Source organism: Thermodesulfomicrobium thermophilum DSM 16697 (genome assembly GCF_059568695.1).
The window spans coordinates 281046-337018 of sequence record NZ_JCANTW010000011.1; the positions used below are offsets into that span (position 1 = coordinate 281046).

59 protein-coding genes and 2 tRNA genes (2 of these 61 cut by a window edge) are annotated in these 55973 nt (G+C 60.7%); 31 read left to right on the forward strand and 30 right to left on the reverse strand.

The genetic code is table 11. The annotated features are described in order from the left end of the window. The 6 genes from BR00_RS02590 to BR00_RS02615 form a co-directional block, all read left to right on the forward strand. A protein-coding gene (locus BR00_RS02590; RefSeq protein ID WP_496476061.1) for a pyridoxamine kinase crosses the window boundary here: on the forward strand, positions 1 to 647 show its 3' portion. 238 nt of this gene lie to the left of the window's left edge; 647 of the gene's 885 nt are visible here — the last part of the coding sequence; the start codon falls outside the window, past its left edge; its stop codon occupies positions 645 to 647. Between the two features lie 93 nt (positions 648 to 740). Continuing rightward, a complete protein-coding gene (locus BR00_RS02595) occupies positions 741 to 1523 on the forward strand; it encodes an MlaE family ABC transporter permease (RefSeq protein ID WP_496476062.1) in 783 nt (260 codons plus the stop codon). An 8-nt stretch (positions 1524 to 1531) separates the two neighbouring features. Further along, positions 1532 to 2719, forward strand: coding sequence for an ABC transporter ATP-binding protein (locus tag BR00_RS02600; RefSeq protein ID WP_496476063.1), 1188 nt, complete (start codon positions 1532 to 1534; stop codon positions 2717 to 2719). Next, positions 2716 to 3171: an outer membrane lipid asymmetry maintenance protein MlaD gene (gene mlaD / locus BR00_RS02605; protein ID WP_496476064.1), complete on the forward strand. Its 456-nt coding sequence runs from the start codon at positions 2716 to 2718 to the stop codon at positions 3169 to 3171. The genes BR00_RS02600 and mlaD overlap by 4 nt, the downstream gene beginning before the upstream one ends. After that, a complete protein-coding gene (locus BR00_RS02610) occupies positions 3168 to 3773 on the forward strand; it encodes an MlaC/ttg2D family ABC transporter substrate-binding protein (protein ID WP_496476065.1) in 606 nt (201 codons plus the stop codon). The genes mlaD and BR00_RS02610 overlap by 4 nt, the downstream gene beginning before the upstream one ends. Next, positions 3757 to 4470, forward strand: coding sequence for an MlaA family lipoprotein (locus BR00_RS02615; protein WP_496476066.1), 714 nt, complete (start codon positions 3757 to 3759; stop codon positions 4468 to 4470). The genes BR00_RS02610 and BR00_RS02615 overlap by 17 nt, the downstream gene beginning before the upstream one ends. A 33-nt stretch (positions 4471 to 4503) precedes the next feature. On the opposite strand, the gene BR00_RS02620 is transcribed toward BR00_RS02615, so the two are convergent. Then, on the reverse strand, positions 4504 to 5397 hold the full coding sequence (locus BR00_RS02620) for a nitroreductase family protein (protein WP_496476067.1): 894 nt from the start codon (positions 5395 to 5397) through the stop codon (positions 4504 to 4506). A 25-nt stretch (positions 5398 to 5422) separates the two neighbouring features. Here BR00_RS02620 and BR00_RS02625 point away from each other — a divergent pair, with 25 nt between their 5' ends. The 4 genes from BR00_RS02625 to BR00_RS02640 are packed head-to-tail and all read left to right on the forward strand — an operon-like array spanning position 5423 to position 8616. Continuing rightward, on the forward strand, positions 5423 to 6307 hold the full coding sequence (locus tag BR00_RS02625) for a metal ABC transporter solute-binding protein, Zn/Mn family (protein ID WP_496476068.1): 885 nt from the start codon (positions 5423 to 5425) through the stop codon (positions 6305 to 6307). Positions 6308 to 6359: 52 nt separating this feature from the next. Continuing rightward, on the forward strand, positions 6360 to 7127 hold the full coding sequence (locus BR00_RS02630; RefSeq protein WP_496476069.1) for a metal ABC transporter ATP-binding protein: 768 nt from the start codon (positions 6360 to 6362) through the stop codon (positions 7125 to 7127). Next, positions 7124 to 7945 carry a metal ABC transporter permease gene (locus BR00_RS02635; RefSeq protein WP_496476070.1) on the forward strand — a complete coding sequence of 274 codons (822 nt, stop codon included), beginning with the start codon at positions 7124 to 7126 and terminating at the stop codon, positions 7943 to 7945. Before BR00_RS02630 ends, BR00_RS02635 begins: the two co-directional genes overlap by 4 nt. A gap of 11 nt (positions 7946 to 7956) precedes the next feature. Beyond that, positions 7957 to 8616, forward strand: a complete 660-nt coding sequence (locus tag BR00_RS02640) for a hypothetical protein (protein ID WP_496476071.1) — start codon at positions 7957 to 7959, stop codon at positions 8614 to 8616. On the opposite strand, the gene BR00_RS02645 is transcribed toward BR00_RS02640, so the two are convergent. After that, positions 8613 to 8984, reverse strand: coding sequence for a response regulator (locus BR00_RS02645; RefSeq protein WP_496476072.1), 372 nt, complete (start codon positions 8982 to 8984; stop codon positions 8613 to 8615). The two genes, BR00_RS02640 and BR00_RS02645, sit on opposite strands and share 4 nt — an antisense overlap. A gap of 84 nt (positions 8985 to 9068) precedes the next feature. Here BR00_RS02645 and BR00_RS02650 point away from each other — a divergent pair, with 84 nt between their 5' ends. From BR00_RS02650 to BR00_RS02680, 7 genes are all read left to right on the forward strand, one after another. Continuing rightward, positions 9069 to 9266, forward strand: coding sequence for a hypothetical protein (locus tag BR00_RS02650; RefSeq protein WP_496476073.1), 198 nt, complete (start codon positions 9069 to 9071; stop codon positions 9264 to 9266). Positions 9267 to 9270: 4 nt separating this feature from the next. Next, positions 9271 to 10233 (forward strand): PP-loop family protein, encoded by a 963-nt coding sequence (locus BR00_RS02655; protein WP_496476074.1) that lies wholly within the window; start codon positions 9271 to 9273, stop codon positions 10231 to 10233. 62 nt (positions 10234 to 10295) lie between these two features. Then, positions 10296 to 10601, forward strand: a complete 306-nt coding sequence (gene rpsF, locus BR00_RS02660; protein ID WP_496476075.1) for a 30S ribosomal protein S6 — start codon at positions 10296 to 10298, stop codon at positions 10599 to 10601. A 3-nt stretch (positions 10602 to 10604) separates the two neighbouring features. Further along, positions 10605 to 10871 carry a 30S ribosomal protein S18 gene (gene rpsR / locus BR00_RS02665; RefSeq protein WP_496476076.1) on the forward strand — a complete coding sequence of 89 codons (267 nt, stop codon included), beginning with the start codon at positions 10605 to 10607 and terminating at the stop codon, positions 10869 to 10871. Positions 10872 to 10883: 12 nt separating this feature from the next. Further along, positions 10884 to 11381 (forward strand): 50S ribosomal protein L9, encoded by a 498-nt coding sequence (gene rplI / locus BR00_RS02670; protein ID WP_496476236.1) that lies wholly within the window; start codon positions 10884 to 10886, stop codon positions 11379 to 11381. Beyond that, positions 11356 to 12774 (forward strand): replicative DNA helicase, encoded by a 1419-nt coding sequence (gene dnaB / locus BR00_RS02675; protein WP_496476077.1) that lies wholly within the window; start codon positions 11356 to 11358, stop codon positions 12772 to 12774. The genes rplI and dnaB overlap by 26 nt, the downstream gene beginning before the upstream one ends. Before the next feature lie 21 nt (positions 12775 to 12795). Next, complete coding sequence (locus tag BR00_RS02680; RefSeq protein WP_496476078.1) at positions 12796 to 14097, forward strand: phenylacetate--CoA ligase family protein; 1302 nt, start codon at positions 12796 to 12798, stop codon at positions 14095 to 14097. A 36-nt stretch (positions 14098 to 14133) separates the two neighbouring features. Here the strand turns inward: BR00_RS02680 and BR00_RS02685 are convergent, their stop codons facing one another. Then, a complete protein-coding gene (locus BR00_RS02685; protein ID WP_496476079.1) occupies positions 14134 to 14955 on the reverse strand; it encodes a hypothetical protein in 822 nt (273 codons plus the stop codon). 173 nt (positions 14956 to 15128) lie between these two features. On the opposite strand from BR00_RS02685, the gene BR00_RS02690 reads away from it, so the two are divergent. The 4 genes from BR00_RS02690 (at position 15129) to BR00_RS02705 (ending at position 21153) form a co-directional block, all read left to right on the forward strand. Beyond that, positions 15129 to 15596 carry a DUF1499 domain-containing protein gene (locus tag BR00_RS02690; RefSeq protein WP_496476080.1) on the forward strand — a complete coding sequence of 156 codons (468 nt, stop codon included), beginning with the start codon at positions 15129 to 15131 and terminating at the stop codon, positions 15594 to 15596. A gap of 92 nt (positions 15597 to 15688) precedes the next feature. Next, positions 15689 to 15765 (forward strand) — tRNA-Pro (locus tag BR00_RS02695). Between the two features lie 130 nt (positions 15766 to 15895). After that, on the forward strand, positions 15896 to 17620 hold the full coding sequence (locus BR00_RS02700) for an autotransporter assembly complex protein TamA (RefSeq protein ID WP_496476081.1): 1725 nt from the start codon (positions 15896 to 15898) through the stop codon (positions 17618 to 17620). After that, on the forward strand, positions 17620 to 21153 hold the full coding sequence (locus BR00_RS02705; protein WP_496476082.1) for a translocation/assembly module TamB domain-containing protein: 3534 nt from the start codon (positions 17620 to 17622) through the stop codon (positions 21151 to 21153). The genes BR00_RS02700 and BR00_RS02705 overlap by 1 nt, the downstream gene beginning before the upstream one ends. A gap of 9 nt (positions 21154 to 21162) precedes the next feature. Here BR00_RS02705 and BR00_RS02710 read toward each other — a convergent pair whose 3' ends face one another. Then, complete coding sequence (locus tag BR00_RS02710) at positions 21163 to 23106, reverse strand: CHASE2 domain-containing protein (protein WP_496476083.1); 1944 nt, start codon at positions 23104 to 23106, stop codon at positions 21163 to 21165. 200 nt (positions 23107 to 23306) lie between these two features. After that, positions 23307 to 23383 (reverse strand) — tRNA-Arg (locus BR00_RS02715). Positions 23384 to 23417: 34 nt separating this feature from the next. Between BR00_RS02715 and BR00_RS02720 the strand changes: the two genes are divergently transcribed. The 5 genes from BR00_RS02720 to ylqF all read left to right on the forward strand — a co-directional run bounded on the left by BR00_RS02720 (position 23418) and on the right by ylqF (position 27268). After that, a complete protein-coding gene (locus BR00_RS02720) occupies positions 23418 to 24023 on the forward strand; it encodes a UbiX family flavin prenyltransferase (protein ID WP_496476084.1) in 606 nt (201 codons plus the stop codon). 11 nt (positions 24024 to 24034) lie between these two features. Further along, positions 24035 to 24676 (forward strand): site-2 protease family protein, encoded by a 642-nt coding sequence (locus tag BR00_RS02725; protein ID WP_496476085.1) that lies wholly within the window; start codon positions 24035 to 24037, stop codon positions 24674 to 24676. 12 nt (positions 24677 to 24688) lie between these two features. Further along, the gene (locus BR00_RS02730) at positions 24689 to 25690 is read left to right on the forward strand and encodes a tryptophan--tRNA ligase (RefSeq protein WP_496476086.1); all 1002 of its coding nucleotides are present in this window, start codon (positions 24689 to 24691) and stop codon (positions 25688 to 25690) included. A 69-nt stretch (positions 25691 to 25759) separates the two neighbouring features. After that, the gene (locus BR00_RS02735) at positions 25760 to 26374 is read left to right on the forward strand and encodes a hypothetical protein (RefSeq protein ID WP_496476087.1); all 615 of its coding nucleotides are present in this window, start codon (positions 25760 to 25762) and stop codon (positions 26372 to 26374) included. Positions 26375 to 26440: 66 nt separating this feature from the next. Then, positions 26441 to 27268, forward strand: a complete 828-nt coding sequence (gene ylqF / locus BR00_RS02740; protein ID WP_496476088.1) for a ribosome biogenesis GTPase YlqF — start codon at positions 26441 to 26443, stop codon at positions 27266 to 27268. Here the strand turns inward: ylqF and BR00_RS02745 are convergent. From BR00_RS02745 to hmcA, 10 genes are read right to left on the reverse strand one after another with little or no spacing between them, the layout of a single operon-like run. Beyond that, entirely contained in the window at positions 27265 to 27681 is a 417-nt protein-coding gene (locus BR00_RS02745) for an RrF2 family transcriptional regulator (RefSeq protein ID WP_496476089.1), read from the reverse strand. The two genes, ylqF and BR00_RS02745, sit on opposite strands and share 4 nt — an antisense overlap. A 14-nt stretch (positions 27682 to 27695) precedes the next feature. Then, positions 27696 to 29171: a two-component system sensor histidine kinase NtrB gene (locus BR00_RS02750; protein WP_496476090.1), complete on the reverse strand. Its 1476-nt coding sequence runs from the start codon at positions 29169 to 29171 to the stop codon at positions 27696 to 27698. Positions 29172 to 29228: 57 nt separating this feature from the next. Continuing rightward, complete coding sequence (gene divK / locus BR00_RS02755; protein WP_281749961.1) at positions 29229 to 29585, reverse strand: DVU0259 family response regulator domain-containing protein; 357 nt, start codon at positions 29583 to 29585, stop codon at positions 29229 to 29231. Positions 29586 to 29597: 12 nt separating this feature from the next. Next, positions 29598 to 30515, reverse strand: a complete 918-nt coding sequence (locus BR00_RS02760) for a universal stress protein (protein WP_496476091.1) — start codon at positions 30513 to 30515, stop codon at positions 29598 to 29600. A gap of 48 nt (positions 30516 to 30563) precedes the next feature. Continuing rightward, entirely contained in the window at positions 30564 to 31946 is a 1383-nt protein-coding gene (hmcF, locus tag BR00_RS02765) for a sulfate respiration complex iron-sulfur protein HmcF (RefSeq protein ID WP_496476092.1), read from the reverse strand. Between the two features lie 14 nt (positions 31947 to 31960). Continuing rightward, positions 31961 to 32635 (reverse strand): sulfate respiration complex protein HmcE, encoded by a 675-nt coding sequence (gene hmcE, locus BR00_RS02770; protein WP_496476093.1) that lies wholly within the window; start codon positions 32633 to 32635, stop codon positions 31961 to 31963. A 26-nt stretch (positions 32636 to 32661) separates the two neighbouring features. Beyond that, the gene (gene hmcD, locus BR00_RS02775) at positions 32662 to 32811 is read right to left on the reverse strand and encodes a sulfate respiration complex protein HmcD (RefSeq protein ID WP_281749957.1); all 150 of its coding nucleotides are present in this window, start codon (positions 32809 to 32811) and stop codon (positions 32662 to 32664) included. A gap of 10 nt (positions 32812 to 32821) precedes the next feature. Then, positions 32822 to 33991, reverse strand: coding sequence for a sulfate respiration complex protein HmcC (gene hmcC / locus BR00_RS02780; protein ID WP_496476094.1), 1170 nt, complete (start codon positions 33989 to 33991; stop codon positions 32822 to 32824). A 10-nt stretch (positions 33992 to 34001) separates the two neighbouring features. After that, positions 34002 to 35057 carry a sulfate respiration complex iron-sulfur protein HmcB gene (gene hmcB / locus BR00_RS02785; protein ID WP_496476095.1) on the reverse strand — a complete coding sequence of 352 codons (1056 nt, stop codon included), beginning with the start codon at positions 35055 to 35057 and terminating at the stop codon, positions 34002 to 34004. Between the two features lie 29 nt (positions 35058 to 35086). Further along, entirely contained in the window at positions 35087 to 36610 is a 1524-nt protein-coding gene (gene hmcA, locus BR00_RS02790; protein ID WP_496476096.1) for a sulfate respiration complex hexadecaheme cytochrome HmcA, read from the reverse strand. A 566-nt stretch (positions 36611 to 37176) separates the two neighbouring features. Here hmcA and tmcD point away from each other — a divergent pair. The 5 genes from tmcD (at position 37177) to BR00_RS02815 (ending at position 42150) form a co-directional block, all read left to right on the forward strand. Continuing rightward, positions 37177 to 38439 (forward strand): electron transfer complex subunit TmcD, encoded by a 1263-nt coding sequence (gene tmcD, locus BR00_RS02795; RefSeq protein ID WP_496476097.1) that lies wholly within the window; start codon positions 37177 to 37179, stop codon positions 38437 to 38439. A gap of 8 nt (positions 38440 to 38447) precedes the next feature. Next, entirely contained in the window at positions 38448 to 39107 is a 660-nt protein-coding gene (gene tmcC / locus BR00_RS02800; RefSeq protein ID WP_496476098.1) for a TmcC family electron transfer complex membrane anchor subunit, read from the forward strand. An 18-nt stretch (positions 39108 to 39125) separates the two neighbouring features. Continuing rightward, positions 39126 to 40442, forward strand: a complete 1317-nt coding sequence (gene tmcB, locus BR00_RS02805; RefSeq protein WP_496476099.1) for an electron transfer complex ferredoxin TmcB — start codon at positions 39126 to 39128, stop codon at positions 40440 to 40442. A 49-nt stretch (positions 40443 to 40491) separates the two neighbouring features. Further along, positions 40492 to 40830 carry an acidic tetraheme cytochrome c3 TmcA gene (gene tmcA, locus BR00_RS02810; protein WP_496476237.1) on the forward strand — a complete coding sequence of 113 codons (339 nt, stop codon included), beginning with the start codon at positions 40492 to 40494 and terminating at the stop codon, positions 40828 to 40830. Positions 40831 to 40911: 81 nt separating this feature from the next. Then, positions 40912 to 42150, forward strand: coding sequence for a BPL-N domain-containing protein (locus BR00_RS02815; RefSeq protein ID WP_496476100.1), 1239 nt, complete (start codon positions 40912 to 40914; stop codon positions 42148 to 42150). 45 nt (positions 42151 to 42195) lie between these two features. Here BR00_RS02815 and BR00_RS02820 read toward each other — a convergent pair whose 3' ends face one another. From BR00_RS02820 to clpX, 15 genes are all read right to left on the reverse strand, one after another. After that, the gene (locus BR00_RS02820; protein ID WP_496476101.1) at positions 42196 to 42972 is read right to left on the reverse strand and encodes an HD domain-containing protein; all 777 of its coding nucleotides are present in this window, start codon (positions 42970 to 42972) and stop codon (positions 42196 to 42198) included. A 3-nt stretch (positions 42973 to 42975) separates the two neighbouring features. Continuing rightward, entirely contained in the window at positions 42976 to 43635 is a 660-nt protein-coding gene (locus BR00_RS02825; protein ID WP_496476102.1) for a thermonuclease family protein, read from the reverse strand. Then, positions 43625 to 45385, reverse strand: coding sequence for an RNA polymerase sigma factor RpoD (rpoD, locus tag BR00_RS02830; RefSeq protein WP_496476103.1), 1761 nt, complete (start codon positions 45383 to 45385; stop codon positions 43625 to 43627). Before rpoD ends, BR00_RS02825 begins: the two co-directional genes overlap by 11 nt. 25 nt (positions 45386 to 45410) lie before the next feature. Then, entirely contained in the window at positions 45411 to 47108 is a 1698-nt protein-coding gene (gene dnaG, locus BR00_RS02835; protein ID WP_496476104.1) for a DNA primase, read from the reverse strand. 26 nt (positions 47109 to 47134) lie between these two features. After that, on the reverse strand, positions 47135 to 49432 hold the full coding sequence (locus BR00_RS02840) for an endonuclease MutS2 (protein WP_496476105.1): 2298 nt from the start codon (positions 49430 to 49432) through the stop codon (positions 47135 to 47137). A gap of 5 nt (positions 49433 to 49437) precedes the next feature. After that, on the reverse strand, positions 49438 to 49884 hold the full coding sequence (locus tag BR00_RS02845; RefSeq protein ID WP_496476106.1) for a GatB/YqeY domain-containing protein: 447 nt from the start codon (positions 49882 to 49884) through the stop codon (positions 49438 to 49440). Then, positions 49884 to 50084 carry a 30S ribosomal protein S21 gene (rpsU, locus tag BR00_RS02850; RefSeq protein ID WP_496476238.1) on the reverse strand — a complete coding sequence of 67 codons (201 nt, stop codon included), beginning with the start codon at positions 50082 to 50084 and terminating at the stop codon, positions 49884 to 49886. Before rpsU ends, BR00_RS02845 begins: the two co-directional genes overlap by 1 nt. Before the next feature lie 132 nt (positions 50085 to 50216). Further along, on the reverse strand, positions 50217 to 50384 hold the full coding sequence (locus BR00_RS02855; protein WP_496476107.1) for a hypothetical protein: 168 nt from the start codon (positions 50382 to 50384) through the stop codon (positions 50217 to 50219). Between the two features lie 12 nt (positions 50385 to 50396). Continuing rightward, positions 50397 to 50669 (reverse strand): HU family DNA-binding protein, encoded by a 273-nt coding sequence (locus tag BR00_RS02860; protein ID WP_281749938.1) that lies wholly within the window; start codon positions 50667 to 50669, stop codon positions 50397 to 50399. A gap of 164 nt (positions 50670 to 50833) precedes the next feature. Beyond that, positions 50834 to 51637 (reverse strand): 16S rRNA (adenine(1518)-N(6)/adenine(1519)-N(6))-dimethyltransferase RsmA, encoded by an 804-nt coding sequence (rsmA, locus tag BR00_RS02865; RefSeq protein ID WP_496476108.1) that lies wholly within the window; start codon positions 51635 to 51637, stop codon positions 50834 to 50836. After that, positions 51624 to 52127, reverse strand: coding sequence for a DUF2062 domain-containing protein (locus BR00_RS02870; RefSeq protein ID WP_496476109.1), 504 nt, complete (start codon positions 52125 to 52127; stop codon positions 51624 to 51626). Before BR00_RS02870 ends, rsmA begins: the two co-directional genes overlap by 14 nt. Before the next feature lie 77 nt (positions 52128 to 52204). After that, a complete protein-coding gene (locus tag BR00_RS02875; protein ID WP_496476110.1) occupies positions 52205 to 52711 on the reverse strand; it encodes a ferritin in 507 nt (168 codons plus the stop codon). A 25-nt stretch (positions 52712 to 52736) separates the two neighbouring features. Next, on the reverse strand, positions 52737 to 53252 hold the full coding sequence (gene tpx / locus BR00_RS02880) for a thiol peroxidase (RefSeq protein WP_496476111.1): 516 nt from the start codon (positions 53250 to 53252) through the stop codon (positions 52737 to 52739). A gap of 40 nt (positions 53253 to 53292) precedes the next feature. After that, positions 53293 to 55731, reverse strand: a complete 2439-nt coding sequence (gene lon, locus BR00_RS02885; protein WP_496476112.1) for an endopeptidase La — start codon at positions 55729 to 55731, stop codon at positions 53293 to 53295. Between the two features lie 15 nt (positions 55732 to 55746). Next, positions 55747 to 55973, reverse strand: the final stretch of a protein-coding gene (clpX, locus tag BR00_RS02890) for an ATP-dependent Clp protease ATP-binding subunit ClpX (RefSeq protein WP_496476113.1). Its footprint extends 1015 nt past the window's final position; the window shows 227 of its 1242 coding nt (coding positions 1016–1242); its start codon lies off the right edge, out of view; the stop codon is at positions 55747 to 55749.

Below are 55973 nucleotides of genomic sequence, written 5' to 3' on the forward strand. Positions count from 1 at the left end.
GCTTTGCCGCCATCTACTCAGGATTTCTCGGATCCCCGGAACAAATCCGCATCGTCCAGGAAGCCTGCGCCACGGTGGGCAAAGACGCCCTCATCGTGGTGGATCCTGTGCTCGGAGACAACGGCGCCCTCTATCCTACCATGGACGATGCCATGGTTGCCGGCATGCGCAAGCTCGCTGCCCATGCCCATGTGATTACTCCCAACGTCACCGAGGCCGCACTGCTCCTTGGCGAACCCCTGGACATGGTTTCCGCCCTCCCCACACAGGTCATCAAGGACTGGGCAAGGCGCCTGGCGGCCACAGGTCCGTGCTGGGTGGTACTCACCGGACTTCCCGCCGCGGCCCCGGATCGCACCCAAACCGTGGCCTACGACCGCCGCACGGACAAATTCTGGCGCGTGGAATGTGACTACGTGCCCGCAAGCTACCCAGGCACCGGAGACATGTTCGCCAGCGTGCTCACCGGCGCCCTGCTCCAGGGCGATTCACTCCCCATTGCCCTGGACCGGGCAGTGCACTTCGTGGCCCTGGCCATTCGCGCCACTTTCGGGCATGGTGCCCCGGAGCGCGAAGGGGTGCTCCTTGAGCGCGTGCTCCCCAGTCTTGCCGCCCCAGTGAGCATAAGCAGTTACCAGCTCCTCTGAACCCCATCCACTGCCCGCTTGGCATCGCCCAAAAACAGCGATACGCACCGCACTTGCCGTCGGAACGCCATACGAGCCGTGAGAACAACCATCATGCGGAATTTCCTCTCCCGCCTCGGCGCGGGAACCATATCTCTCGTGGAGCATCTGGGCCGCTACGCGCTTTTTTGCCTTCACGCTCTCCTGCAACCGTTGCGGCCACGACGGCTGTGGGGAAAGACCATCGCCCAAATAGCGTTCATCGGCGCGGGATCCTTGGGGATCGTCGCCCTGGTGGCACTTTTTACCGGCATGGTCCTTGGACTCCAAGGCTACTACACCCTCATCAAATTCAGCGCTGAAGGGGCCCTGGGCACGGTGGTGGCGCTGTCTTTGGTGCGGGAACTCGGACCGGTGCTCACCGCCATCATGGTGGTGGCGCGGGCAGGCTCCAGTACCGCTGCGGAGCTGGGCATCATGCGTATTTCAGAACAGATCGACGCCCTGGAGACCATGGATATCGATCCCGTGCGTCATTTGGTCACTCCCCGCCTGGTGGCGGCCCTCGCCGCCTTTCCCCTGCTCACCGCGGTCTTCGACGTGGTGGGCATCTTCGGCGGCTACCTGGCGGCGCACCTGCTTTCCTCCCGGGCAGGCATCTACTTCAGCAAGATCCAATCCACTTTGGTGCTCTCCGACATCTCCGGCGGGTTCATCAAGGCGGTGGTTTTTGGCTTTCTGGTCATGAGTGTCTGCTGCTATTGCGGTTTTCATACCCATCTGCGCCGGGACAGCGCCGGGGCCCGGGGGGTGAGCGCATCCACCACCTCGGCGGTGGTGCAGTCGTGCGTGTACGTGCTTATGGCGGACTACGCCATCACCTCTTTCCTCATGTAGTGTGCGCCATGGCAGAGCCTCTCATCCGCTTCGAAAACGTTCGCAAGGCCTTTGGCGAAAAAGTCGTCCTGGATGGCGTGAGCCTCGACATCCCGCAAAACGCCATCACCGCCATCATCGGCAAAAGCGGCACCGGCAAGAGCGTGCTCGTCAAACACGCCATCGGCCTCCTCAAACCGGACGCCGGGGAAATCTTCTTTCAGGGGCAACCCTACAGCCGCATGTCCCGCGCCCAATTGGGGGAGGTCAAGCGACGGCTGAGCTACATGTTCCAAAACAACGCGCTGTTCGACTCCCTCTCCGTATTCGAAAACATCGAGCTGCCCCTGCGCGAGCGCGGCGAAGGCACTCCCAAGGAACGCGCCGCCCGCGTGCTCGAGGTGTGCGAGCAACTGGACATCGCTTCTGCCATAGACCAATACCCCAAGGCCCTGTCCGGAGGCATGCAAAAACGTGTAGCCCTGGCCCGGGCCCTGGTCACCCGGCCCGAAGTCATCTTCTTCGACGAACCCACCACCGGCCTGGACCCGCTGCGCAAGAACACGGTGCTCACCATGATCGCCCAGTACCATGCCCGCTTGGGCTTTACGGCGGTCATCATCACCCACGACGTGCCGGACATCTTTTTCGTGGCCCAAGCGGTGCGCATCCTGGATGGCGGCCATGTGATCTTTGCCGGCACGCCCTTGGAGCTCGAGGCCCAGGCGCAGCCGTCCTTGCGCCCCTACTTGGACGGCCAAGGCATCCTCACGGAGGAGCTGACGGGCCTGGGCAACCGCCCCGCTTTCATAGCGCAAACTCAGGAGGTCCAAGAACAGCCGGACATGTGGCTCGTGACCATACGTCTCCACGGCCTACGGGAAATACGCGATTACCGCGGCCAAGTGGCAGCCTTCAGCTGCCTGCAGGAAGCGGCGCACGCCCTGCAGAAAAGCCCCTTGGGCAAGCGCGGTGTCTTTCGGGTCGGCCCCGAGAGCCTCGCCTGCCTGACGCATGCGCCCCGCGCCACCGAAGAGGACCTTGTCCGCCAGGTAGCCTTGATCTTGGGGGCGTGCCCAACAGCCTCCACCCTGGGGACCTTGTCCGGTCGACGCCGGCTAACCTTCGTGGCCGCAGCCGCCCCCCTTCGCGCCGACACGCACCCCTTGGTGCAAATCCATAACGCCCTGACCACAGCCCGAGGCATATCGTCATGAAAACATCTACGCTATATACCGTTGTCGGTGTCTTCGTCCTGCTGGGACTCCTCGCCGCCGGGTACCTCACCCTTACTTTGGGCAACACCACCCTTTTTGCCCGCGGGGTGTACACCATTTCCGCCCATTTCGGCTCCGTGAGCGGGCTGCGCGTGGGCAGCACCGTGGAGATCTCCGGCGTGCCGGTGGGAAAAGTCGCGGACATCCAACTCGATCAGGAGCAGTTCTACCAAGCCCGCGTCGTCATGCAGATCCACAACGCCATCCGCATCCCCACGGATTCTTCCGCCGCCATCAAGACCAGCGGGCTCATCGGCGACAAGTATGTGCAGATCATCCCGGGAGCGGATGAAAAAAATCTTTCGGACGGTGGATCCATCCTGGACACTAAGTCCGCTCTGGACATCGAAGAAATGGTCTCCAAGTATGTGTTTGGGAGCGTAAAACAATGAGAAACCGCGCCCCTGCTGCGCTCTTCGTACTCGCTGCGTGGCTCATGCCTGCTTGCGTATGGCCTGAAACCTCTCCGCTTGCCTTTGTGCGGGAAAACGTGGGCCACGTCGTCGCGGTGCTGGAAAATCCCGATCTCCGGGGAGAAGAACGCCGCAGCCAACGCTATGCGGAACTTTCCCGTATTACGGATGCTTTTTTCAATGCCACGGAACTGGCGCGTCGCGCCCTCGGACAACGCTGGCGTATGTTCTCAGGAGCTGAACAGCAGGAGTTCACCCAGCTTTTTCTTGAGCTCATCAAGCAGACCTATCTCGGTAAGCTCGATGCCTACAACAATAATGGCATCACTTACGACCAGGAAATATTCCAATCACCGACCCAAGCAGAAGTCCTGCTGACCGTTACCACCGACAAAGGGCCTCTACGGGTGGAAATCGCGCTCATCCGAGATGCAAACGGCTGGCGCGCCTTTGACGTGACCGTGGAAAACATCAGTCTGGTGCGCAACTTCCGCACCCAATTTCAAAGCATCCTGCAGTCGCATCCCCCCCAATATCTCATCCGTATTCTCAAGGAGAAAGTCCATGGCTCGGCTCAGTAAGCTCATCTTGATGCTCCTCGTGACCCTGATGCTTGGGGCGTGTGCCCCCAAACACGCCCCTGCCCCGGACAGTGCGCTCCAAGAAGAGCAGCCCATCCCGGATCCTCTGGAACCTTTCAACCGGGCCATGTTCCGCTTCAACGATTGGTTCATCACCGACGTCTTCGGCCCGGTGCGCACGGTGTACGTGGGTGTCTTCCCGCAAGACGTCCGCAACGGCTTCGGTAACTTCTACCGCAACCTCGCGACGCCGGTGCGCGTGGCCAACGATATCCTCCAGCTCAAGGTGGACAAGGCCGTTGCCGAAGTGGTGCGCGTTGTCCTCAACACCACCTTTGGTACCCTGGGGCTCTTCGACGTGACCCGCAACATCGCCTGGCTCAACCCCTCCCCGGAAGACTTCGGGCAGACCTTGGGACACGCCGGCGCAGGGTGCGGTGCGTACCTGGTCCTGCCCTTCCTCGGGCCCACGAGTATCCGTGATGCCATAGGGCAGGTTGCGGACAGCGTCGCCCATCCCTTCTTCTGGGCCCAACCTCTGGCGGACGCCGCCCTACCCATGCGCATCCATGACCGCGCCAATGCCTTGTCCCAGTACTTCGACGAGTACCAGCAGGCCAAGGCCGACGCCTTTGACCCGTACATCAGCTTCAAAGACATCTACACCCAGCACCGGGATGCTTTGGTGCGCCAGTAGTACTGCACGGCGCCCCTTTCCGGGGCGCCTCGTTTACCACGGCTGACTCTGCAAATCCAAAGTCACTCGAAAGGAGTGGCGGATTTCTCGCTGGACCGCGCGGTGGAAACGCACCGCCGGATAGCCGAGCAGCATGACGTACATGACATGGTCTTCGGGGATGCCCAGGCTTCGCGCCACATGGGGCACCACCGCCTGGATGGCCCAGGTGGCAAAGCCACACCATAATGTCCCAAGCCCCAAGCTTTGGGCCAAAAGTTCCAACTGGGCGAGAGCGATGTACACATCCGCCTCGGGTGAAGGCCCACCCTTGGGACTCGAAGCAATGATCATGTGCGGAGCCTTACGAAACACGAGATCCTGGCCCTCGGCAAAACGCCGCGCCAAGGCAGCAAAAAAGCCCAGGCCCTCCGGCAAGGTGCCGTCTGCTGCAGCCCGGGCGACGCCCTCCATGACCGTATGGCGCAAGCGCTCCATCACCGAGGCATCGTCCACCACCGTAAAACGCGTGGCGCGAACGTTTTTCCCAGTGGGCGCATAGGCCAGGGCCTCCACGAGACGCTGAAAAAGCGCCGGCTCCACCGGTTTTTGGGCAAAACGCCGGCAGGAGCGACGCTGCCGAAGGAGCCGATCCATGGCCTCAGGGGCGGGCATCTCCCCCAAAGGGGCACAGGCATCCGGCTGCACTCCTGCCATGGAAAACGCCCCTACCGGACACACCGCCAGACAATGCTGACATTGGAGGCACGCCTTCTCCCGGTGGGGCAAAATCCCGGCCACGCCATCGCGCAGCTCGATGATCCCCACGGGACACTCGGTGACGCACTCTCCACACCCCACACACCGGTCTTCATCTACCTGCCATTGCAGCATCTGGTTCTCCTCTTCCCTTGGCAGAACGCCCTGTTTTGCATAGCAAAGATGCATCTAACGTTTCGGCCTCGGAGGAATCATGGTTTGGCGATATTTCGCGACGCTTCTCGTATGCCTCATGCCTCTTTCCGCCAGCGCCGCCCTTTCTGTGGTGGTCCCGGTGGCGCCGCTGGCGGAGATCGTCCAAGCAGTGGGCGGCAGTCACGTGTCCATAACGATCCTCGTGCCCCCTGGCGCCTCGCTGCATACCTACGAGCCCAAGCCCATGCAAATGGCCGCCGTGGCCCAGGCTCGGCTCTACTGTAGCGTCGGCGACGTCTTCGACGCCGTGTGGGTGCCGCGCTTTCGCAGCGCCAACCCCCAAATAGCTGTGCTCGAACTCTGGTCCGGCATCGAGCGAATCCCCATGACCGCCCATCACGATGACCACGCAGAAGATCACGACCACCACGACGACGCCCATCCGGGAGGCATGCCCGATCCGCATATCTGGCTCGACCCCATGCTCGTGGCACGCATGAGCGAAAAAGTTCGCGACGCCCTCTCGACCCTGGACCCGGAGCATGCCGGGGAGTTCCGTCACAACCAGCACGCATACCAGCAGCGCCTCATCCAGGTGGACGCGTCCATTCGTACACTCCTCGCCCCCATCCCGGAAGACCGCCGCGCCTTTCTGGTGTTCCATCCCGCATGGGGGTACTTCGCCCGCGCCTACGGGCTGCGACAGATCCCCATCGAGGTCCACGGCAAAGAGCCGAGCCCCCGACAGCTTGCGGCCACGGTGCGCACGGCTCGCGCCACGGGCGCCCAAGTGATTTTCGTCCAGCCGCAGATTTCCACCAAGGCTGCTCAAAGTGTGGCCCGGGAAATTGGGGCCACCATCGCCACTCTCGACCCCCTCGCCCCGGACCTCTCCGCCAATCTCGAGCGCGCCGCCCGCGCCATCGCCGAGGCCTTGCACTGATGCCTGGAAACGCACCTTGCCAGAGGCGGGGGAAATCACTAGGCGAGCGCCCATGACTTCTGCCGCCCCCACCGTTGCGCTCCGCCACGTCACCTTTGCCTACGGCACAGAACCGGTGTTGGAAGACATCGACTTCACCGTCATGGCCGGCGACTATGTAGCGGTGGTGGGCCCCAATGGCGGGGGCAAAACCACGTTGATCAAGCTCATCCTTGGGGTGCTCTCCCCCCAGAAAGGCACGATTCAGGTCTGCGGCGAAAGTCCCCGCAAGCGGCAGACAAGCATCGGCTACGTCCCCCAGCACGCTGCCTTTCAGCCCCATTTTCCCATCACGGTGCTGGAAACCGTGCTCATGGGCCTTCCCCGTGAAGGCCGCCGCACCCCCGGTTACCGGGCAGAAGACAAAGACCGGGCCATGACGGCCCTCAAGCAGGTGGGCATGGAACGCGAGGCCCGCAAACGCTTCGACGCCCTCTCTGGAGGGCAAAAACAGCGCACCCTGGTGGCCCGGGCCCTCGTGGCCGCCCCCAAGCTGGTGCTCTGTGATGAACCCACGGCCAATGTCGATCCGCACGGCAAGGTATGTCTTTTCGACCTCTTTGCCAGTCTTGTGCCTCGGCACACGGTGATCGTGGTGAGCCACGATCTCGTGGCCACGGCCAGTAGTGTCACGAGCGTTGCCGTGGTCAATCGCCGCATCATCCAGCGTCGTCGCCTCGACGCGGCCATGCTCACGCTCATGTATGGAGAGCACGGGGCCAGTTGCCCGATCTCCGAGTATCTCCAGGGCTTGCCCCAATCCCACCCTCACCGACCATGACGGCGCTGCTCCATCTCCAATTCTTCCAATACGCCCTCGCAGCCGCCCTTCTGGCAAGTATCGCCTGCGGCATGGTGGGCACCTTGATCACCGTCAATCGCCGCACGTTTCTGGCCGGCGCCGTATCCCACGCTGCCTACGGCGGGGTGGGACTGGCCATCTTTCTCGGCATGCCCGTGCTGCCAGTGACCCTCGTCTTCACCGTCGCCGCCGCGCTCCTCATGGCCGTGATCGTGCGCCGCCTCCCAGCCCGAGCCGACAGCCTCATCGGCGTACTCTGGGCGGCCGGGATGTCGGCAGGGATTTTACTGGTCGATTTTTCCGAAGGCTACAACGCGGACCTGATGAGCTACCTCTTTGGGAGCATCCTGGCGGTGTCCATGCGAGACCTGATCATCATGGCGGCCGCAGACCTCTTGATGGCGGCCATAATCTTCTTCTGGTACAAGGACTTTTTGGCCATGTCCTTCGATACCGAGTTCGCCCGCGCCCTCGGCGTCCCGGTGGAACGCATGCACGACCTTTTGCAAGCCCTCATCGCCGTGGCCGTGGTGCTGCTCATCCAATTGGTGGGACTCGTGCTCGTCATGGCGCTTTTCACCATCCCGCCCATGGTGGCCGAAACCCATACCCGCTCGTTGGGACAGACCATGATCCTCGCCACCCTCATCTGCGTGGGAGTGACTCTCAGCGGGCTGGCCCTGGCTGTCGCCGCCAACCTCACGTCTGGAGCCGCCATCGTGGCCGTGGCCGTGGCGGTTTGTATGCTGAACGCCGTGCTCACCCGGAGACGTCCACGGAACTCCCCCCTTGCATAAGGAGCATCGTTATGCGCGCGTTTTTTCTCGGATTCCTCCTGCTGTGCACGGCCTGCGCCACGCTCACACCGGAAAAGCCCCGCCAATCAGCAATCCAGAACGAGCCCCCCTCCGCCCCAACGCCCGCCGGCCCCACGGAAGCCGCCACGTCGCCCGACACCCCTTGCCTACCCTGTGCCCAGGCGCACGAAGCGGCCAGCAACGCAGCCTGCTTTCACCTCGTCCCTGGCGCCCCGGCCCAAAAAGACAAAAAAGGAAAGACCATCCGTCCTGGTCGGATGTGCCAACCGCAAAGCCTCATCTACGCCCGCTGCCGCTCGGGTATCGTGACCTGTAAGCTCGGCAACACCAGCCCGGAAGGGTGGTTCGCCTGCGCCCAAAAAGCGGGGAACACCACCTCAACCCCTCAGGCAGGCGCGGTGATGGTGCTGGCGGCCAATGCCAAGCGCAAGATGTTTACCGGCCACCCCGTGTACGTGGAAAAGGTCTGCCGGGAAACGGACGGCACCTGGACACTCACCATCAGCCATACCAACTACGACCGGCAATGCCACTTGGACCAGAATGCCCTCGTCCGCTTCGATCCCAGGACCATGACGGCGACATTCCGCAGCGGCCCATGGGCACCGTGGGCCAAAGGCCTGCGCGTCTTGGGATTCATTGTCCGCTAGCGCGATGGCGGACGATCCAGGAGACTTTGCACCGTCCGCACCAGCTCGTCCACATCCGAACTCTTGACCACATACGCATCTGCGGCGATGGATTTGAGGTCGTGCCGGAAGCAATCGTAGGCGGTGCACAACACCACCGGCAGATGGGGATGCCGGGTGCGGATCCTTTGCAGAAGATCCAAGCCACTCGCCCCTTCTCCCAAGCGAATGTCCAAGACCACAAGATCTGGCGCGAGGCGATCTAAAACGGCGTCCACATCTTCCGACGTGCCGTCAAACGCCTCGGCCACCAACCCCAAACGACGAAACTCCTCCGTGTAGAGCAGTCGGATGAGGGGTTCGTCATCAATCACGAGTACGGTGGGCATAAGGCACCTCCTGCGCAATCCCTCTACCATACGAGACTTCCGGACCCAAGCAAAAAACAACCATATTCAAGGGAGAATACGACGATGATCACCGTCCATCTCGAACCCGAAGGTGGCACCCTCACCTTCCCCCGCATCACTACGGTGCTGCAATTGCTTCATAAAACCGGCCGCAAACCCGGCCGGGCCATCGTTATTCGGGGAACGGAGCTGCTCACTCCAGACCGGCGCCTGGCCGCCGGCGACACCATCATCCTGCGCGACGTGGGATCCCGGGGGTAAACCGATGAAATGTACGCGTTGTCGTGAACTCGCCGCCGTGGCCCTGCCGAGTCACCACTCGGCCTTTTGTCCGGAGTGTTTCCTCCTCTTTTGCCGCCGCATGGTGGAACGCGCCATCCACGACCATGCCATGTGCACCCCGGAAGACCGCATCCTCGTGGCCCTTTCCGGCGGCAAGGACTCCCTGTCCCTGGCCTGGCTGCTGCGCGAGCTCGGCTACCAGGTGACCGGCCTGCACATCGACCTGGGGATTCCAGGATCCTCTGCCGTGGCCCGCCGCATCACGGAAAATTTCTGTGCTCGCCAGGGCATCGCACTCCATGTGCTCGAGATGGAAGCCATGGGCCTCGGCATGGCCCAGGTACGCCAACGGGTCAAACGCCCCATCTGCTCGGTATGCGGTCAAACCAAACGCTATTTCTTCAACCGTTTTGCCCTGGAAAACGGTTTTTCCGTGCTCGCCACGGGGCACAATCTCGATGACGAGACCTCGCGCCTCCTGGCCAATGTCCTGCGTTGGGATGCCGACTTTCTGGCCGATCAAGGACCGGTGCTGTCCGCGCAGGAAGGCTTTGTCCGCAAAATCAAACCGCTCTACCGCCTGACGGAATTCGAGACCGCCAACCTGAGCTTCCTTCTCGGCATCGAGACCGCCTCGGCCCCGTGCCCCTACAGCGCCAAGGCCACCTTTCCGGTGTACAAGCACCTCCTCGCCGATTTGGAAGACCGCCAGCCGGGCCGCAAACTCCAATTCTACGAAGGCTTCCTCAAACACGGCCGCAAGCACTTCGCCTCCCACAGCACCCCCGACCTTACCCCCTGCGTCCGCTGCGGCTCCCCGACCTCCACGGAGCTCTGCGGGGTGTGCCGGCTCAAGGCAATGATGACGAGCGAGGCCGATCTCCCGGAGGCAAGGGATAACAGGCAAGGGATAACGTCCTTGACAGCGGCCAACAAGCCTGACTAACGAGTCATCTTTCCTTGCTCGCCCCCCATGGGAGCGGGCTATAACCCACAAGGAGGACAATCATGACAAGGTACGAGCAGCTGCTCCTTTTCAGCCCGGAATTGGGCTCCGAGGAGCGCCAGGCCGTGCTGGACCGCCTGGGCGCCGTCATCGAGCGCGAAGGTGGACAGATCCTGACGGTGGATGATTGGGGCATGAAGGATACTGCCTATCCGGTGCGCAAGTTCACCCGCGGACACTACGTGCGCTTGGAAATGGCCATGCCGGGCGCGGCGGTGGCCGAATTGGAGCGCAACGTGCGTATCAGCGAAGGAATCCTCAAGTTCATCACCGTGCGTCTGGCCGACGCCGCCCAGCAGGAGGCCTAATCCATGTCCCAGCCCAAAAGAAAGTTTACTCCGCGCAAAAAGTTCTGCCGTTTCTGCGACAACCCTGAACTCCCCTTGAACTACAAAAATCCGGACGTACTTGCGGATTTCATCACCGAGCGCGGCAAGATCATTGCCAGCCGCGTCACCGGGACCTGCGCCAAACATCAGCGCGCTCTGACCCGGGAAATCAAGCGGGCTCGCCAGATGGCACTTCTCTACTACACCGCCACCCACAGCACCGACGTGCTCAAAAAGTCCAAAATCTAGGAGGCTGCCATGATGAAAGTCATTCTGCGCGCCGATGTGGACAACTTGGGCCGTCTGGGAGACATCGTCACCGTCAAGCCCGGCTACGGCCGCAACTACCTGTTGCCTCAAGGACTGGCTTCTTTGGCCACTCCTTCCAACCTCAAGGTCTTCGAACAGGAACGCAAAAAGCTGGAAGCCAAGAACAACGCCCTGCGTGCTGCGGCACAGGAGCTGGCGGACAAGCTGGCCGCTGCCCAGGTGCGCATCGAAGTGCGTGTGGGCGAGAACGACAAGCTCTACGGCTCTGTGACCAGCACCCAGATTGCCGAAGCCTTGGCCGCCCAAGGGATCGAGGTGGATCGCCGCAAGATCCTCTTGGCAGAGCCCATCCGCTCCCTGGGCGTGTACACCGTGGAAGTGAAACTCCACCCTGAAGTGGTCGCCACGCTGCAGGTGGAAATCGCCAAGCCGGGTCAGCCTGCCGCGCAAGAGCCCGCTGCCGATGCCCCCGCGGAAGACATCGAGTAATTCCCGCCGTTCCGAGGACGCCGTGCATGCGGCGTCTTCGGAACTTTTGCGCAAAGTCCCCCCGCACAACCTGGAGGCCGAACAGGCCGTGTTGGGCGGGATTTTTTTGCACAACGAACTGTTCCACCAACTCGTCGACATCATCTCTGCCGACGATTTCTACTCCCCCGCCCATCGCACCATCTACGCCGCCTGCGAGGAACTCTACCGCCGCGGGCAACCCATGGACCTGGTGACCGTCGCCGAGCACCTCGCCTCCCATGGCCAATTGGATGCCGTGGGCGGCTCCGTATACTTGGCCTCGCTCACCAACGCCGTGGCCTCCGGGGCCAACGCCGTCTTTCATGCAGGGATCGTCCGGGACAAGGCGGTGCGACGCCGGCTCATCCAAACCGCAGCGGAAGTGCTTACTTCCTGCTTCGAGAACGCCGAAGACACCGAACACCTTCTCGACGACGCCGAACAGCGCATCTTTGCCGTGGCCGAGGCCAAAAGCCGGCCCAGCTTCATCTCCAGCAAAGACCTCATCACCCGCGTCTTCGAACAGCTCGAAACCCGCGCCGGCCAAGGGGATCTCATCACCGGGGTGCCCACCGGCTACTTGGACTTCGACCGCATGACCGCAGGTCTTCAGCGCTCGGACCTGATCATCGTGGCAGCCCGGCCGTCCATGGGCAAGACGGCGCTCGCCCTCAACATGGGCATGCGCGCCGCGGTGCACCACGGGGTGCCGGTGGCCATCTTCTCTCTGGAGATGTCCATGGAGCAGCTCATGATGCGTATGCTCGGCTGCCACGCCCGCGTGGACTTGTCCCGTCTGCGCACCGGCTTTCTCAACGATGAAGACTGGGCCCGCCTCTACCAAGCGGCAGACGAGCTCTCCCACGCCCCCATCTTCATCGACGACACCCCGGCCCTGTCCACTATGGAGATCCGCGCCCGCTGCCGTCGGCTCAAGGCGGAAAAAAACATCGGCCTGGTGATCGTGGATTACCTGCAGCTCATGCGCTCCAGCCGCTCCCAAGACTCCCGCGAGCAGGAGATCTCCGACATCTCCCGCAGCCTCAAGGCCTTGGCCAAAGAATTGGACATCCCGGTGGTGGCCCTGGCCCAGCTCAACCGCAAAGTGGAAGAACGCTCGGATAAACGCCCCGTGCTCTCGGACCTCCGCGAATCCGGCGCCATCGAACAGGACGCCGACGTCATCGTCTTCATCTACCGGGATGCGGCCTACAACAAGGCTGAAGACAACCCCAACAAGAATATCGCCGAGATCATCATCGGCAAGCAGCGCAACGGCCCTGTGGGGAGCCTGCGTCTTGCCTACTTTGGTCAATACACGGCATTTGAAAACCTCACCGATGCGGGGATCCCATCGGAGCACGGCCTCTAACCCCAACCTGCCGAGGACGCCATGCACCACGCCTTCTGCCCTGAAGAATTCTGGTCCCAGGATACGCTGCGCGCCGTCCAATCCGCTCGCCTGCAATCGATTATCGAGGCATCCGCCCGCTCCCCCTTCTATGGCCAGCGTTTTGCCGAGCTCGGCATCGCCCCTGGAGACATCCGCAGCGTCGACGACATCCGGCACCTTCCCTTCACCACCAAAGACGACCTCCGGGCCGCCTATCCGGACAAGATGCTCACCCTGCCGCTACGCCAGATGGCGCGGTTGCACGCCTCTTCCGGCACCACCGGCGCGGCCACCGTGGTGTACTATACCCACAACGACCTGGCGGCCTGGGCCGATTTAGTGGCCCGCTGCATGCACATGACCGGCATCCGCGCGGACGACACCTTCCAGAACATCGCCGGCTACGGACTCTTCACCGGCGGCCTTGGATTTCACTACGGCGCCGAGCGCCTGGGCTGTCTCACCATCCCTGCCGGGGCGGGGAATTCCAAGCGCCAGCTGAAGCTCCTGGAAGACTTCCGGGTCACAGCGGTCCATATCATCCCCTCCTACGCCCTGCATCTGGCCTCGATGATGGAGGAAATGGATTTCGACCCCCAGCGCCTTGCCCTGCGCATCGCCCTCATCGGCGCAGAGCCCCACACCGAGGCCATGCGCCGCCGCATCGAATCCTTCTTCGGGGTGCGCGCCTACAACTCCTACGGCCTTTCGGAAATGAATGGTCCGGGGGTGGCCTTCGAATGCCCGGAGCAAAACGGCATGCACCTGTGGGAAGACGCCTACATCGCGGAGATCATCGATCCTGCCACCGGAGATCCAGTGCCGGAAGGCCAGGTGGGCGAGCTGGTGCTCACCACCCTCACCCGGGAAGGGATGCCCCTTATCCGCTACCGCACCCGGGACCTCACCCGGTTTCTGCCCGGCCAGTGCCCCTGCGGCCGGGCCCATCGCCGCATCGACCGTATCAGCGGCAGGGCCGACGACATGATCATCCTCAAGGGGGTCAACATCTACCCCATGCAGGTGGAAAGCGTGCTCATGAGTATTCCCGAGGTGGGGCAAAACTACCTCATCGTCCTCGAGCGCGAAGGATTTCTCGATCAGATGCGGGTCAAGGTGGAGATCAAGGACGAATTCTTCGTGGAAGACATGCGGGTACTCAAGGCCCTGCAGCAGCGCATCGCCGCCAAATTGCGGGACGAGATCCTCATCACCCCGCGGGTGGACCTGGTGGAGAGCAACTCCCTGCCCAAGAGCGAAGGCAAGGCAGTGCGGGTACAAGACCTCCGGCCCAAGGAGTAGCCTCTCTTCGATCCTCCACGGATACGCGGGAGCGCTTCAGTCGTGCTGCGGCGCTTCCGCTGTGTTTCCAATGTGACACACGTGTTTGTCCGCCCCCCGAAAGGCCGATTCCAGCACCGAATCCGCAACCTCGCGCTGCTCTCGGTAAATGCGCTGGCACATTTCTTTGACCGCCCTCCGAGCCACTTCCTCGGCAGGAGGCTGTGGCCACGGCAAAAGCCCGAGAGAGACCGGGTCCACCAACGGCAAGGCAAGGGAGGCGTCCAGAGAGCACAACTCCGCCCCACAGCCCAAAATGGCGGCCTTGTCCTGGGCAGCGGGGTCCAGACGCCGTGCGAACTCCAGACTCTCCGAGGGGCGATAGGCGGCGTTGATGTGCTCGATACGGGCGTTGAGCTCGGCACACAGCGAGAGCGCCTGCTGGTATCCCGGGGTATGGAGCACGCGGCCCGGGAGGCTTGGATCCGGATACGGCCGGCCATGATGGTATTCCTCAAGGGTATCGGCCCAGTGTTCGTACACCGCCCAGACGATTTTGCAGTAGAGCCCCTGACGGGTGAAGCTGTGGGGGCGGGGAAACTGCACCAAGCACGCCTGGACCTCGTAGAGACGCGCTTCGGGCAGACGAACGCCCAAGCGCTCAAGCAACGCACGGGTGTTGGCTTCCCCCCCCAGGACGCAATTCAAGGCCGCAGTCCACGTCTCGAGCTTTTGGGAGATGCGATGCACCTTCTGCGCCCAGTCCATGAGCAGCGCGCGGTCACGCTCCACCGCCTTGCGGGCCCCGAAAAAGGTATCCGCAGCCTGGCGGAGGCTTTCATAGCGCAGCCCTTCGGCCCACTCCTCCATGCGTCCCATGCACCCTCCATGGTGTCCGGCCTTGCTTGCCCTGCGCCGAGGGTGGCATGATCAACCGCGGCGCGGGGGGGTCTCCGCCTCCTCTCTGATGGTGCGATGTGGCATGAACACCGCACGACGGAAACGGTAATGGAGCAACCGTCTCTCGTGTGAGAGAGCTCCAGGAGCACATCATGCCAACTTACCCAACTGCTTCTTTGATCTCAACGCTCGTGCTGGCGGCCATTGTACTTGTTTCCTGTTCGGGAAACGTCCCCGCAAGCCTGGGCGTTTCTGACGCAAAACTGGCACCCTGCCCAGCATCACCGAACTGCGTGTCCAGTGATGCGCAGGACCATGAACATCGGATTACCCCACTGTACACCATCGGTCCCCCCGAGGACGCCTGGATGGCCGCCAGAAATTGGGTGGCAAATCTCCCGCGTACCCGCATTGTGACGGAAAGAGCGGATTATCTGCACGCCGAGTGCCGAAGTGCGCTGTTCGGTTTTGTGGACGATCTTGAGCTCAATCTGCGGCCTTCGGAAAGGATCATTGCGGTGCGCTCCGCCGCCCGTTTGGGGTATTCAGACTTCGGCGTCAACCGTCGTCGGGTTGAAGCGCTGCGGGCCGCCCTCATCCGCCAAGGAGTGGGGAAATAACCTGCCCCTCTCTGCGCCGCTGTAAAGCGAGGCAAAAGCCCTCCCTGATGATTGACACCCCCAAAGCCTTGCCGCTATGGGCCTTTCCCTCACGGGGCGTAGCGCAGTTTGGTAGCGCATCGGTTTTGGGAACCGAGGGCCGCTGGTTCGAGTCCAGTCGCCCCGACCACGACAAAACGGGCCATGGAAAACTCCAGGCCCTTTTTTCGGTCCTTGATCGGCCTCTCCGGCACCAACCCGTCTTCCAACACTTTGTCCCGCCCCTTGCCACAGCCCAGCCGCCACACTAGTGGCCTGGCATGCGCCGTCTTCTTTCCCTCCTTTTCTGCCTCCTGCTCATACCTGCCGCAGCCCAGGCGCTCACACTGCGCATCAGCGGAGCGCCCGCCGAGGTGGAGACAGCCTTCCGTCAGGAGAGCCAATTCCTCGACCCGGATCTCTCCCAGGACGTCCCTGGCCTGCAGCAGGAACTCCGCCTCCAGCGCGATACCACCACCTTGGAAGAGATTCTCCAGAGTTTCGGCTACTTCCAGGCCAAGATAGCAAACACCCTCAACGCCACCGACGTCTCCTTCACGGTCACTGCCGGCCCTCGCTTCACCTTTGCCCAGCCCTCCCTGGAGGCCCCAGAGCTCCCTGCAGAACTTCACGCCCAATTGACCGAGCGCCTCGGGCCCGTATCTGCGCCCCATCCCTATTTCGCCGGCACCGTCCTCGATACCGAGGCCGCCCTGCTCGCGCTCCTTCGCCAAAACGGATACCCACGCCCCACGGCCAAACGCCGCGTGGTCGCCCACCACGCCACGCGTACCGTCACCGTGGCCTGGAAGCTCGACCCCGGCGCCCCGCGCGTCTTCGGAAACGCCACCGTGGACATCCCCCCGGCCCTCGATCCCGCCTACGTCGAACGCCGCCTCAAGTGGCAGGTCGGCACCCCCTATGACGTGCGCGCGGTGGACGCCACCCGCATCCGGTTGCTGCGCACCGGGCTCTTTTCCGCACTCCAGGTGGAAGAAGACGATACCACTCCAGGAGAGGCGCTGCCCATGCGCATCCGCGGGCAACTGGCCCCGCCGCGCACGGTCCGCGCCGGGCTCTGGTACTTCACCGACGGCGGCCCCGGCGTGGAAGGCGGGTGGGAGCACCGCAATTTTTTGGGCGCAGGCGAGCGTTTCACCACGGACCTCACCCTGTCCCAAGACCGCTCCCAATGGGAAACCCAGCTCGTCTTTCCGGATGCAGTCGGCGTAGACCGACGTTTGGTGCTCTCCGGCAAGGCCCTGGATGAAACCACCAAGGCCTACCGCACCCGAAGCATCACCGTGGGGGGGCTGCTCAACATGGACCTGGACAGCCGCCTGGGGGTGGAAGGAGGGCTCCGCTATCGCTTGAGCCGCGTGGACGGCACCACCCGCGAGACCCACAATCTCCTTTCCACGCCCATGCAGGTGAGTTTTTCCAACGTCACGGACCTTCTGGACCCCCGCCAGGGTGTACGCCTCACCTTTCAAGTGGAGCCCTTCACCTCCCTTCAGGACGCAAGCCGATCTTTCCTCCTGACCTCGGTATCGGGGCGCGCGTACCTTCCCTTGGGGCCGCGCCTGACCCTGGCGCTGCGCGGCCGCAGCGCCGCCATCACCGGCGTGGGCAGAGACCGCGTGCCCCAAGATGTCCGCCTCTACGCCGGCGGGCCGCAGTCCATTCGGGGTTTTGCCTACCAAAGCGCCGGGCCCTTGGACGCCGACGACGCCCCCGAAGGCGGACTCACGGCGGTAGACGGGTCTGCGGAACTGCGCTGGTGGGTCACCGACACCTGGGGGATCGCCGCCTTTGTGGACGGCGGCGGCGCCTTTGCCCAGCACACCCCCAATCGCCTGGGCGACCTCTTTTGGGGGGCAGGGCTTGGTCTGCGCTACGCAACTCCCATCGGCCCGCTGCTCCTGGATGCCGCCGTGCCTGTGGCGGGAAGACGCGACAGCGACGCCCCATTCCAAATCTATATCAGCTTCGGACAGGCCTTTTGATGACCCGCCGCCACCTCGCCATCACGAGCAGCATCATTCTTGCCGTCCTCGGCCTTGCGGCCTTCAGCCTGACCACGCAGCCAGGCCGAGATCTCCTTGCCCACGGCATCTCGTGGCTTGTGAGCTCCCCCGAACAGCACGTGACCCTCTCGGGGCTCGACATCGACCGCCGAGGGAGCATCTTTGCCGAGCACGTTCAAGTGGAAGACGCCCGCGGAGTCTGGATCCGCGCACGCCACATCGCCATCGCCCCCAAGTGGCGCCACGTGCTCGCCGGCGATTTCGCGCTGCAGACCATCCGTGCAGCACACGTGCAGCTGGCGCGCCTGCCGCAGGCGTCTTCTTCCCCAAGTGCGCCGCCAGACCTCGAAATCCCCCCAGTGACGGTGGAAGCCATAACCCTCGAAGAATTGCGGCTGGAGGCCCCAGTCGCGGGAAGCCCGCTACGGGCCGCCATCCAGGCCAGCGTGCGCTGGCAAGCCCCCCTGTGGCGGGCAGAACTCTTGGTCCAGGATTTGGAGGGCGACGGAATACTCACCGCCCAAGGCCATGGAAACGCGCAAGAGGCCATGCTCCAAGCGCGCTTGACCGAAGAGCGCGGCGCACTCCACCGCCTGCTCACCAACGCTACCGGCCCCATAACGATGCAGCTCACCGCAAGCGGTCCTCTGCACGCCTGGCGCGGCCAGATCACGCTCCACCTCGCCGACCTCGCCGCAGCCAACGCCGACTTTCAGATGGAAGGCGACCGCCGACTGCACGTCCATGCGGAAATGCATGCCGGAGAAGCGCTGCCCGACTGGACCCGAGAGCCGCTGCGAGCAGAAGCCACCCTCGTCTGGGATGCTCGCGGGATCAAAGTCCCGCACCTCACCCTCGCGCACCCTGTGGTCACCGTCACCGCCCAAGGACGGATGGACGGCAGCCGCGGCGCGTGGAACGCCACCGTGAACGCAACGCAAGACGAATTCACGGCCGCCTGGAGCGGCAGCCTGCACCACGACGCCCAGGGCGCCTCGTGCGCTGGACAGGCGCACGTACAGTGGACGCAAGGACGCGATCCCATCTTCGCCGAAGCGGGCGGCGACATCCATGTGACCTGGGACGGGCCGTGGGAGACCCGCTGGGACGTGACCGCCACCCTGGCATCCTCCGGGCCGTGGCGCGGGCACTTGGAACTCGCCGGCCCGGCCCTCGCGCCTCAAGGGACGCTCCGCCTGCGCCTCGTGGAGCGTCCGCCCCTTCCCCTCGTGCTCACCCGCCTCTTGGGCGCGGCCCCTGCGGTATCCGCACAGTGGGCTGTGGCCGAAGGCACGCTCCATCTGCGTAAGCTGCACCTGGAAGCGCCGCTCAGCGCCCAGGGGGAAATGCAGGTGGCGGCCCATGGCATCACCACGCATGTGGATATGCGCCTTGCCCCTCAGGCGCTCGACCTGACCCCGCAAGGAGGCCAGGCACGCCTGGAAGGCACGTGGCCCCACGACATCACCGCCGCATTCCACCTGCCGCGCGTCGACCTGGCCCCGACGGGCGCAGCGCCGGGGCTTGGCGACCTTCGCGGCCGGGTGCGCTGGCAGCAGCCCCGGATCACCCTGGAGGCCACGGCTACGGCACACGGGATCCCTCTCAAGGCCGCCGTGCAGGGGGCGTATACATCCACGGCGCTGCGTGTCGACACGGGACGCCTGGAAGCCGGCCCCAACCAGTTGACCTGCTCCGGGACCTGGGATCCCCAGACCGCACGTCTTACGGGCCAAGCCCAGCTCCACGCCCCGGACCTTGGCTCCGTAAGCCGTTGGCTCGGGGCCAGTCTGCAGGGAAGCCTCAGCGCAGATACCACAGTACGCACCCAAAAAGATACGCGCCGCATCACTGCGCACGGCCACGGCCAGGTGGACGGCGCAGGCTGGACAAGCGGCGCCATGGAATTTTCCGGCGAGCTCCAAGACTCCCGTCTCGAGGCCCGGCTTTCCCTCAAGGGCCCGCAGATCGGAACCATATCCCTGGACTCCACGCTCCTCACCCTCGCCGGCCCCCTGGACGAGCTGACGGCAGAGCTCCGCGCCCAGGCCAACACCAACACGGTGCGCGCCACCGTGCGCACGCATCAGGGGTTTCCCCCCAAAAGAATCGAAGTCAGTACGCTTTCCGGCCGGATTCTCGGGCTCGCCCTCTCCCAGACAACCGCGCTGCGCCTCACACTGGGAAAAGAGGAGATCTCCTGGAGTCCCTGGCAGCTCCAACTAGGCTCCACTCGATTCACCGCCCAGGGCCGTGTGGGGCAGACGCTGGACGCCCGCGTGGGCATCCACGGAAGCCTCGCCCCCATCCCCGGCCTTGCCGGTCTCGTGAACCAGCGCCTTGCCGGAGAGGTCAACGCCACGGCCACGCTGTCCGGCCCATCCAGCGATCCCCGCGTGCATGTGCAGGCGGTGGCCCAAGCGGTGCGCTACGAACACCTCCAATGGGGCATCCTCTTCCAGCACGGTCGCGGCCGCGTGGAAACCACCGCTGACGGCATGGTCTTGGCGCTCCAAGGCCAAGACGCCCACAACGGCACGGCCCGCTTCACCGGCAGGTGGAACCTGAAAGATACCGCCCGCATCCAAGGGCAGCTCGCGGCCTTTACCCTCATGGACACCGATACCGCCCAAGTGGCGGCCTCAGGCGCCATCGAGCTTCTCTGGCAGAAGGCGGGCCGCATCACCGCCGACCTAGAGATCCCCAAGGCCCATATCCGCCTGCCGCGCAACCTGACGACCATCCCACGGCTGGATGTGGAAGAAGTCCCCCCTGCGGCAGCAGCATCGCAAGCGTCCGCGGCCGCTCCCCTTGCCTTGGACGTGCAGCTGCGCACCACCGCGCCAGCCACAGTCCAGGGGCATGGTCTCGCCAGTGCCTGGGACGCGCGGCTCCACGTGACCGGAAATACCGCGCACCCGGCCCTGGATGGAGCCTTGCGCCTCCGCCAGGGGACCTGGCAATTTCTGGGCCGGCGCTTCGACCTCACCCAAGGCCGCATCCATTTCCCCGAGCCTGACCGGCCCTTCGTGGACCTCACCGCCCGCGCCACCGCCCCGGGCATCGAGACTACGGCCCGTATCCTCGGGCCGGTGGACGCCTTGCATCTGGACCTTACCTCCACCCCGACGCTCCCCACGGAAGAGATCCTGGCGCGCACGCTTTTTGGCCGCGCCCTGCGGCAAATCTCTCCCTTCCAGGCCCTGCGCCTGGCCCAAACCGCGGCGAGCCTCAGCAACCCCAACGGGGCGGGAGGCTCACTTGCCGCGCTCGAAGCACTGGAGGCCAAGATCCGCAGCACGGGCCTCGACGTGGGTACCGACGCCCAAGACAATCCCACCATCGGCATCGAGCGCGAGATCGGCGACTACCACATCCGGGCGGAGCGCAGCCTGGGCGGCGGAGACAGCACCTCGGTGGAGGTACAAATCACCCCCAACCTTGGGGTGCGCACGGAAATAGGCGACGACTCCCGCCAAGGAGCCGGGGTACAGTGGAGCATGGACTACTAACCCCGCGGATTACTTCCTGGTGAGCTTGCGCACCTCGGTTGCAGCAATCTCCTCGATCATACTTGGTCCCTGGGGCAGGCGTTCCACGGCGTAAATCCCCACCGGCCGTTCCTTGCCCTTGACCGCCACCCGTTCCAGCCCCCGTATGCGCACCGGGCCCAAGGCCTCGGCCAACAGGGCGTCACGAATACGCTCCAGGGTATTGTCCGTGATGAGCAAAGGGACCTCGTAGATACGGGTCAGCCCCTCCACCCGGGAGCCGAGGTTCACCTCGTCGCCGATGACAGTATAGTCCATTTTCTTGCCTTCCGCGCCGATGTTGCCCACGACCACGGCCCCGGAATTGATGCCGATGCCGCACGTGAGCACCGGCTTTCCCGCGGCCTGCCAGGCAACGGAAAGTTCGGCCAGACGGTCGAGCATGCCCAGACCGCAGGCAACGGCGCGCAGGGCGTGGTCCGGCTGGTCCACCGGCGCCCCCCAGAAGGCGAGGATGGCATCGCCGATGAACTTGTCCAACGTGCCATCATGCTGGAAGACCACCTCGGTCATGGCGCCGAGGTACTCATTGAGAATGGCCACCACCTCTTCCGGGGGATGGTGCTCCGAAAACGAGGTAAAACCTTTGACGTCGGCAAAGAGCACCGTGATCTCGCGACGGGAACCGCCAAGGCGGGCGGCCTCCGGATTGCGCACCAATTCCTCCACCAACTTTTCCGTGACGTACGAGGCGAACATGCGCCGAATCTGTCGGGCGTGGCGCTCTTCCACCGCATAGGCGTAGGCCGTGGTCACCCCTGCTGTGGCCAGGGTCGTGGCCACGGGCATGGCTGCGGGAAGCCACCAGCTCCAGCGCACAAAAGCCAAATACCCGCCTCCGACGACACCGAGCGCCCCCAGCAAAACCACCACGGCGGACACCGACGCCGGGAGCCACGCCAAAACCAGCACGGACACCACGCCTATGGCCGCCGTGACCGCAGGCTCCACCCACGAGGGCGCATCGCGCAACAGTCGCCCCTCGAGCAGGGCGGCAAGGACCGAGGCATGTTTTTCGATCCCCGGCATGGCCGGCGAGGTGGGGGTCACCCGTAGGTCGTACACCCCCACCGCCGTAGCTCCCACCAAGGCAATGCTCCCCGCAAGATTCACCTTGCCGTCGAGCACGTCCGCCACGCTGACCCGACGAAATGTCCCCTCTGGCCCGTAATAGGGAATACGCATACGGCCCCACGAATCCAGCGGGACGAAGCGATCCCCCAAAACCAAGCCTTGGCCGGCGACGTACTGGATCCTCCCCTCGGGAAGGCCCCAATACACGGCTGCGGCCCGCACCGCCACCGACGGCTGGAAATATCCCTCATGGGCCACGACGGCCAGCTCGTGGCGCAGCACGCCGTCGGCATCAGGCAGCATATTGATATGCCCCAGGGCCATGGCCTGATCCACCAGTTCCGGCCGTGGCACCAACGCGCCTCGCGCCTGGATGGGAGGATAGCGGCGCAGATGCTCCAGGTTGCTGACCCGAAGGGGACTCATTTGTGCCACCACGGAAGTGTCCTGATCGGGATGGTCGGCCTCGAAATCGAAGGCCAGGGGGAGGATGGCATTGCCAGAACGCTCCAAGGCCGCAGCCAGTTCGGCATCTCCTTGGGCGGCTTCGCTCCAAATGATATCGTACACCACAAGCTCCGCGCCGGCGCGAGTCAGGGCGTCCACCACCCGGGCCATAGTAGACCTGGACCACGGCCAGCGGCCCAGACGTTGGATACTCTTTTCGTCAATGGCCACGATGACCACCGACGGTGGGGCAGAGATCGGTCCGCGCCACCGCAAGCGATAGTCGCCCAACCATTCGTCGAGATTTTCCACGACCTGCGGCCGCCACACGGCAAGCAGCACCCCCAAGGCCACGACCCCCAAGCCGATGATCACCCGCCGCCACCGTCCCATATGCGCCTCCATGCTCTATGCATCCCCCTGATCCATGCCGAAGAAGCGCACAAAAAAAAAGGCCCCACCGCCTTTTGACGTTGGAGTCCTGCGCCGATACAGACACGCCTGCCGCCCTGCCCCCGGGAAACGCGGCCAGCGCGGCGCGCGCTCAAAAACAAAGCGGGTCACAGCCAACGCTGCAACCCGCGAGAAAAACCTGGTGCGCAATGCAGGAATCGAACCTGCGACCTTTAGCTCCGGAGGCTAACGCTCTATCCAACTGAGCTAATTGCGCACGGGAGAAGCCCTCTAAGAAGGAGACCGTACTCTTGTCAAGCACATTGATGATCCGACGCATTCTTCTGGCCATCACCGGCGCCAGCGCCATGCCCTATGCCCAGGCCCTCGCCGAAGTACTCGGAGCCCACCCCCAGGTGGAGCTCCATGGCATCATCTCCCCTGGAGGCCAGCTGGTGCTCCAGCACGAAGGCCCGCCCCAGGAAGCGATCACCCGACACTTTGCCGCCGTCCACGAAGCGCATGATCTCGCCGCGCCGCCATCGAGCGGCTCCTGGATGCATCACGGCATGATCATCTGCCCGTGTTCCATGGCCACCCTCGGGGCTCTTGCTTCAGGCGCGGGCCGCAACCTGGTGCACCGGGCCGCGGACGTCACCCTCAAGGAACGCCGCCCCCTCATCCTGGTTCCCCGGGAAACGCCGCTTGCGGAAATCCATCTGCGCAACCTCCTGCGCCTTGGCCGCATGGGAGCGGTCATCATGCCTCCCTGCCCTGGATTTTACCACCACCCCCGCACCATCGAGGATCTCACCCGCACCTTTGCAGGACGGGTCCTGGACCAACTGGGCCTGCCCCATGATCTCGCGCCTCGCTGGGGCGAACCCGAACTTGCCCCGCAGGAGGCTTCCTGCTAGCCCGCCTTCCCATGGACGAACTCGCTGCAACCATTCAGCATCTGGCCATCATGGCCGTGCCGTTTCTCGTGGGCATCACCTGCCATGAAGTGGCCCACGGATGGGTCTCGTACCTTCTGGGGGATCCCACGCCCAGGCTGGCCGGCCGCCTCACGGCCAACCCCTTGCGCCACCTCGACCCCCTGGGGACCCTCGCCCTTGTACTCACCCAGGCCATCGGCTGGGCCAAGCCGGTGCCCGTGGACCCACGCTACTACGCCTCCCCGCGCCGGGACATGGTGCTCGTGGCCCTGGCTGGCCCTGCGGCTAATCTCGTCGTGGCGTTTGCTTTCGCACTCCTGTTTTGGGGGCTCGAAAGCCTGCCCGTCGATTGGAGCACCCCCCAGGCGGCCTTTTGGGGCCGCCCCCTGGCCGGCATCGCCCTCGCCGGGGTCTCCATCAACGTCGCCTTAGCGGTCTTCAACCTCCTGCCGATCCCACCTCTCGACGGCAGCAAGGTCGTCGCCTGGCTCTTACCGCCCCACCTGGCAACCCAGTACCTTCGTTGGGAGCGCTTCGGCTTCATCGCCATCCTCATCCTCGCCATGACCGGAGCCCTCTCGTTCGTCATCCGTCCTGCCCTGCGCCTGGCGCAGGCACTTTTGTTGGCATAAGGAAAACACCGCATGAAAACCGTACTCACCGGCATCACCACCACAGGCACACCCCATTTGGGCAACTACGTGGGCGCCATCCGCCCTGCCATCGCGGAAAGCCGCGACCCCGATACCCGCTCCTTTCTCTTCCTGGCGGACCTCCACGCCCTCATCAAATGCCACGATCCCCAACAGGTGCATCAGTCCACCCTCGAGGTGGCTGCCACCTGGCTTGCCTTGGGCCTTGACCCAGATGTGATCACCTTCTACCGCCAATCCGACATCCCGGAAATCCCCCAGCTCACCTGGATTCTCACCTGCATGACCGCCAAAGGGCTCATGAACCGGGCCCACGCCTACAAGGCCGCGGTCCAGGCCAATGAAGAAGAGCGCTGCGCCGATCCCGACGCCGGCATCACCATGGGGCTCTACTGCTATCCCATTCTCATGGCTGCAGATATCCTCATGTTCAACGCACACGTCGTCCCGGTGGGCAAGGATCAGGTGCAACATTTGGAAATGACACGGGACATCGCCCAGCGCTTCAATCACCACTATGGCGAGCACTTCGTACTCCCGGAAGCGCGCGTGGATGAATCGGTGGCCGTGCTGGTGGGCCTCGATGGCCGCAAAATGAGCAAAAGCTACAACAATTACATCCCGCTTTTCGTCCCGCAAAAGACCCTGCGCAAGATGATCATGCGCATGGTGACCAATTCTCAGGGCCCGGACGAGCCCAAAGATCCCAATTGTCCCATCTTTGAAATGTACCGGGCATTCGCCACCCCAGAACAGACCGAAGACATGCGGCGCCGCTTCACCGAAGGCATCGCCTGGGGAACCGTCAAGCAGGAACTCTTCGAACTCATCGATGCAGAACTCGCGGAGCCGCGCCGACGCTACGAGGAGTTGATGCGGCATCCTGAGCATATTGAAGCAATCCTTCAAAAAGGCGCGGCAAAGGCGCGGGAAGTCAGCGCCCCGTTTCTTGCGCGCATCAAACGCGCCGTGGGCATCGCCGCTTTGGGATAGTCGCAGGCTTGTGCTGGCCTTTCGTCCAAAAAGCTGCTACGGGATGGACACATCAAGGAGGGTGATTCAATGAACCTTGCCGAACACCTGGAACTGGACGACGTGGAAGAACGCCCCCGGCGGGTAATCCTCACGGTGGCGCGGCCAGACGCCCCGCTTGAAGAAGATTTCGCCAAACTGGCGCAGCGTCTTGCCCCAGAGCGGCTTTCCGATTCCGAAGTGGAAGCCATCTTGAGCGCATCTGCCCCGCAGATGGAAGCCTCCCTGCAAGAGGAGGCGCCTTCACCCGAAGAACGCCTCGTCCCCCAACCAGAGACGGGATTTCCTTGGAGTAAAGCAGCGCTTTTTGCATCCCTGACCTTCATCGTGCTCCTGGCCGCCGCGTACATGCACCTCCACACCGGGGTGCAACGCCTGACGGATGAGCTCCACGACCTGGCGGCCATCAAAGGACACGTAACCCGCCTGGACACCAAGATGGGCATCCTGGAAACCAAGGTGGCGGATCTGGAAACCCTGCCCACCAAGACCAGGGCGGCCTTGCTCTCTTCCATCCTGCAGGAAATGGCGCAAAAGACCCAGTACATGTCCGAGCAGATGTTCACCCCGGACCAGCAGGACAAGCTGCTGCGGGCCAAAGAGCTCGTCCAGCAGGTGCAAACGGAACTCGGCGCCACCCACTAACCGGATTTCCCGAAAGTTTTCCCTGACGTGCGCCTCTTTGGGGGCGCACGCTGTTTTTGAGGTCCTATGCAATCGATTCAATGGTTCCCTGGACACATGCACCGCACCCGTCGACAACTGGCGGAGCTGCTGCCCAAGACCGACGTGGTCATCGAAATACTCGACGCCCGCTTACCCGCGGCGAGCCGCAATCCCCTGCTCCACCAGCTTCGCGGCGCCAAGCCCTGCGTGGTCGTGCTCAATAAAAGCGACTTGGCAGACCCCGGCGTGACCCGGGCATGGGTGCGCCATTGGCGAGACCACGACCTCGACGTCCTTCCCCTCGTGGCCTCAGACCCCAAAGCCAGCCGCGGCGTCCTGCAGGCCGCCCGTACCCTTACGCCGCCGCGCAACTTCCGCCTGCGGCCCCTCGTGCTCCTCATCGCCGGCATCCCCAATGTGGGCAAATCGACGCTCCTCAACACCCTGGCCGGCCGCAAGGTCTCTTTGGCCGCGGACAAAGCCGCCATCACCCGCGCTCCCAAACGCATCCATTTGGACGAGGAAACCACCCTCTACGACACCCCCGGGGTACTTTGGCCCAAATTGGAAGACCAGCACGACGCCCTGCTTTTGGCCGCCTCAGGCGCCATCCGCGAAACCGCTCTCGACTTATGGACCGTGGCTGTCGGCGCAGTGGCGCTTCTGCAACAATACTACCCGGAACGCCTCAAGACCCGCTATGGGATTACCGGCGATGGCACACCGGAGGAATTTCTTTGGAACGTCGGAAAACGACGGGGCTGCCTGCGCGCCGGGGGTGTAGTGGATGAAGAAAAGGCCGCCCAAGTGCTCTTAGGCGACCTTCGCAGCGGAAAACTTGGACGGATCAGTTTTCAAAAACCGCCTGCCTAGCCTTTTCGGCGGATGAGATCGCTTAAGCGATACGAATCGAGGGTTTGCATCAAGACATTGGACGCCTCGATCCACACAAATTGGGTGACGCATTCTCCGGCCAAGGTGCATTCGCCGCACAAGCGCTCGCCGTCCGAGCAACTGGAAATGAGGAGGCGCTCTTCCAGAGCGCGCACCACATCCCCCACGGTGATCTCGTCGGCGGATTTGGCCAGCCGATGCCCACCGAACGGTCCGCGCTTACTTTGAATAAGACCACTCTGCCGCAGGCCGGTTACAAGTTTTTCCAAATATTTCTGAGAAATATTTTGCCGCGCGGCAATATCGGACGTACTTACCCACCCTGCGTCCTGGTGTAAGGCAATGTCGAGAAGCAGCCGGGTGCCGTAGCGACTCCGAGTGGTCAAACGCATGCGCCCATCTCCATTCATGATGCCGGTGCCGGCTGCACACGGGGCTGCCGGGGAAGAAACACCCGAAATTCCGTTCCCTCGCCCAAAGCGGACTGCACTTCAATGCGGCCGCCATGCTGTTGGACAACGTCATTGGCGATATACAGCCCAAGACCGGTTCCCCGGCTCCCTTTGGAAGAAAAAAACAAAGAAAACATTTTTTCTTGGGTCTGGCGATCCATACCGGTCCCATTGTCCCGCACGGCAAAGCAAACTTCGTGCGCCGTGGCCGACACGGCGAACACGACCTCATGGTGGGGCTTGGCTTCGTCATCGATGCAGGCGTCCACCGCGTTTTCGAGGATATTGACCAGCCCGGAGGAAATGACCTCCGGGTCCAAAGATACCTGTCCCAAATCCTGGGAAAAATCCCTCTGAAAGGCGACACCGTGTTTTTCCGCTTTGGGCTCTACAAAATTCGCGACACTTTCTGCAAAGGAGCGAACATCGATGTGTTGGATGTTCAATTCTCGCTCCTTGGAGTAATAGAGCATTTCCAAGACGGAGTTGCGGATACGCGCCACCATGAGTTTAACCAGCTCCACACCACTGCGGATACGGTCCATATCTCCGGTCTCGATCCCCTTTTCCAGACGGTACATCCCGCCATCAAGAGCGGTGAGCATGCCGCGCACCCCATGGGAAATAGAGCCGATGAAAAGGCCCAAAGAGGTCAGACGGCTTTGCAGTTCCCGAATCTGGGAAATATCCGTGGAAAGCTCCATGACTTCCACGATATTCCCATTTTCATCCCGAATGGGCGCGGTCATGGTGAGTACGATGCGCTGCTGGCCGCTACGCGTCGTCACTACTTCTTCCGTTTGATGCATCAACCCGTCGGCAAAGGTCGCTTCTACCGGACAATTGGGGCAGGGATGGGTGCGGTGTTTGTAAATTTCGTAGCAGTGCTCTCCAAGACAATCACCGAAATCCTCTTTGAAATGCCGATTGGCACGAACGATACGCCAATCCTTGTTCTGCACCGAAATATAACACGGCACCTCATCAAAAAGTTGGCGGCACATCTGCTGACTCATGCGTAAGATTTTGTTCTTCTCCCGCACGATATCGCATTGCTCTTGCAGGTCCAGAATATCCAAAGCGCGTTTCACCGCGATGGACAGCGCCCGTTCCCCCACAGGTTTGACCAAAATATCGGAGGCGCCGGCATCCAAAAGATCCAGCCCCTGCTCGGTTTCTCCCGGCTCCAGCAGGGCGATGACCCGGATCCGGGGAAATTGCTGCAAAATGTCGCGAAGCAAGGCTTCGCCGTCCTGCCGACAATGGCCGAGGATCAGCAACCGAGGCCGCACCTCGTGCAGAGTACGGGCGACTTCCGTGCACCGGCACAAGACCGGCCGGAAGCCATGCTCCGCCAGCACCCGGGCGAGCACCTGCCCGTGCTCCACGTCCACGGTGGCAACGACAATGGATTCACTCGCAACAATCATAACCGCATCCCACAAAAAGGAAGCCCCCACCCCAAGCGGCGGGGGCTTCGAAGTGCGTTACTCGCCGAGCGTTTCCTTGACGACCTTGAGGAGCTCCTCGCGGTCGAAAGGTTTGGTGAACGAGGCAACCGCCTTGGGGATGGCGTACTTGTTGCCGGCAAGCCCACTGATCACGATGACCGGGATGCCGCCGAACTCCTCGTCCTGGCTCAGCTGCCGGTAAAACCGGGGCCCCCACTCCTTGGGCATTTCCAGATCCAAGGTAATGAGGTCCGGACGCTCCGAGCGCACCACATCCATGGCGTCGGCCCCGTCCGTGGCCTTGCACGTGGCGTAGCCGTTGTCCTGGAAGATGTCTTCCAAGTAAGTGACAATGTTGGGATCGTCGTCGATGATCAAAATCTTCTTGGCCATGGTGTTCCCCCTTTATTCGTTGTCCACCACTTTGTCCGGACGGTTGACCGAAACCACCGGACACGATGCCCGCAACAGCACCTGCTCAAGGGTACGTCCCAACGAAGCGTCGGATGTCTCCCGAGAATGGTGCGCCATGACGATGAGATCCGCCTGGCGCTCTCGCGCATACTTCACGATTTCCACATAGGGAATACCTTCCCACACATCCGCATTGATATGGGGATAGCCCTTGGCCTGGAGCAAGTACTTCCGACGAATGCGATCCCGGGCCTCCAGCATGCGGTCGTCGATCTCCTGCTGCGAGATGAGGCCATGCTGGGATTCGATATCGATGGCATGGAACACATGGAGCTTGGCCCCCAGTTCCCGAGCTGTCTTCAGTGCGAACTGGAAGGCGTACTCCGAGGCGCGCGAGAAGTCCGCCCCAAAGACGATATTGGTGAACCCGCCCCAGAACGACGCGGCGGGACGGTTCACCACCAAGACCGGCGCCTTGGATGCCTTGGCCACCCGCTGCAAGGTGGAACCGGCAAAGTGCTTGGGATAGGCTTCGGAATCCCCCTCGCACCCGGAGGTACTCGCGCCCATGACAATGATATCCACGTCTTCCTGACGAGCCTTACGCAGGATTTCCCGGTGCGGGATCCCCACTACGGCCTCGATGGAACACCGGGCGCCGGAGCGCAGCTGGCGGTCATAGGTGTTCTTGAGCTCGTCCTGAACCCACGCGATATAATCGGCGTCCAGTTCCACCTTTTCGCCGGTACGCACGTCCACAACGATGTGGCTGAACCCACGGCTGGGAACACCAAGTACGTGGAAGACGAAAAGCTCTGCGTCATAGCGCACCGCCATGTCGAAGGCGACCCGAGCCGCAGCGTCACAGCAGGGAGATCCAGATGTGGCGAACAAAATCTTCTTGAACATCGGTCAACTCCGTTGGGTTGCGGCGCGCCTCACAGCGCGCCGTGGCTCTTACTCCTCGGGCCGCAAGTGCGGGGGCACTTCCACCATCTTGATGAGCAAGGGCTTGAGGAAAGTCCACTTGATGCCGATCTGGTACTCTTCCTCCAGATCCCGGATGGCATCCCAACAGTTGTGGCATGGAGCCACCACGAGCTTGGCGCCTGTCGCCAGAATCTGTTCCCGCTTCATCTTGAGGGCGATATTCCGTTGCTTGCGGTACCGACCGATACCATTGAAGCCGCCACCGCCGCCACAGCAATAGTTGTGCTCCTTACATGGAGCCATCTCACGGAAGTCTTCGGCGATGTGCTTCATGATGATGCGCGTACACTCACGAAGCCCCGCATTACGCACATAGTTGCACGAATCCTGGACCGTGACCGGCTCTTTGATCTTCTTCGCAGGATCGATCTTGAGCTTTCCGGTTTCCAAGGCTTCGGCCACCCACTCCACGTAATGAATGCATTCCACCGGTGGCTTGCCATCCGGACGTCCCGCCCAATACGGACCTTCAATGACCGTGGCTCGGTAGGCATGCCCGCATTCAGTAGCGACCATGCGTTTGGGGCGCAGCCGCTCCATGGCGCTGTAGATGGTCTCCACCTGCATCTTGCAGGCCTCCCAGTCCCCCGCAAACATGGCAAGGCTCGTCATCTCCCAGCCCACGCTGGGCATAGTCCAGTTCTCCCCGGCGATATGAAAGAGGATGGCAGCCTCCACGATGTCTTCCGGGTAGTGCTTGGCCTCGCGAGCGTTGATCATATACACGATGTCCGCATCTTCTTTGTCGATGGGGATCTCCAAGCACGGCCACTCGTCCTGGGCCTCTTCCACCATCCACTCGCACGTATCCACAAAGTCTTCCACAGTCACGTCCATCTGGGCGCGGAAGAGACGATGCATGCCGGAGCCGATCTTGAGCTCCCACGGCACAAAGCCCTGGGAGTGCAGAAGACCACGCAAGTAGCTGAACATGACGCCCATATCGATGCCGTAGGGGCAATAGGTGCCACAACGGTTGCAGCAGGTGCACTTGGACCAGGCCGTATCCATGCACATGCGCATAAACTCATTGGACACCTTGCCCTTACGGCGGACGATTTCTCCCAGCGTGGATTGAATCTTGTAGGACGGGACCTGGGTGGGATCCTTTTCGTTGACCGTATACAAAAAGCAACTATCCGCACATAGACCGCAATGGGCACAAATTTCCAGCCAAGTCTTGAGACGGGACTTCATGGTCTTCTGGATCGTGGCCCACAAGGCGTCGGAATCCACATCCAGCTGCTCCATTTCCGCATAGTATTGCCGCCCGTTGGTATCCGACAGCAAGGCATCGAGCTCTTCGCGGGTGGATACGGGCTTCTTATTACAAAGTTTTCCTTCGGGCATGGTCCATTCCTCGCTTACCAGTCAAAATTGGTCTTCATTCCACCGCGCTTGATACCAAAGTCCATCCCCAGCTGAATGCGCGTACAGAAGAACAAGGCAATATGCGCCAGCTTGGTAAAAGGAGCCGCAAGCAACACCACATGACCGCAAAGGATGTGCAGGGTGAGCCAGGTCATATAGCTCTCCGTGTGCCGGGCGGCCATGATACCCGAACCCAGCAGGGTCAGCGTAAGCACCAGCAACGCCACATCTTTGAAGTCCGTGAGAATACGCACTTCAGGCAAGGCAAAACGGCGAATGCCAATCCCCACGCCGGCCAAAAAGGCGGCGATGGCGAGAAAGTCCGCCAGACCTTGCGGCAACGTCGGCCAGGACAGACCAAGGCCGTTTCGGATCATCACCACATGGCCCTCCAAGAAGAGGGGCACAATCACCAAACCAATATGGAATACAAAAAACGCGGTGGTGAATACGGGCTTTACCCGCCAGCTATGAGTGCCGAAGGGGATGAGCCATTTATACACCGAACGCCACGCCCCTTTGAGGCCGTAGGGCAACTGTGTGGTATAGGCCACCCGGTCCAGACGCCAGTCCAAGCCGCGGAAGTACAAGACCACCCGCACCCCCAGTCCAATGAAAAACACCGCGAACGAAAACCACAACAGTGGTCCGGTCAACAACGCATACATACGGATCCTCCTTGGACCGACGCCGGCTATTCTTCTTCCTTGTCCGCGAAGCGGTCATCCTCGCGGCTGGTCAGAAAATTCCAGAACACGATGAACCCGACCAAGGCAAGCCCCATTCCCACATAGGCCATGCCTTTGGTCCAGAACATGAAGTCGTGATAGGTCATGAACTCCATCGCGAACCTCCTAGTGGGCATCCCGGAACTGGGGATGCTGGTGCAAGATGGGGAGTTTATTGAGACAAATACGCAACACTGTGATCTCCAAGGTCACGATGAACACGGTAATGAGGAACTCTTCGAGAGAGGGAAAATACCGCGCCTCTGCAGGCAGACGCCAATTGAAGGCAATGATGGACACATTGAGGCGATTCAAAATAATGCCAGCAACAGTCATGATGGATGCGTAGAACGCGACGCGTTCATTCTTCTCCCGGGCCGCCACAGCGTAGAGGATGCAGGGAAGCAAGACAAACCCCAAGACCTCCACCAAGAACCACAGCCCCCATCCTGTGCCGAGATAGCTCCAGTTATTATCCATGGCAACACCGATCCACTTCATGCAGAAGTAGGCAAACAGTACCACAGATGCCGCCTTGGAGAATCCCAAAACCACCGGAGAAAATCCATGGTGATGCTCTTCGTCCATCTTGTGGCCGAGATATTTGTGGGAGAGCGTTCCTTCCAAGATCACCATGGAAAGTCCTGCCGGAATACTCGAGAGGAAGAAGAACAGCGGCAGATAGATGGAGTACCACAAGGGATGCAGCTTGGACGGGGCAATGAGATACAGACCGCCCAAGGAGGACTGATGCAACGTAGAGAGGATGACGCCGAAGATGGTAAGCGCCAAGGTCAACTTGTGCACCAGATGGCGGATCTTGGCCCACCCGAGTACCTCCCACAAGAAAGGAGAGAACTCGATAGCCAGCACCGTCAAATACAGAGCCACACACAAGCCCACTTCAAAGAGAAAAGAGGTGGGTCCAGGGTAAATGGTCAAGGGATAGGGGAGCCGGTAGTAGCGGCCCAGATCGTAGAGCAGGGCGAAAACCACAAAGGCATAGCCCAAGAACGCGGTGGTGATGGCCGGCCGAACCGCGGAATGGTATTTCTTCATGCCAAAGAGATACACCGCCGCCGTCGTGGTATAGCCACCAGCGGCCAAAGCGACGCCGCACAAGAGATCGAAGCCGATCCAAATACCCCACGGATTGTCATCCGATAGATTGGACACCGCTCCAATACCCATGGTGAAACGCTTCACCGTAAGCACGAGACCAATGACCAGGATGATCGCCGTAATGATATTGGCCGGGGTCCAGAATTTTTTGCTTGGTGCTGCAACATGCGCCATAAGGCCCTCCTTACTCCTCACCTTCAGAAGCAGCTTCCGCCTTCTTTCGGGCTTCTTCTGCTTCTTTGAGCGCTTTCTTTACTTCACGGTCAATGGCCGCTTGTTTTTCCCGCTCGGCCTTTTCCAGGGCGGAGGCCAATTTCTTGGCTGCCTCGGCTTCAGCCTCGGCCACGGCCTCGCGCACAGCACGGGCCCGCTCCTCGGCCGCAATCTTTTCCTTGCGCTTGGTGATGGCGTAGGCGCCGGTGAGAAACATAGGCCACAACCCCACCACCGCAGGAACCACGGACAAAGCGCCGGTGGTCAGCTTCGGCGCAGGGGTGATGCCCAAATCCTCACGCATGCCCAGAATTTCAAAGGGCACTCCGGAGACGTACAGCCAGTTGGTGCCGCCCATCTCCTGCTCACCGTAGATATGATTCACATAGAGTTCGGGATGCTTACGGATGCGCTCCCGGGCGATCTGCAAGAGTTCCTCGCGATGACCAAACACCAAAGCGCCTTTAGGACAGGCTTCCACACACCCCGGAAGTTTTCCTTCCAAAATCCGCGGCTGACACATGGTGCATTTGCGCACTCGCGGGGTTATGGGGTCATGATACTCGTACGTGGGAATTTCAAAGGGACAGGCTATCATACAATAGCGGCAGCCCACACAGCGGGATGCATCATAGCTCACCGCGCCTGTTGGCTCCTTCTTGAATGCACCGACAAAGCATGCAGATGCGCACGCCGGCTCTTGACAATGGTTACACTGAATCTTCCGGAATACAGGTTTACCATTGTACTCATATTTATTGACAACGGTGAATGTGTCATGATGCGTGCGCCGGCGCTTCTCCAAAACCGACAAGTCGTCAAAAGGCAACTCTGGTTTCGGTAATTCATTGACGGCATTACACGCTGCCTCGCACTTGCGGCATCCGATACATTTGGTGCTGTCGAAAAGAACGCCATAACTATCGGGATATCCCGTAAAATGATGGTTTCCAGCGGCACCAGCAGTTCCCGCGGCCAAAGAAGCCCCGGCGCCTGCCAGAATACCGATGAATGCTCTCCGTTTCATGGTGATGCAGCTCCTATCGCCCTTAGGGGTTACTCTTTCTTGGCATGACATTCCACGCAGGCCGTATCCGCGGGCTTCTGGATACCCATTTGCTTGTGGCATCCCATGCACTGCTGATGATAAGCGGTCTTGAGCGAAGGCTTAAGGCCATCGACCTCCTGGAATTCCTTGCTATGACAGGAGGCGCAGGCCGGAGGATTGGCAGAAGCCGGTGCATTGTGGTGGCAGCCCGCACACATGGCATTGGGCGCACTATGGAAGTAGGCAGCGAGCGTGTTGTTTTCCATGCCCTCGGCAATCTTCTTCACCACCTTACGGTGGGGGAATTTGCTTGGCTGATACTCCTTGGACAAAGAACCAATCTCCACCACCTCCGGGATCTCGTCCAAACGCAACGCGGTGTCTTTCTTGGGTTTGCTTTCAAGGATGGTCTGAGCCAGGGAATTGCGAAGCGCCTTGTTTTGCTCCACGCCGTCAGGCAGCGGCATCTCCACGTGGCATTTGGCACACGCCCCTTCCTGGCTCTTGGTGGTGCGCCCCAGAAATTCATGGCACCCCGCGCATTGCGGCTCTGCTTTCTTAGCGTTGTGACAGCCGATGCAGCTCTCCATGGCCATGGGCCGGTGCATGGCCTGCTCCATGGTGATGAAGGCCCCGTCCTCTTTCCCGCCAGGGGTATGGCATTGGGAACAGGCAGGCACGCCCTGGGAGCGGGCATCGTGATGACAGGCCGAGCAGCGGCTCACTTTGGCCTCGTGAGCCTTGTGATCAAACGGCACCACCGCCCGAGGCGCTCCCTGGGCCGCAGACTTGGAGGCCGGAGCCACCAGCAGCATGGCGTCCGTCTGCCCGGCTTCCAGACGCGGCACGTCTGCAACCACTTTGTACGTGGAACGCTTGGCGGCGTCATGGCACCCCGCGCACTCCAGCGGACCTGTGGGTTGCTTGGCCAAGGCGATCTCCATGTGGCATGAGATGCACTTGGCATGAGCCTCTTCTTTGTTTTTGGCAAAAACGAGGTTCCGTTTTTCCGGCGTATCCTGCGTATGACACTTGGAGCAGTTTTCCTTCTGCCCGGGAGCCGGCTGCACCATCTTGGAGGACGCATGACGGTAGTGCAGTGATTTGTCGAAGGGGATCACCTCACGCACCGAGCCCTGCGGGCCAGCGTGGCACAAGCGGCACTCCCCGCTTTGAGGACCGCTCTTCTTCCCAGCCTCAACAGTCTGCTGGTGGCAGCCGATGCAATTGTCATGATAAATACTCTTGATACGTCCCGGATCTTCGTCCGCCTGCCGCTTGAACAATGGAGTTACCTTGTTCCCATCTGTCACGGTGTGGCAGGAGGCACACTTGTTTTCCACCGCCTTGGTGTGCTTGTCGTGGTCAAAACGAACCACAGGGTACGAAAGCTTGCCGGATGCGGCCAGGGTATCAATGAGAATAAGCCCCGCCCCTCCCGGCTCGGGTGTCCCCTCCTGCTTGCCCCCCAGGGCGTTCAGTCCAAATCCTGCAACCCCCAGACTCAGGCACAGGATGCCGACCCATCGCATTGGTCTTCCCTTCTCCATGTGCACAATCCTTTGTTGAAAATCCTCCCCGGAACATTCCGGCAACCTTGGCCTTGACTCCCCAAGGCCCGCCTCGCGCCTCAAAAAGCAAAACATACCAAACAGATGCCTATTTAAGAGCCTGTAGGTATGATTTTTTCCGACCCCGGAGGTATAGAATCCACCGCAACCCGTCAAGAGCAAATCCATTCCTTCACAAGCAAGGCAACTCCAAAGTAAGCAACCGTCTAATTTTCAAAAAACTATTTATCTATCGTCATTCCGCCTCAACCCCTCGTCGTCACCCGGTCGCCATGAATAGATCTTTTCATGACACAAAAAGCACAAAAATAATGACTATAACACTCTGAATAATCCAATTCAAAATAGGACAAAAATACTATTCTTTTTTTATCGACCAAAGCAGTCTGATTCTGGAAATATATTTACATACACCAAAGCGTACGTTATCCGCCCTTCAAAACATTCCGATTTTCCGACTTAAACGTGATGAAAATCGGAACAAGGATTCACACAACTACGTGTCCCGTAACACAAGGAGAGGGGGTATGGCACCAAAAGCACAGTTGGATTGGAGCGTTGGTTCGAAAACCGTTGTGGATCTCGCCACGAACAATGACGAGGTTGCATGGCGCGAAGAGAGCCACGCAAGCCCAGATGGAGAGCAGGTGGCCGCCGTGGTGCGAACAACGGACGAGACCTACACGGTGCAGGTGAACGACACGCTCTGGGAAAGCCAGTTCGATCGTGTGTGGTATCTCCGCTATAGCCCGGACGGACGACTCACTGCCCTGGTCAACGACGGCGATTGGAAGCTTTGTGTGGATGAAGAGGCGTGGGAAGAAGGCTATGGGTTTGTCTGGAATACGCTCTTTTCAGAAGACGGATCCGTCATTGCGTGCTCGGTCAGCGACTCTATGCAGTACGGCATGATCAAGGACGGAGAAATCTGGCCCAATCTCTTTGCCAATGCCAACAATTTCGTGCTCAGCGCCGACGGGGCGCATACGGCCGCTGCAGTCCAGACCGAACCCCTCGGGCAAGCGGAGATCTTCAAATTCAAACAAGGAGTCTTCTCCGTTGCCGTGGACGGCGAACCTTGGGAGCGCAATTTCGTCAACGTCTGGACCCCAGTCATCAGCCCCAGCGGCACCCACGTAGCGGCCCAAGTGCGGCTGAACCTCTTCGAATACACCATCGCCTGCAACGGCGCTACTTGGAATGAAACGTTCTCCCAGGTGTGGGAACCCTGCTTCCACCCCAAGACCAACGCCATCGCCGCGCCGGTGCGCCTCGGAGGGAAATGGGGGATGGCTGTGGATGGCCAGGTGATCTGGAAGCCGCAATTTTTCCAGGTGTGGCACCAACGCTACACGCCCCGAGGAGACCGCCTGATAGCCCTCGTATGCCCGCAATACGGCCGCTGGACCGTTGCCGTGGACGGTCAGGCGTGGCGCACCACTTTTGGAGATATGATTTCCGATCTCACAACCAGCCCTGATGGACGTAGAATCGCCGCCGTTGGCAAAGAAAACGAACGCTGGACCATCATTGCCGACGACAAAGCATGGCCGGAGATGTACGACATGTGCTGGAAGCCGGTTTTTTCTCCCAATGGAGATCACGTTGCGGCAAAAGTCGAACGTTCCAAAAAATACACCATCGTCGTGGATGGAAAGCCATACTCCAAAGAATTTTCTGAGTGTTGGGACCCAATATTCAGCGATGACGGAAATCTTATTCTGATTCGTGGAATTATCAATAATACATATATCCGTATCGTGGAACGTGTTTCCACTATATGCGGCTAGGAGGGAGTATGGAACGAATCTACGTCTTTGTCTCTGGACCACTGGCCTGGATCGCCTGGACGGTGTTCGTGGTTGGATCCATCTACCGCATCTGGCATCTTCTCAAACTTGCCAAAGAAAAAGAACAAGTTCTCTTTTCCTATATATCATTCAAATACGCCATCCGTTCCATCATCAATTGGGCAATTCCTTGGAATACCAACAACATGCGTCTGCATCCCATCTTCGTCGGGGTGGCATTTCTGTTTCATATCGGCTTTTTCCTCATCCTTGCGTTCCTTTCCGCCCATGTGATTCTCTTGGAAGAAGGCTTCGGTTTGGGCTGGCCCGCTCTCCCCGACATCGTGGCCGACATGCTGGCCTTTGCGGTACTTGGCGCCTGCATCTTTTTCGCCGCACGTCGGGTGGTGCGCCCGGAGGTGGCTTTTGTCACTGATTGGACCGACTATGCCTTGTTGGGGCTTGTGGCAGCCCCGTTTCTCACCGGCATCCTCGCGTATCACCAATGGGGAGACCCCCTGGTCGTAACGCTCCTGCACATCCTCTCCGCAGAGCTGCTCATCGCGAGCATCCCCTTCACCCGGCTATCCCACATGCTTTTTGCGCCCTTCACGCGGGGATACATCGGATCGGAATTCGGCATGGTGCGCCACGTCAAGGATTGGTAATCAACAAGGAGATTCTCCATGTCAGAACGAGTATGGATCAAAGACGAAGGCATCGAACGCGGGGCGGAGGCCCTTACTCCAGAACGCATTGAGCGCACGATCAATGCGGTGCTCGGCAATGAAACCGGTGCCCGCCTCATGGCCTACGTAGAAACCTGCGCCCATTGCGGATTGTGCTCGGAGGCTTGCCATTTCTACCTCTCACGGGACAGAGATCCGAGCTATTCGCCCGTGGGCAAGGTGAAACAAACCATTTGGCCGATGCTCAAAAACAAAGGCAAAGTTTCTGTGGAATTCATGAAACAAGCGACACAGATCGCGCAAACAGAATGCAATTTGTGTCGAAGATGCGTGCAGTATTGTCCATTTGGAATCGATATCGCGTATATGATGACTTTGGTCCGGCGTATCGTGCATAAATTGGAGCTCACGCCGCTCTATATCCAAGATACCGCCCACTCCCACTCCGCCACACTCAACCAAATGTGGGTCAAAGACGACGAGTGGATCGACGCCCTGCACTGGCAAGAGGACGAGCTTCGGGACGAGTTCCCGACGGCCCGTATCCCTCTGGAAAAAGAGGGCGCGGAGATCATGTATTCGGTTATCGGGCCAGAGCCCAAATTCCGCACCCAGCTCATCTACCAGGCCGCAGCCATCATGAACGTGGCCGGCCTCGACTGGACCATGCCGGCCACCCCAGGGTGGGACAACTCGGATATGGCCATGTTCACGGGAGACAGCGAGATCATGGCCCGGCTCAAACGCGCCCATTTCGAGACCGCGGCCCGGCTGCGGGTGAAAAAAATCGTCATGGGGGAATGCGGCCATGCCTTCCGTTCGGTGTACGACACAGGCAACCGCGTGCTCGGCTGGCGCATGCCGCCGATCCCTGTCATCCATGCCTTGGAATTCTATTGGGATCTTCTCAATGAAGGCCGTATCAAGGTAGCCAAGCAAATTGAAGAGCCGGTGACCTTCCACGACCCGTGCAACGTGGTGCGCGGCCGCGGTCTGCACGAGAAGGCGCGGGAAGTCGTGCGCGCCTTCTGCAAGAACCTCGTGGAGATGCATCCCAACCGGGAGCACAACCTCTGCTGTGCAGCCGGCGGCGGGGTCATCAATTGCGGCCCGCCGTTCAAAAACGCCCGGGTGGAAAGCAACCGGGCCAAGGCGGAACAGCTCAAGGCAACTGGCGTCAAAATCTGTATTGCTCCCTGCCACAATTGCCACGGCGGGCTGGATGACATCATCCACAAGTACGAACTGGACATGGAGCTCAAATTCTTGGGCGAAATCATCTACGAATGCATGGAAAAACCGGAGGCCCAATAATATGACCCGACGACACCACGCTCTCTGGCTTGGGGCCCTGCTTGGGGGGATGGTTTTGGCGTTGTGCTCCGCGCCGGCATGGAGCGAAGACACTGTCTTGAAAACCGAAGCCTTTGGCACCTTGCGCCGCCCCGTGGCGATCTTCGACCACGACACCCACAATGAAAAAGCAGGACTGGACGACTGTGCCATCTGCCACCACGTCTACCAGGACGGGAAGCTCGTAAAGGACTCAAGCTCGGAAGATCAAGCCTGCAGCGATTGCCACGCCCTCAAGAGACAGGGACGGCAGCCTGGACTGCGGGAGGCCTACCACGGCGCCTGCGTGGGGTGCCACAAGAGCAAAGGCAAGGGACCGGTGGCCTGCGGCCAGTGCCATCAGCGCTAGATCAAAATCCCATTGCTTGCCGAAACAAGCATCCCGGAATACGTTAAGGCCCTCACGGCAGCCGCCGCGGGGGCCTTCGCTATGCCAACATCTGTATCCAAGCTTGCCCTTCTCTGGGACGAATCTCATCTCTGGGGACTTCTGGCCTGGCGGGGACTCTGCGCCCTGGGAGCACGCCCGCATCTGCTGCGGACCACAGACGTGACCGCCGGGGCACTGGATCGTCTGCAGCCACGCGTGCTGGTGGTCCCCGGCGGATGGGCGGGACGCAAGGCCCAAGCCCTTGGAGAGGCCGGTCGAGCGGCCATCCGACGCTATGTGAAAGCAGGTGGCACCTATCTTGGCTTCTGCGGCGGAGCGGGGCTCGCCCTCCGCAACCAAGACCCCACCGCCCCCTTGCTTGGCCTCTGCGAGCTGCGCCGCAAACCCGCTTCAAGACGCCTGCCCAATTGCAGCGGCCATGTGCATTGCCGGCTGCACGTCCCGCAGTACTCCGCCAGCGAGGCAGTATTGCCGGTATGGTGGCCATCCCAATTCGATCTCGACGACACCACCATCCACATCCTCGCCACCTACCAACGGCCAGGGCCTGACTTTTGGGTGGCCGATCTGCCGCTCGACGATATTGCTCCCGACGACCTCTCCGCCTGGGAAGCAATCTACGGCATCAACCTTCACCCGCGCTGGCTTGAGGGCGACCCGTGCATCCTCAGCGCTCCCTTCGGCGCAGGCAGCGCCATCTTGAGCTACGCCCACCTGGAGACCCCGAACTCTCCCCAGGCCAATGCCCTGTTGGCCGCACTCCTCGACCTTCCTGAAGCGCCCATCCCTCCCTGGGATATCCGCCAGCTCACCCCGGCCTGGGAAGACTCGGCCCTCGCCCAGATGCTCGCCGCCGTACAAGGGCTCATCGCCTTGGGAGAACGCCATTTTCTACTCACCTGGCGCACCTCGTGGCTGCTGGGGTGGCGACGGGGGATTCCCGCATCCCACATCACCACGCTTCTCGCCATGCTCAGCACCGCCCTCAGCCTGCCCATCTCCCCCTCCACCCGCCGCTGGTGGCACAGCCAAAGCCCACGATGCCTGGAGCTCTGCCAAAGGCTCTGCGAGGAGACCGCCCGCTACCTCGTGCAGGAACGCCGGAGCATGACCCAAAATCCCAGCTCGCCCGAGTGCGGGGGAAGCACACGCACCAGCATGCGCCAGCGCCTCTTCGGACCTTTTCCAGGATACGGAGGGGTATACGGACAACTGCTTCAGATCCTTGACGAATTACTCGCCAAGATCCTGCCGGAAGCCCCTGACCTTAAAGTATAACTGGAAGTTTTAAAGGCCTCCCGGTCGCAAACGGTACGGAAAGCATCACGAACGCAAGGCGTCGGCAAAGCGCTGAAAGAGCTCCGCAATGGGAGGGGTTTGGGGAAGTACGGTCCAAATGCGCTGCAAGTACCGACGCTGGACGAAAATGCGTCGGCTCTCCTGAAAAGAAAGACACGCAGACCATGCCGCCAGAAAGAGCTTGAAATCGTCCACAGAGACCAATTGTCCATAGTCCGGGGCTTCACCACGGGAAAGTGTCTGCAGAACGCCAGGGCTAACCCCTGGCTCTGTCCGCAGGCCCAGAGTCACGGTGGAATCCACCTCTCCTTTTTCCAAGGCGCCCAAAACAACTCGTACAATATCCAGCTTGTCGGCATCCCGCACCGCATGGAGGAGCACATCCCAAGGCGGGTCGAGAACCGGAAGCGCCCGCCGATTGTGCAAGGAAACGATGCGGAGGATGGCGTCTTTTTCCGATGCGCTGAAGGCATCGAGCAGGGAAGATGCGGCGAGAAATGCAGCCCCTGCAGCGCCGTGGTCGATGGATACCGCATCCCGGAAGGTACGATACTGCTCAAACTGGGAAAACCGCCCCACATCATGAAGGAGGGCGGCCACAATCCCGATTTCGTACGGCTCCACGATATGGGCCTTGAGGAGACGCGAGACCAAGGCCATGACCCGCAGACTGTGGTCCCGCTTGAGGTCAACGAGGCGCCGCGCATTCCCCACCCGCTGGGCGCTGGCTTCAGCCTCGGTCATAAAGGCGCGAAGAACGGATTTGAGGCGTGGAGCGCGCACGGCAATGGTGGAGGACATGGGTCACCTCGGCTCTTGCGGCCACGGAGTGCACGAGCGACACGGGGAATAGCCTGCGGCAAAGGCGCTGCGCAACGAAGAGAAGTACTGGCGGTTGCGCCGGCTGATGCGCGAGGCATAGGGACACGAGAGCTGGTGAAAGCGCTGTGAGCTCCGCGTCCCCACATAGCCCGCATTGGCCGCGGGAAGACGCAAGATACGCGGCCAAAAGCCGAGCCCCCGGTCCATGGCCAAGCGCTGCGCCGCAAGGAGCCGCTCTCCCAAGGCCGCATCGTCTTTGTGCGGAAAAACAAAAGCCGCGCCAAGGCCAACCATGCGCTCGTTGAGCATCATCCCATCACGACGCAAGACCACCGCCAAAAGGCGGCCATAGCGGTCTCGGCCCAAAACCTGGAGCCGCACCTCCTGTCCGCCCGCCAAGGCCTGTAGCTCCTTGCGGGCTTGGACGGCATAGTACTGCGAAGGTCCGCCATCGTGATTGATCTCGGGGGCGTCGATACCTGCCAGGCGGACCGTCTGTCCGCTGGCAAGCTCCAAGGTATCGCCGTCCACCACGGCGCGCACCTGTGCCCAATCTGCCGCCCAGACCTGGGCGGCAAGCAGACAAAAGAGCGCGCCCAGCCACGCCAGGGCGTGGAAGCGCGCCCGCACCTTACGACTCATAAAAGGTCCGCAAAAGCTGACTGCGCACCGGGTGACGGAGCTTGCGTAAGGCCTTGGCCTCGATCTGCCGGATGCGCTCCCGCGTCACATTGAACAGCTTACCCACCTCTTCCAAGGTATGGTCGCTCTTTTCTCCAATGCCAAAGCGCTTGCGCAGCACCTGCTCCTCGCGAGGCGTCAGGTCCGAAAGCACCAAGTTGATCTGCTCCGCCAGTTTGGTGTTCACCACCTCGTCCGCCGGAGCCACAGCCTTTTTGTCTTCGATGAAATCCCCCAAGGAGGAATCTTCCTCGTCACCGATGGGAGTTTCCAAAGAAATGGGTTCCTTGGCGATCTTCAGGACCTTTTTCACCTTTTCCACCGGATAGTCCATGCGCTCGGCGATCTCTTCCGGAGAAGGATCCCGCCCCAACTCCTGCACCAAGTACCGGGAGGTACGCACCAATTTGTTGATAGTTTCAATCATGTGCACCGGAATGCGAATGGTGCGCGCCTGATCGGCGATGGCACGGGTGATGGCCTGGCGAATCCACCAGGTAGCATAGGTGGAAAATTTATAGCCGCGCTGATACTCAAATTTATCCACGGCCTTCATCAGCCCGATATTGCCTTCCTGAATGAGATCGAGAAATTGCAATCCACGATTGGTGTACTTTTTGGCAATGGAAACTACGAGACGCAGGTTGGCTCGAATGAGCTCCTGCTTGGCGTCCAGGGCATCGGCATTGCCTTTGCGAATACGCCAGAGGATCTCCTCAAGACTATCGACGTCGTGCATGGCGTTTTCCCGAAGTTTCTGCAAAATCTCGATCTTGCCGTTGACCATTTCTTTGAAGGAAAAGAGCTCCTCCACGGTCATGTTGAGCTCTTGCGCCGCCACCACGGGGTTGATGGTGCGCTCTTCCAATTGGCGGAAGATGGAGAATATTTCCTCTTGGGATTTTCCTAGAGAAAGGATGTACGCGGAAATATCCCGTTTGCAATTATTCATCTGACGCACGTAATCATTGACCGTCTCAATAATACGATCCACCAACGTTTTTTCGAGCTTAATATCTTTCAAACACTGTACAACGCTTTCTTTATACTCCATTATTTTCTTTTGTACACCGTAAACTCTCTTAGAGAGCGTTGCACATTCATCAAGCTTTTCATAAATACTTTGTTTTTTCTTATAAATATTCTTTACTTCATCGAGCAGCTTAATAACACGCTCGCGCTGATTCATTTCTTCTTCTGAAGGATCATCTTCTTCGATAGTTTTGACGACGTCTTTCAGTTTTATGGTTCCGTTTTTAAGGTCTTCTCCTACACGGATAAACTCTTCCACGGCCACAGGGACTTCCACCAATGCGTAGAGAACTTCCATCTCTCCAGCTTCAATTTTCTTGGCGATGTACACTTCGCCTTCGCGGTCAAGCAGCCCAACAGCGCCCATCTCCCGCAAATACATACGTACCGGATCACTGCTGCGGGTAGGATAATCCGCAGACTCCTCGTCTTCCACGAGTTCGATCTTGTCGATCTTGACGTCATCATCGAGATCATCGTCAAGTTCCACGCCCGCAAGCTTCTCATCAACGACATCAATATCTAACTGCCCAAAAATACTGATTATCTCATCAAGCTGCTCTGGAGAATTCACATCCGCAGGCAACGCCTTGCTGAGCTCCTGAAACGTCAAAAATCCCTTCTTCTTCCCCTCGGCAATCAATGCTTGAATTTGCTGCACATCTTTGATGGTGCTCATGGGTTCGCCCCTTTGCTGAAGGATATTACACAGCCTGTGTCTTCAATGCACTCAACACGGCAAGTAAACGCAATTCTTCGGCCAGATCTCCCTCGCGCTTGGCCTCGACCAAAGCATGCTGGATCTGTTCCACGGCTTTTTGCTGATGATTGCGGCGCAGCCACGCGCAGACGCTTTCCCATGCAGCCTCGATGTCTACCTGGCGCGCCTGCATCTGCGTCTGCACATAAAAGGCCTTTTCCCCGGCATCGAGTACGGGAAGCACGGCCTCCGCCGACTGGGCGCGAATTTTGCGCCACAACTCCTTGCCTCGCGGTGTGGAAAGCGCCGCTTCGATGCCCAAAGCATCCAATTCCTCATGGCGGTGTGGAAACCAAATGGCCACGGCCAAAAGCTCCCGATCACGCTGGGAGGCAGAAGCTCCCCGCAGCTTCTCCGCGGCGCCATGCCTGGCGGCCTGCGCCGGAGCCAAAGTCCGACGCAACTCCTGCTCCGAGAGCCCAAGGGCGCCAGCAATACGGGGTAAAAAATAGGCCTGAAGATCCAGCCGTTTCATTCCCCGCAGAAAATTCACCGTCCATGCCACCATCTCGGCAGGGTTGTGGTGCGCCCGAACCCAGGCAACGCAGTACTCCACGCCATCCACAGCGCAACGGCGCAGCTCTTCCAGCGCCTCCCGCCCCTGAGCCCGCAAAAACGAATCCACGTCCTCGCCCTCCGGAAGCTCCACCACCGCGCACGAAAGCCCCTGGGAAAGGAGCATCTCGGCGCTGCGAAACGCTGCCTTGCGGCCAGCCCCGTCCCCGTCCATCACCACGTCCACGTGGGAAACAAAACCCGCCAGCCGGTGCACCTGCTCTGCAGTGAGCGCCGTGCCCAAAACTCCGCAGCTGGCAGAAAACCCAAACTGGGAGAGCGTGAGGACGTCCACGTAGCCTTCCGTGAGCAGCACCCGGCCTTCCGCCCCCGCTGCCCGCCGGGCCTGATACAGACCATAAAGGTGGTCCCCCTTGGTAAACAGAGGGGTTTCGGGCGAATTGAGGTACTTGGGCCCGTCGTCCTCCTGAAGGGCACGGCCGCCAAAGGCCACCACCTGTCCCGAAAGGCTCCAGATGGGAAACATCAGGCGCCCCCGGAAGCGGTCATACGCACCGCCCGACTCTTTTTGGGTGACCAAACCGCCTAAGGCGGCTTCTTCGGCCGAAAACCCTGCTGCCCGCAATTTCCGCCACAAAAAATCCCACGCCGTCGGAGCAAAGCCCAGAGAAAAAGTCTCCACCACTGCGGCGTCGATACCCCGGCGGGCGATATATTCCCGGGCCGCTTTGCCCATGGGCGCAGCCAGGGCTTCCCGAAATGCCCTAGCGGCCAGGGCCTGCATTTCCATAAGCCGCTTGCGCGACGATCCAGGCTTGTCCCCTCCCGGGCCAAGGCGCAATTCGACGCCGGCCTCTTCCGCCAAGGCCACTACCGCATCCCAAAAGTCTACGCCATGGATGGCGCGGTAAAACTCAATGACGTCACCTGCGGCCTGACAGCCAAAACAATAGTAGAACCCCTCATCCGGGTTGACGGAGAAGGACGGCTTGGTTTCCTGGTGGAACGGGCATGGACCGACCAAACGATGGCCCACACGGCGCAAACGCACATGCCGGCCCACGACGTCCTCAATGCGCAGCCGGGCCTTGATCTCGGCCACCACCGATGGATCCAAACGGGCCATTCCCTCCCTCCGGCCACCAAAGACGATCAGGCCCCCAAGTTCACCGTGGTCACCCCTTCGCCGCCTTGATCCGCCGGGGCAACGGCAAAAGTCCGCACCGCAGGATTGCGGCGCAGGGCGTCATGAATGGCGCGGCGCAGCGCCCCGGTGCCCGTGCCGTGCAGGATGTCCACCTGGCCGTAGCCGCCCAGCAGGGCGCGATCGAGAAAGCGTTCCACCTCCAGCACCGCTTCACTCGCCCGAAATCCCCGCACATCAAGGCGCAAGGCCGAGCCTTGCCGCGGCGCCGTGCGCACCGTGACCCCACCGGAGTTTAGCGGCGGCTTCGGCGCGGCGTCTGCAAGAGCGACCTGATCAAGAGGCACCCACACCGTAAGCCCGTCCACGTCCAATTGGACACGGCCTTTGCGCGCGTCCACATCCTGCGCCTCGCCCACACGGTTCCAAGCCACATAAAGCAGTTTTTGACCACGGGCAATGGAGTCCGCGGAAAGTGGCGCTTCACCGGGCCGTTGCGGCTCGGCAGACTCCCGCAACGCAGCGAGTTTGCGCAGCGCCTCCTTGCGTCCCAGCTTCTCCTGCCGCCATGCGCGTACGATCTCTTGGGCCTGAGCGCGCACCTCGCGGGTCACACGCTCCCGCTCCTTGGCCAGCCGCTCCCGTTCTCGGCGCAACTCCTGGCGCAAGCGCACCTCTTCCTGTCGCCACGCCGAAACCTCGGCTTCTTTCCGCGCCGCAAGCGCATTGAGACGCTGGAAGATCTCCTCCACGTCCCCGGCGTCCAAATAGAGATAGTCCCGGGCACGCGCCAGCACCGCCTCCGGCAAACCATGTTCCCGGGCCACATCCAAGGCACGGCTCGCTCCCACCTGGTCGTAAGCCAGCCGGTAGAGCGGACGACCCGTTTCCGGACAAAAAAGCACCGAAGCGGCCCGCACCCCTTCCCGGGAAAGTCCGTAGGCCTTGAGGGCGGGGAAGTGCGTTGCCACGCCTACCCAAGCGCCCCGGTCCATGAGTTCATCCACCAATGCCTGCGCAAGGGCTGCCCCCTGGCTGGGATCTGTGCCCATGCCAAACTCGTCCAAAAGCACAAGGGTCTGGGCGTCGATGCGCGACCAGGACTCGGCCAAGGCGTGGATTTGCGAGGTGAACGTCGACAGGCTGCGCTCCAGGGACTGTTCATCGCCCATGGACACGACCACGCGCTCCCATAAGGGAAGGGTGCTCCCTGCCGCCGCAGGCACGGGAATGCCCGAATGGGCCAAGATCGCCGCCAGCCCCAAGGTCTTGAGGGCCACGGTCTTACCGCCCGCATTGCCCCCAGAGAGGATCAAGACCCGCTCGCCTGAACGCAGCTCGATGTCTACAGGGACGACGCTGTCCCCGTGCCGCGCCACCAAAAGCGGGTGCCGCGCCTGGCGCAAACACAAAGGCGCATCCGGTGCCACATGCACCAAATGAGCATCATACTGCCGGGCAAAGGCGCACAGCGCCAAGAGGACATCCCACTGCACCAGTGCTGCAAAAAACCGGCGGATGGCATCCCGCTCTTGGCGGACAAGTTCGGTCAAAAATGCGAACACCTGCCGCACCTGTTGGCGTTCTTCCTGGAAGAGTTCCTGAAGGGTATTATTGAGCTCCACCAAGAAGAAGGGCTCAATATAGCAGGTTTCTCCGGTCTGCGAATAGTGATGGACGATGCCGCGGACCTGGCCTTTGAAATTTGTCTTGACCGCAAGTACGTAACGGTCCGAAGAAATGGTCAGATAGTCGTTTTGCAGAACATAAGCGATACCAGGATCAAGTAATGCATCCTGGACCTTGCGGGTACACTGCTGATGGATGCGCCGGATCTCCTGACGCACGGAGAAAAGCTCGGGCGATGCTTCATCGCGCACACGCCCGTCCGGCGCCAAACAGCGCCGCAGCGCTGACCAGGTCCTGGAAGGAAGGCTCAGGTGCGCGGCCAAAGCGCGTAGCGCTGGATAGTGCGTGGCGTCCATATCAGCCACAGCTGCACTCACCCCTTGCCCGGCACGCAGCACATCGAGCACGGCCAGGAGGGCATCTCCATCAAGAACCTCATGAGGCGCCTCCAATGCCGCGAACACCTCTTCCAGCTCCGGGAACGGCTCCAGAACAAGGGAATGCTGCTGGGTCGCCTCCAAGGCTTCCTGCACAAGCGCCGTGGCCTCCCCAAGCCCACGGTATCCCTGCGGCGCAAGACGCAAACAGGCCGCCGCCCCAGAGTGGCTCACGGCAAAAGCAGCAATAAGCTGGAGTACCCGCGGGAACTCCAGCAAATCCAAAGTTCGCTGGTTCATGAGAATTATGCGGAGAGACGAGCGCGCACCAATGCGCTGGCGACTTTCCCATCCACCCGGCCGGCGTGCGCCGAAAGGATCGCCTGCATGACCCGCCCCATGTCCTTCATGCTGGTTGCCCCTGTGGCCTGGATCGTCTCCTCCACCACGGCCGCCAACTCTGCCTCTGTCAAAGGCTGGGGCAAATAGGCCTGAAGAATGCGGAGCTCACGTTCTTCCGCGTCCACCAGATCAGTACGCCCTGCTGTCCGGAATTGTTCAATGGATTCCTGGCGTTGCTTGACCTGTTTGGCCACGACCTCCAAGACCTCCGCATCGGAAAGGGCCCGGCGCACGTCCACTTCCTTATTCTTGATGGCTGCCTTGAGCATTCTCAAGACAGCCACCTCTTCAGTGCGTTTGGCCTTGAACGCGGCAACGAAGTCCTTTTCAATCCGTTGGAAAAGGCTCATTACATCCCCTGCATTTTGCGCAGTTTCTTGAGCAAACGTTTCCGGGCGGCCGCTTCTTTCTTCTTCTTCTGAATGCTCGGCTTCTCATAATGCTGGCGCTTTTTGAGCTCCGAGAGCACTCCAGCCTTTTCCACCTGCTTCTTGAATTTCCGCAGGGCATAGTCGAAGGAATCGCTATCCGTAACAAAAACTCCAGGCAAACCAATCACCTCCCCACCACAAACTTTTCCGCCGTCAACGGAAAAAAATTTCTTATCCAACCATGGTGTGCAACGCAAGCAAAAAAAGAGGGTGCCCCAAGACACCCTCCTTCCCAATGCTTTCCGATGTGGCTATTTTTCCCGCAGCGTCTCAGCGATGGACTTCAGAAACACGACCCCAAGGCCGGAACCGATGATGAACAGCACCGCATACAGAACGCCAAAAAATACAGCATGATCCGGCATCCACCAAGGCAAATCCTGAGGCAGGGGGCTATGAACGGTCTCTCCGTGCAGCATGGCCTTTCCTCCTTACTGGATGGCGTCTTTGAGTTCCTTGCCCGGACGGAACTTGACCACCTTGCAGGCGGGAATCTGGATTTCCTCGCCTGTGCGGGGATTGCGACCCGTACGTGCCTGACGCTCTTCCACAGCAAAGGTGCCAAAGCCCGTCAACGTGAGTTTGCCTTCGGCAGCCAGCGTCTCCTGCGTTGCCTCCAAAAAGCCCTTCAGAGCGCGCTCGGCCTGCGCTTTGCTGAGTTCAGCCTTTTCCGCCATCTTGGCGATCAATTCAGCCTTTGTCATCAGTCTTCCTCCTTTGCGGTTGCACCACACAGACGGGCAAGGACCCTTCCTCGTCAGAATTTCCAACAACGCCCTCTAGGGGGCGCAAGAGACACAAGTTTTTCAAAAAGTGAGCAGCGATGGCGCTTCCCAGGCCGCAGGCAAACCGAAATTCAAGGCCGAAGTCAAGCAGATTTTCCCAAATCCCAGAGAGAGGCCATGACTTCCGCAAGACTTCCGAACTGCTCAGGAGAAAGTTCTTCCGGCCGCACCGTACGTCCCACTTCGTGCGCAGCGCACCAGGCATCCAGGCGGTGCCCCCACCACGGGCGCAAAATCGTCCCCAGCTGCTTGCGCCGTTTTTGAAAGGTCACATGGAGTAGCCGGGAAAGGCTTGCTGCGGCCTGCGGTCGACCGTGGCGCGGCCAAAACCGCACCACGGCGGAATCCACCTTGGGGCGGGGCCGAAACACGTGGGGAGGAACAATACGCACCAGCTCCGGCCGGCACCAGCTCTGCACCCAAACCCCCAGCGCACCATACGAAGAAGTGCGCGGGGAGGCCACGAGACGCGCACCCACTTCTTTTTGCACCAAAAAAACCATCCGCTCCCACCCCTGCACCCGGGCCACGAGCTCCCACATCAGGGGGGAGGCGATATTATAGGGCAGGTTACCGACAATACGTACGCCCGGCAGCCGCGAAACCCCCTCCCAGGCCAGCCGCAGGGCGTCCGCATACACCATGCCGACTTCTGGCAGGTCGGCACGCAGGCGCCAGGCCAACTCGCGGTCTTTTTCCACCGCGACAATGCGTGCTCCCCGGGCAGCCAGCTCTCGGGTCAGGGCCCCGCGTCCAGGACCGATCTCCACCACTGTATCCCCGTGGGTTGCGGCAATGGCATCGGCAATACAGCGTACCACACCAGCATCACAGAGAAAATTCTGCCCCAAGCTTCTTTTGGGATGTCCCCAGCTAGGATCCATCATGAAGCTGTCTCCTGCGGCGCTCTGCCATGCGCGCTGCACGCATGGTATGATACGCCCGCACCAGGCGCGCCACCACGTGGTACGCAACAATTGCTCCAGGCAGGGTAATGCAAAAGCCGCCAAATGTCGTGACCAGAAACCAATCCCAGCCCACGCGAAACATATCCACGGTGCTCAAGGTCACCATTTGCTCCCACGACACCGCGGGCACATCCACGGGCAGCACCGTTTTGCCGATAAGAAAAAAAATCGGGAGTACGACGGGAAAATTGAGCGGATTGGTGACCCACGTCCCCAAAGCAGCAGCCACCTTGCTGCAGCGCAAAAAGAACGCGAGTGCAACGGCTACCAGCATCTGCCCCACTGGAATGGCGGAACAAAACACGCCCACGGCAACACCGAGGGCGATGGACTCTGCCGGGGCTTTGATACGTACGATCCGCAAATAGTAGTAGCGCAGAGAACGGCGTAGCCGCTCGCCAAGACCCATGTCGGATAGCTCTCCTCGAAAAGCATTAAAGAAAGGAGCGGTTGCATCCGCCCCTTTCTTTCGAGCTGGAATCCGAGTTACTGTGCCGGCGGGGTGAAGACCCGGGCAGCAAGATCACGGTCCATGAGGTACAAGGCGCCACCGTCAGAACCAATCAACTTGAGGCGCTGCACCAGTGTCTGCACGCTGTCCTCCTCCTCCACCTGCTCGTCCACAAACCAACGCAGGAAACTTACCGACGCATGATCTTTTTCTGCAATGGCCAGGTCCATGAGCGCATTGATCCGCCCGGTCACCATGGATTCATGCTTCTGTGTGGCCAAAAGCACGTCCAAAGGCCCCTCCCAGGACACTGGCGGTTTGGCGATGGCATCCAGCTCCACACGACCGCCACGCTCCACCACGTAGTTATAGAACTTCATAGCGTGAAAGAGCTCCTCCTGGGCCTGGATATTCATCCAGTGGGCAAATCCAGGAAGATTGGCCTCATGCAGATAGGCTGCCATAGCCAGATACAAATAACTCGAGTACATCTCGGCATTGATCTGCTCATTGAATGCTTTTTCTATCTTTGGAGAAAGCATAATCAGTCCTCCCTATGTATACTCCCTACAGCAGTTTCCGGATTGCATCCAACACTGCATCGTAATCTGGTTCGTTCGTGAGTTCCGGAACGATGTGCACGAAACGAATCACCCCTTCCTTATCGGCCACGAATACCGCCCGCGCCAAAAGACGCAGCCCGTCGATGAGCACGCCATAGGCCGAGCCAAAAGAAGCCTCCTGATAGTCCGACAGAGTGCGCACGTTCTGCACCCCTGCCTGACCGCACCAGCGTTTCTGGGCAAAAGGCAGGTCCATGCTCAAGGTGAGGATCTGCACTTCGTCGCCCAACTTTTTGGCTTCCATATTAAAGCGCCGTGTTTCCATATCGCATACCGGTGTATCCAGCGACGGTACTGCCGACAGGACAACGACTTTGCCCGCGAAATCCGTAAGCGTCATTGGCTTCAGATCGTTATCCACTACATGAAAATTCGGCGCCTTATCTCCAACTTGCAACTCTGGACCAATGAGGGTCAACGGATTTCCATGAAACGTCACCACACCTGTACGCTTTTCCATACACGACTCCTTGGTGGCTTTCCGCCCAATACGATTACGGTTATTGCGCCCCGGCCCGGTCTGCCACCCGGTGCAGGCCCCGGCACAAAGGAACGAAATCTTCCGGTCTGGAAAGCAGCGTGGCCGGTGCGCCGTCAAGGGCGTGGCAGAGCACTTCGTCCATGCTTTCCACGAGCACAATCTCCAGCTCCTCGCGGATTTGGCGTGGCACTTCCTCCAGGTCCCGGGCGTTTTCCCGCGGCACCAGCACGGTGCGCATGAGCGCCCGGTGTGCGGCAAGAAGCTTCTCGCGCACGCCGCCGATGGGCAGCACCCGCCCCCGCAAAGTGATCTCTCCGGTCATGGCCACGTCATGACGCACCGGAATATCCAGCAAGGCCGAGGCCAGACACGTGGCCAGGGTAATGCCCGCGGACGGCCCATCCTTGGGCGTGGCGCCTTCCGGCACGTGCACGTGGATATCGATCTCCTGATAAAAATCCCGACGCAGACCCAAAAGCTCCCCGCGCGAACGGATATAGCTCAGCGCGGCCTTGGCGGATTCCTGCATCACGTCCCCGAGTTTGCCCGTGATGACGATCTTGCCCGTCCCCGGCATGAGGGCCACTTCCACCAACAACAGCTCCCCGCCCACTTGCGTCCAGGCAAGTCCATTGGCCACCCCTACCAAGGAACGATCCTCGCGCCGCTCGTGACGCACCTTGGGCACGCCCAGAAGCTCGCCCACCTCCTTGGGGCCCACCTGCACGCAGAGCTCGCGGTCGCCTTCCTCCACCACCCGCCGCGCCACTTTCCGGCAGATGGCCGCGATCTCGCGCTCCAGGTTGCGCACTCCAGCTTCACGGGTGTAGTGTCGGATGATCTCCCGCACCGCATCTTCTCCCAAGATCACGTTGGTCTCCTGCAGACCATGCTGACTTCGTTGCTTGGGCAGAAGGTAATCCATGGCGATGCGCTCTTTCTCCGTCTCCAGGTACCCGGCAATGGAGATGATCTCCATGCGGTCTTGCAGAGGCAAAGGGATGCCCTGCATGGAGTTGGCCGTGGTGATGAAAAAGACGGAAGAGAGGTCGTAGTCCAAATCCAAATAATGGTCGTTGAAGGTGGCGTTCTGCTCGGGATCAAGCACCTCCAGCAAGGCAGCCGACGGATCCCCGCGAAAGTCCATGCTCATCTTGTCTACTTCATCCAAGCAGAACACCGGATTGCCGGACTGCACCTTCTTCAAGGACTGGATGATCTTTCCCGGAAGCGCGCCCACGTAGGTGCGGCGATGCCCGCGGATCTCCGCCTCGTCACGCACCCCGCCCAAGGAAAGACGGACAAATTCGCGGCCCGTGGCTTTGGCGATGGACTTGGCAAGGGAGGTCTTGCCCACCCCAGGCGGGCCCACCAGACATAAAATGGGACCACGCAAGCGGTCCACCAAGGATTGTACCGCCAAGTACTCCAGGATGCGCTCCTTGGGCTTTTCCAGGCCAAAGTGATCCGCATCCAAAATACGCCGCGCCTCGGCCAGATCCACCCGCACTTCCCGACGCGCATTCCACGGCAGGTCCAAAATCCAGTCCACGTAATTACGCAGCACCACGTATTCGGCAGCCGAAGGCGGCATCTGGCGCAGTTTCTTCAGCTCCGCCAAGCCCTTTTCCCGTGCTGCCTCGGGCATATCCTTGGCACGCAAGCGCGCTTCGAGCTCATCCAGCTCGGCGCGAGGGTCGTCATCCCGGCCCATTTCCTTCTGGATGGCCTTGAGCTGCTCCCCAAGATAGTACTCCCGCTGATTTTCCTCCATCTGCTTCTTGACGCGGGTCTTGATCTTGCGCTCCAGATTCTGAATCTGAATCTCTTCTTCGATGAGCTCATACACCCGCTCCAAGCGCTGGATGGGGCTCCGCATCTCCAGCACCACCTGTTTGCGGGCAAAATCCACCCGCAAATGCGGAGCGATGGCGTCCGCCAACTGGCCCGGCTGATGGATGCTGGCGATGGCCAGCTGGGCTTCTTTGGGGAGTTTGCGATTGGCCTGGGCATATTCCTCCATGGCCTCATGCACGGCCCGCACCATGGCCTCGGCTTCCAGAGGTGAACACGGCGTATCCTCCACCTCCCACACCGAAACCAGCGGGGCGCCGTCTTCCATGGCAAGCCCCCGAGCCGGATCCCAGGCCGCCCGGGCGACGCCTTCGAAAAGCACCTTGATGGTCCCATCCGGCAGGCGCAACATCTGCAGAACCTTGGAAACCGTGCCCACCGTAAAAAGGTCTTCGGGCTGCGGTTGTTCTTCGGCCGGGTCGCGCTGCGCCACCAAAAAGAGATGCTTGTCATGGCGGCGCAAAGCGAGCTCCACTGCACGGATAGAGACATCACGCCCCACAAACAACGGCACGATGGATTTGGGAAACATGACCACTTCCCGCAACGGCATCAGCGGCAAGGTCATGGAGGAAGCAGCGCCTAAACCACGGTTCTCAGCCATGAATCCTCCTCGGCATTAGGCCGACTTGGCATGCTCGCGGGACACGAAGATGGGCTCCGCACCGTCCTCGATCACCGCGCGGTTGATGATGCACTTCTCGACCTGATCCCGCATGGAAGGCAAACGATACATGATGTCCAGCATGATGGACTCCAAAATGGAGCGGAGCCCTCGCGCTCCAGTCTGCAACTTGATCGCCTTTGCCGCAACCGCCCGCAATGCGTTGTCGGTAAACTCCAAAG

Excerpts from the sequence above, each read along its gene's own strand:
- BR00_RS02645 (WP_496476072.1), bottom strand. The coding sequence starts at position 8,984 with ATGCCCACCGTACTCGTGATTGATGACGAACCCCTCATCCGACTGCTC.
- dnaG (WP_496476104.1), bottom strand. The coding sequence starts at position 47,108 with ATGGCCCGTTTGGATCCATCGGTGGTGGCCGAGATCAAGGCCCGGCTG.
- BR00_RS02610 (WP_496476065.1), top strand. The coding sequence starts at position 3,168 with ATGAGAAACCGCGCCCCTGCTGCGCTCTTCGTACTCGCTGCGTGGCTC.
- BR00_RS02655 (WP_496476074.1), top strand. The coding sequence starts at position 9,271 with ATGAAATGTACGCGTTGTCGTGAACTCGCCGCCGTGGCCCTGCCGAGT.
- BR00_RS02825 (WP_496476102.1), bottom strand. The coding sequence starts at position 43,635 with ATGAGTCGTAAGGTGCGGGCGCGCTTCCACGCCCTGGCGTGGCTGGGC.
- BR00_RS02690 (WP_496476080.1), top strand. The coding sequence starts at position 15,129 with ATGCCAACTTACCCAACTGCTTCTTTGATCTCAACGCTCGTGCTGGCG.
- BR00_RS02600 (WP_496476063.1), top strand. The coding sequence starts at position 1,532 with ATGGCAGAGCCTCTCATCCGCTTCGAAAACGTTCGCAAGGCCTTTGGC.
- BR00_RS02725 (WP_496476085.1), top strand. The coding sequence starts at position 24,035 with ATGGACGAACTCGCTGCAACCATTCAGCATCTGGCCATCATGGCCGTG.
- BR00_RS02615 (WP_496476066.1), top strand. The coding sequence starts at position 3,757 with ATGGCTCGGCTCAGTAAGCTCATCTTGATGCTCCTCGTGACCCTGATG.
- tmcA (WP_496476237.1), top strand. The coding sequence starts at position 40,492 with ATGGTTTTGGCGTTGTGCTCCGCGCCGGCATGGAGCGAAGACACTGTC.
- BR00_RS02730 (WP_496476086.1), top strand. The coding sequence starts at position 24,689 with ATGAAAACCGTACTCACCGGCATCACCACCACAGGCACACCCCATTTG.
- BR00_RS02855 (WP_496476107.1), bottom strand. The coding sequence starts at position 50,384 with ATGCTGCACGGAGAGACCGTTCATAGCCCCCTGCCTCAGGATTTGCCT.
- divK (WP_281749961.1), bottom strand. The coding sequence starts at position 29,585 with ATGGCCAAGAAGATTTTGATCATCGACGACGATCCCAACATTGTCACT.
- BR00_RS02840 (WP_496476105.1), bottom strand. The coding sequence starts at position 49,432 with ATGAACCAGCGAACTTTGGATTTGCTGGAGTTCCCGCGGGTACTCCAG.
- rpoD (WP_496476103.1), bottom strand. The coding sequence starts at position 45,385 with ATGAGCACCATCAAAGATGTGCAGCAAATTCAAGCATTGATTGCCGAG.
- mlaD (WP_496476064.1), top strand. The coding sequence starts at position 2,716 with ATGAAAACATCTACGCTATATACCGTTGTCGGTGTCTTCGTCCTGCTG.
- BR00_RS02745 (WP_496476089.1), bottom strand. The coding sequence starts at position 27,681 with ATGCGTTTGACCACTCGGAGTCGCTACGGCACCCGGCTGCTTCTCGAC.
- hmcF (WP_496476092.1), bottom strand. The coding sequence starts at position 31,946 with ATGCCCGAAGGAAAACTTTGTAATAAGAAGCCCGTATCCACCCGCGAA.
- rpsF (WP_496476075.1), top strand. The coding sequence starts at position 10,296 with ATGACAAGGTACGAGCAGCTGCTCCTTTTCAGCCCGGAATTGGGCTCC.
- BR00_RS02845 (WP_496476106.1), bottom strand. The coding sequence starts at position 49,884 with ATGAGCCTTTTCCAACGGATTGAAAAGGACTTCGTTGCCGCGTTCAAG.
- BR00_RS02750 (WP_496476090.1), bottom strand. The coding sequence starts at position 29,171 with ATGATTGTTGCGAGTGAATCCATTGTCGTTGCCACCGTGGACGTGGAG.
- BR00_RS02815 (WP_496476100.1), top strand. The coding sequence starts at position 40,912 with ATGCCAACATCTGTATCCAAGCTTGCCCTTCTCTGGGACGAATCTCAT.
- BR00_RS02735 (WP_496476087.1), top strand. The coding sequence starts at position 25,760 with ATGAACCTTGCCGAACACCTGGAACTGGACGACGTGGAAGAACGCCCC.
- BR00_RS02705 (WP_496476082.1), top strand. The coding sequence starts at position 17,620 with ATGACCCGCCGCCACCTCGCCATCACGAGCAGCATCATTCTTGCCGTC.
- hmcB (WP_496476095.1), bottom strand. The coding sequence starts at position 35,057 with ATGAAACGGAGAGCATTCATCGGTATTCTGGCAGGCGCCGGGGCTTCT.
- hmcC (WP_496476094.1), bottom strand. The coding sequence starts at position 33,991 with ATGGCGCATGTTGCAGCACCAAGCAAAAAATTCTGGACCCCGGCCAAT.
- rsmA (WP_496476108.1), bottom strand. The coding sequence starts at position 51,637 with ATGATGGATCCTAGCTGGGGACATCCCAAAAGAAGCTTGGGGCAGAAT.
- tmcD (WP_496476097.1), top strand. The coding sequence starts at position 37,177 with ATGGCACCAAAAGCACAGTTGGATTGGAGCGTTGGTTCGAAAACCGTT.
- hmcA (WP_496476096.1), bottom strand. The coding sequence starts at position 36,610 with ATGCGATGGGTCGGCATCCTGTGCCTGAGTCTGGGGGTTGCAGGATTT.
- ylqF (WP_496476088.1), top strand. The coding sequence starts at position 26,441 with ATGCAATCGATTCAATGGTTCCCTGGACACATGCACCGCACCCGTCGA.
- BR00_RS02640 (WP_496476071.1), top strand. The coding sequence starts at position 7,957 with ATGCGCGCGTTTTTTCTCGGATTCCTCCTGCTGTGCACGGCCTGCGCC.
- rplI (WP_496476236.1), top strand. The coding sequence starts at position 10,884 with ATGAAAGTCATTCTGCGCGCCGATGTGGACAACTTGGGCCGTCTGGGA.
- BR00_RS02650 (WP_496476073.1), top strand. The coding sequence starts at position 9,069 with ATGATCACCGTCCATCTCGAACCCGAAGGTGGCACCCTCACCTTCCCC.
- rpsR (WP_496476076.1), top strand. The coding sequence starts at position 10,605 with ATGTCCCAGCCCAAAAGAAAGTTTACTCCGCGCAAAAAGTTCTGCCGT.
- BR00_RS02685 (WP_496476079.1), bottom strand. The coding sequence starts at position 14,955 with ATGGGACGCATGGAGGAGTGGGCCGAAGGGCTGCGCTATGAAAGCCTC.
- tpx (WP_496476111.1), bottom strand. The coding sequence starts at position 53,252 with ATGGAAAAGCGTACAGGTGTGGTGACGTTTCATGGAAATCCGTTGACC.
- lon (WP_496476112.1), bottom strand. The coding sequence starts at position 55,731 with ATGGCTGAGAACCGTGGTTTAGGCGCTGCTTCCTCCATGACCTTGCCG.
- BR00_RS02875 (WP_496476110.1), bottom strand. The coding sequence starts at position 52,711 with ATGCTTTCTCCAAAGATAGAAAAAGCATTCAATGAGCAGATCAATGCC.
- BR00_RS02625 (WP_496476068.1), top strand. The coding sequence starts at position 5,423 with ATGGTTTGGCGATATTTCGCGACGCTTCTCGTATGCCTCATGCCTCTT.
- BR00_RS02860 (WP_281749938.1), bottom strand. The coding sequence starts at position 50,669 with ATGACAAAGGCTGAATTGATCGCCAAGATGGCGGAAAAGGCTGAACTC.
- tmcB (WP_496476099.1), top strand. The coding sequence starts at position 39,126 with ATGTCAGAACGAGTATGGATCAAAGACGAAGGCATCGAACGCGGGGCG.
- BR00_RS02680 (WP_496476078.1), top strand. The coding sequence starts at position 12,796 with ATGCACCACGCCTTCTGCCCTGAAGAATTCTGGTCCCAGGATACGCTG.
- BR00_RS02595 (WP_496476062.1), top strand. The coding sequence starts at position 741 with ATGCGGAATTTCCTCTCCCGCCTCGGCGCGGGAACCATATCTCTCGTG.
- BR00_RS02620 (WP_496476067.1), bottom strand. The coding sequence starts at position 5,397 with ATGCATCTTTGCTATGCAAAACAGGGCGTTCTGCCAAGGGAAGAGGAG.
- BR00_RS02700 (WP_496476081.1), top strand. The coding sequence starts at position 15,896 with ATGCGCCGTCTTCTTTCCCTCCTTTTCTGCCTCCTGCTCATACCTGCC.
- BR00_RS02635 (WP_496476070.1), top strand. The coding sequence starts at position 7,124 with ATGACGGCGCTGCTCCATCTCCAATTCTTCCAATACGCCCTCGCAGCC.
- BR00_RS02710 (WP_496476083.1), bottom strand. The coding sequence starts at position 23,106 with ATGGGACGGTGGCGGCGGGTGATCATCGGCTTGGGGGTCGTGGCCTTG.
- BR00_RS02820 (WP_496476101.1), bottom strand. The coding sequence starts at position 42,972 with ATGTCCTCCACCATTGCCGTGCGCGCTCCACGCCTCAAATCCGTTCTT.
- tmcC (WP_496476098.1), top strand. The coding sequence starts at position 38,448 with ATGGAACGAATCTACGTCTTTGTCTCTGGACCACTGGCCTGGATCGCC.
- dnaB (WP_496476077.1), top strand. The coding sequence starts at position 11,356 with ATGCCCCCGCGGAAGACATCGAGTAATTCCCGCCGTTCCGAGGACGCC.
- hmcE (WP_496476093.1), bottom strand. The coding sequence starts at position 32,635 with ATGTATGCGTTGTTGACCGGACCACTGTTGTGGTTTTCGTTCGCGGTG.
- hmcD (WP_281749957.1), bottom strand. The coding sequence starts at position 32,811 with ATGGAGTTCATGACCTATCACGACTTCATGTTCTGGACCAAAGGCATG.
- BR00_RS02870 (WP_496476109.1), bottom strand. The coding sequence starts at position 52,127 with ATGGGTCTTGGCGAGCGGCTACGCCGTTCTCTGCGCTACTACTATTTG.
- BR00_RS02760 (WP_496476091.1), bottom strand. The coding sequence starts at position 30,515 with ATGTTCAAGAAGATTTTGTTCGCCACATCTGGATCTCCCTGCTGTGAC.
- BR00_RS02630 (WP_496476069.1), top strand. The coding sequence starts at position 6,360 with ATGACTTCTGCCGCCCCCACCGTTGCGCTCCGCCACGTCACCTTTGCC.